Origin of the sequence: Enterobacter sp. CM29, from assembly GCF_013179605.1 — a bacterium.
Lineage (GTDB): Bacteria > Pseudomonadota > Gammaproteobacteria > Enterobacterales > Enterobacteriaceae > Enterobacter > Enterobacter intestinihominis.
This window is the reverse complement of sequence record NZ_JABMCU010000005.1, coordinates 1-55,450: the sequence shown is the minus strand read 5'-3', so window position 1 is coordinate 55,450 and position 55,450 is coordinate 1. Positions and strand designations below refer to the sequence as shown.

At 56.2% G+C, this 55,450-nt stretch carries 50 protein-coding genes and 5 tRNA genes; 15 read left to right on the top strand and 40 right to left on the bottom strand.

Annotated features, from left to right (window positions below):
* Positions 1-183: 183 nt before the first annotated feature.
* A complete protein-coding gene (gene uvrB, locus HP459_RS01640; RefSeq protein WP_003858519.1) occupies positions 184-2,199 on the bottom strand; it encodes an excinuclease ABC subunit UvrB in 2,016 nt (671 codons plus the stop codon).
* A gap of 748 nt (positions 2,200-2,947) precedes the next feature.
* Between uvrB and HP459_RS01635 the strand changes: the two genes are divergently transcribed.
* Positions 2,948-3,670, top strand: coding sequence for an ABC transporter ATP-binding protein (locus HP459_RS01635; protein WP_171935848.1), 723 nt, complete (start codon positions 2,948-2,950; stop codon positions 3,668-3,670).
* On the opposite strand, the gene bioD is transcribed toward HP459_RS01635, so the two are convergent.
* Genes bioD through bioB form a run of 4 tightly spaced genes read right to left on the bottom strand, consistent with a single transcriptional unit; the run spans position 3,633 to position 7,260 of the window.
* Positions 3,633-4,334 carry a dethiobiotin synthase gene (gene bioD, locus HP459_RS01630; protein WP_171935847.1) on the bottom strand — a complete coding sequence of 234 codons (702 nt, stop codon included), beginning with the start codon at positions 4,332-4,334 and terminating at the stop codon, positions 3,633-3,635. The two genes, HP459_RS01635 and bioD, sit on opposite strands and share 38 nt — an antisense overlap.
* Positions 4,327-5,082 carry a malonyl-ACP O-methyltransferase BioC gene (gene bioC, locus HP459_RS01625; RefSeq protein ID WP_171935846.1) on the bottom strand — a complete coding sequence of 252 codons (756 nt, stop codon included), beginning with the start codon at positions 5,080-5,082 and terminating at the stop codon, positions 4,327-4,329. The genes bioD and bioC overlap by 8 nt, the downstream gene beginning before the upstream one ends.
* Positions 5,066-6,223, bottom strand: a complete 1,158-nt coding sequence (gene bioF, locus HP459_RS01620) for an 8-amino-7-oxononanoate synthase (RefSeq protein ID WP_171935845.1) — start codon at positions 6,221-6,223, stop codon at positions 5,066-5,068. Before bioF ends, bioC begins: the two co-directional genes overlap by 17 nt.
* Positions 6,220-7,260, bottom strand: a complete 1,041-nt coding sequence (gene bioB, locus HP459_RS01615; RefSeq protein ID WP_017384942.1) for a biotin synthase BioB — start codon at positions 7,258-7,260, stop codon at positions 6,220-6,222. Before bioB ends, bioF begins: the two co-directional genes overlap by 4 nt.
* A gap of 68 nt (positions 7,261-7,328) precedes the next feature.
* Between bioB and bioA the strand changes: the two genes are divergently transcribed.
* Together bioA and HP459_RS01605 are read left to right on the top strand one after the other, a co-directional pair.
* The gene (bioA, locus tag HP459_RS01610; RefSeq protein ID WP_171935844.1) at positions 7,329-8,636 is read left to right on the top strand and encodes an adenosylmethionine--8-amino-7-oxononanoate transaminase; all 1,308 of its coding nucleotides are present in this window, start codon (positions 7,329-7,331) and stop codon (positions 8,634-8,636) included.
* 47 nt (positions 8,637-8,683) lie between these two features.
* Positions 8,684-9,160 carry a kinase inhibitor gene (locus HP459_RS01605; RefSeq protein WP_003858531.1) on the top strand — a complete coding sequence of 159 codons (477 nt, stop codon included), beginning with the start codon at positions 8,684-8,686 and terminating at the stop codon, positions 9,158-9,160.
* An 84-nt stretch (positions 9,161-9,244) separates the two neighbouring features.
* On the opposite strand, the gene hutH is transcribed toward HP459_RS01605, so the two are convergent.
* The 5 genes from hutH to hutI all read right to left on the bottom strand — a co-directional run bounded on the left by hutH (position 9,245) and on the right by hutI (position 15,490).
* Positions 9,245-10,765, bottom strand: a complete 1,521-nt coding sequence (gene hutH, locus HP459_RS01600) for a histidine ammonia-lyase (RefSeq protein ID WP_022647492.1) — start codon at positions 10,763-10,765, stop codon at positions 9,245-9,247.
* Complete coding sequence (gene hutU / locus HP459_RS01595; protein WP_171935843.1) at positions 10,762-12,450, bottom strand: urocanate hydratase; 1,689 nt, start codon at positions 12,448-12,450, stop codon at positions 10,762-10,764. Before hutU ends, hutH begins: the two co-directional genes overlap by 4 nt.
* 127 nt (positions 12,451-12,577) lie before the next feature.
* Positions 12,578-13,312, bottom strand: a complete 735-nt coding sequence (locus HP459_RS01590; RefSeq protein WP_058677406.1) for a histidine utilization repressor — start codon at positions 13,310-13,312, stop codon at positions 12,578-12,580.
* A 19-nt stretch (positions 13,313-13,331) separates the two neighbouring features.
* Positions 13,332-14,270, bottom strand: a complete 939-nt coding sequence (gene hutG / locus HP459_RS01585; protein WP_063150796.1) for a formimidoylglutamase — start codon at positions 14,268-14,270, stop codon at positions 13,332-13,334.
* Positions 14,267-15,490 carry an imidazolonepropionase gene (gene hutI / locus HP459_RS01580; RefSeq protein WP_023299627.1) on the bottom strand — a complete coding sequence of 408 codons (1,224 nt, stop codon included), beginning with the start codon at positions 15,488-15,490 and terminating at the stop codon, positions 14,267-14,269. Before hutI ends, hutG begins: the two co-directional genes overlap by 4 nt.
* Before the next feature lie 223 nt (positions 15,491-15,713).
* Here hutI and HP459_RS01575 point away from each other — a divergent pair, with 223 nt between their 5' ends.
* Positions 15,714-16,997 (top strand): putative acyl-CoA thioester hydrolase, encoded by a 1,284-nt coding sequence (locus HP459_RS01575; protein WP_017384948.1) that lies wholly within the window; start codon positions 15,714-15,716, stop codon positions 16,995-16,997.
* 103 nt (positions 16,998-17,100) lie between these two features.
* Here HP459_RS01575 and pgl read toward each other — a convergent pair whose 3' ends face one another.
* Positions 17,101-18,096 carry a 6-phosphogluconolactonase gene (gene pgl / locus HP459_RS01570; RefSeq protein WP_023305719.1) on the bottom strand — a complete coding sequence of 332 codons (996 nt, stop codon included), beginning with the start codon at positions 18,094-18,096 and terminating at the stop codon, positions 17,101-17,103.
* A gap of 119 nt (positions 18,097-18,215) precedes the next feature.
* Here pgl and HP459_RS01565 point away from each other — a divergent pair, with 119 nt between their 5' ends.
* Positions 18,216-19,034 carry a pyridoxal phosphatase gene (locus tag HP459_RS01565; RefSeq protein WP_022647486.1) on the top strand — a complete coding sequence of 273 codons (819 nt, stop codon included), beginning with the start codon at positions 18,216-18,218 and terminating at the stop codon, positions 19,032-19,034.
* Here the strand turns inward: HP459_RS01565 and modC are convergent, their stop codons facing one another.
* From modC to HP459_RS01545, 4 genes are all read right to left on the bottom strand, one after another.
* Positions 19,035-20,093 (bottom strand): molybdenum ABC transporter ATP-binding protein ModC, encoded by a 1,059-nt coding sequence (gene modC / locus HP459_RS01560; RefSeq protein WP_023299625.1) that lies wholly within the window; start codon positions 20,091-20,093, stop codon positions 19,035-19,037.
* On the bottom strand, positions 20,093-20,785 hold the full coding sequence (gene modB / locus HP459_RS01555; protein ID WP_006809548.1) for a molybdate ABC transporter permease subunit: 693 nt from the start codon (positions 20,783-20,785) through the stop codon (positions 20,093-20,095). Before modB ends, modC begins: the two co-directional genes overlap by 1 nt.
* Positions 20,782-21,558, bottom strand: a complete 777-nt coding sequence (gene modA / locus HP459_RS01550; RefSeq protein WP_032624637.1) for a molybdate ABC transporter substrate-binding protein — start codon at positions 21,556-21,558, stop codon at positions 20,782-20,784. Before modA ends, modB begins: the two co-directional genes overlap by 4 nt.
* Positions 21,559-21,736: 178 nt before the next feature.
* Positions 21,737-21,889 (bottom strand): AcrZ family multidrug efflux pump-associated protein, encoded by a 153-nt coding sequence (locus tag HP459_RS01545; protein WP_003858549.1) that lies wholly within the window; start codon positions 21,887-21,889, stop codon positions 21,737-21,739.
* Positions 21,890-22,016: 127 nt separating this feature from the next.
* On the opposite strand from HP459_RS01545, the gene modE reads away from it, so the two are divergent.
* The 7 genes from modE to gpmA all read left to right on the top strand — a co-directional run bounded on the left by modE (position 22,017) and on the right by gpmA (position 29,833).
* Positions 22,017-22,805, top strand: a complete 789-nt coding sequence (gene modE / locus HP459_RS01540) for a molybdenum-dependent transcriptional regulator (RefSeq protein ID WP_022647484.1) — start codon at positions 22,017-22,019, stop codon at positions 22,803-22,805.
* 67 nt (positions 22,806-22,872) lie between these two features.
* The gene (gene modF / locus HP459_RS01535; protein ID WP_058677410.1) at positions 22,873-24,345 is read left to right on the top strand and encodes a molybdate ABC transporter ATP-binding protein ModF; all 1,473 of its coding nucleotides are present in this window, start codon (positions 22,873-22,875) and stop codon (positions 24,343-24,345) included.
* Positions 24,346-24,546: 201 nt separating this feature from the next.
* On the top strand, positions 24,547-25,563 hold the full coding sequence (gene galE / locus HP459_RS01530; RefSeq protein ID WP_022647482.1) for a UDP-glucose 4-epimerase GalE: 1,017 nt from the start codon (positions 24,547-24,549) through the stop codon (positions 25,561-25,563).
* Positions 25,564-25,572: 9 nt separating this feature from the next.
* Positions 25,573-26,619 (top strand): galactose-1-phosphate uridylyltransferase, encoded by a 1,047-nt coding sequence (gene galT, locus HP459_RS01525; RefSeq protein WP_063147998.1) that lies wholly within the window; start codon positions 25,573-25,575, stop codon positions 26,617-26,619.
* A gap of 2 nt (positions 26,620-26,621) precedes the next feature.
* Complete coding sequence (gene galK / locus HP459_RS01520) at positions 26,622-27,770, top strand: galactokinase (RefSeq protein ID WP_171935842.1); 1,149 nt, start codon at positions 26,622-26,624, stop codon at positions 27,768-27,770.
* On the top strand, positions 27,764-28,807 hold the full coding sequence (gene galM, locus HP459_RS01515; protein ID WP_126490583.1) for a galactose-1-epimerase: 1,044 nt from the start codon (positions 27,764-27,766) through the stop codon (positions 28,805-28,807). The genes galK and galM overlap by 7 nt, the downstream gene beginning before the upstream one ends.
* A 273-nt stretch (positions 28,808-29,080) precedes the next feature.
* Positions 29,081-29,833 carry a 2,3-diphosphoglycerate-dependent phosphoglycerate mutase gene (gpmA, locus tag HP459_RS01510; RefSeq protein ID WP_003858562.1) on the top strand — a complete coding sequence of 251 codons (753 nt, stop codon included), beginning with the start codon at positions 29,081-29,083 and terminating at the stop codon, positions 29,831-29,833.
* 60 nt (positions 29,834-29,893) lie between these two features.
* On the opposite strand, the gene aroG is transcribed toward gpmA, so the two are convergent.
* Positions 29,894-30,946: a 3-deoxy-7-phosphoheptulonate synthase AroG gene (aroG, locus tag HP459_RS01505; RefSeq protein ID WP_022647478.1), complete on the bottom strand. Its 1,053-nt coding sequence runs from the start codon at positions 30,944-30,946 to the stop codon at positions 29,894-29,896.
* Positions 30,947-31,250: 304 nt separating this feature from the next.
* On the opposite strand from aroG, the gene HP459_RS01500 reads away from it, so the two are divergent.
* Together HP459_RS01500 and zitB are read left to right on the top strand one after the other, a co-directional pair.
* Positions 31,251-31,610: a protein YbgS gene (locus tag HP459_RS01500; RefSeq protein ID WP_022647477.1), complete on the top strand. Its 360-nt coding sequence runs from the start codon at positions 31,251-31,253 to the stop codon at positions 31,608-31,610.
* Positions 31,611-31,709: 99 nt separating this feature from the next.
* Positions 31,710-32,648 carry a CDF family zinc transporter ZitB gene (gene zitB, locus HP459_RS01495; RefSeq protein WP_171935841.1) on the top strand — a complete coding sequence of 313 codons (939 nt, stop codon included), beginning with the start codon at positions 31,710-31,712 and terminating at the stop codon, positions 32,646-32,648.
* Here the strand turns inward: zitB and pnuC are convergent.
* The 20 genes from pnuC to mngA form a co-directional block, all read right to left on the bottom strand.
* Positions 32,645-33,364, bottom strand: coding sequence for a nicotinamide riboside transporter PnuC (pnuC, locus tag HP459_RS01490; protein WP_022647475.1), 720 nt, complete (start codon positions 33,362-33,364; stop codon positions 32,645-32,647). The genes zitB and pnuC overlap by 4 nt on opposite strands.
* A gap of 22 nt (positions 33,365-33,386) precedes the next feature.
* A complete protein-coding gene (nadA, locus tag HP459_RS01485; RefSeq protein ID WP_023299618.1) occupies positions 33,387-34,430 on the bottom strand; it encodes a quinolinate synthase NadA in 1,044 nt (347 codons plus the stop codon).
* 330 nt (positions 34,431-34,760) lie between these two features.
* Positions 34,761-34,836, bottom strand: a tRNA-Lys gene (locus HP459_RS01480).
* A gap of 31 nt (positions 34,837-34,867) precedes the next feature.
* A tRNA-Lys gene (locus tag HP459_RS01475) sits at positions 34,868-34,943 on the bottom strand.
* Between the two features lie 41 nt (positions 34,944-34,984).
* Positions 34,985-35,060: transfer RNA gene (locus tag HP459_RS01470), tRNA-Lys, on the bottom strand.
* 3 nt (positions 35,061-35,063) lie between these two features.
* A tRNA-Val gene (locus HP459_RS01465) sits at positions 35,064-35,139 on the bottom strand.
* 27 nt (positions 35,140-35,166) lie between these two features.
* Positions 35,167-35,242: transfer RNA gene (locus HP459_RS01460), tRNA-Lys, on the bottom strand.
* 161 nt (positions 35,243-35,403) lie between these two features.
* Positions 35,404-36,192, bottom strand: a complete 789-nt coding sequence (gene cpoB, locus HP459_RS01455; protein WP_003858574.1) for a cell division protein CpoB — start codon at positions 36,190-36,192, stop codon at positions 35,404-35,406.
* A 9-nt stretch (positions 36,193-36,201) separates the two neighbouring features.
* Entirely contained in the window at positions 36,202-36,723 is a 522-nt protein-coding gene (gene pal / locus HP459_RS01450) for a peptidoglycan-associated lipoprotein Pal (protein WP_003858578.1), read from the bottom strand.
* Between the two features lie 34 nt (positions 36,724-36,757).
* The gene (tolB, locus tag HP459_RS01445; protein WP_023305712.1) at positions 36,758-38,050 is read right to left on the bottom strand and encodes a Tol-Pal system beta propeller repeat protein TolB; all 1,293 of its coding nucleotides are present in this window, start codon (positions 38,048-38,050) and stop codon (positions 36,758-36,760) included.
* Between the two features lie 129 nt (positions 38,051-38,179).
* On the bottom strand, positions 38,180-39,433 hold the full coding sequence (gene tolA, locus HP459_RS01440; protein ID WP_023299616.1) for a cell envelope integrity protein TolA: 1,254 nt from the start codon (positions 39,431-39,433) through the stop codon (positions 38,180-38,182).
* Between the two features lie 28 nt (positions 39,434-39,461).
* Positions 39,462-39,890 (bottom strand): colicin uptake protein TolR, encoded by a 429-nt coding sequence (gene tolR / locus HP459_RS01435; RefSeq protein WP_003858589.1) that lies wholly within the window; start codon positions 39,888-39,890, stop codon positions 39,462-39,464.
* Positions 39,891-39,893: 3 nt separating this feature from the next.
* Entirely contained in the window at positions 39,894-40,586 is a 693-nt protein-coding gene (tolQ, locus tag HP459_RS01430; RefSeq protein ID WP_022647470.1) for a Tol-Pal system protein TolQ, read from the bottom strand.
* A complete protein-coding gene (ybgC, locus tag HP459_RS01425; protein ID WP_003858593.1) occupies positions 40,583-40,987 on the bottom strand; it encodes a tol-pal system-associated acyl-CoA thioesterase in 405 nt (134 codons plus the stop codon). Before ybgC ends, tolQ begins: the two co-directional genes overlap by 4 nt.
* 148 nt (positions 40,988-41,135) lie before the next feature.
* Positions 41,136-41,426 carry a cyd operon protein YbgE gene (ybgE, locus tag HP459_RS01420; RefSeq protein WP_003858596.1) on the bottom strand — a complete coding sequence of 97 codons (291 nt, stop codon included), beginning with the start codon at positions 41,424-41,426 and terminating at the stop codon, positions 41,136-41,138.
* The gene (cydX, locus tag HP459_RS01415; protein WP_014169181.1) at positions 41,426-41,539 is read right to left on the bottom strand and encodes a cytochrome bd-I oxidase subunit CydX; all 114 of its coding nucleotides are present in this window, start codon (positions 41,537-41,539) and stop codon (positions 41,426-41,428) included. Before cydX ends, ybgE begins: the two co-directional genes overlap by 1 nt.
* A 14-nt stretch (positions 41,540-41,553) precedes the next feature.
* Entirely contained in the window at positions 41,554-42,693 is a 1,140-nt protein-coding gene (gene cydB / locus HP459_RS01410) for a cytochrome d ubiquinol oxidase subunit II (protein ID WP_022647469.1), read from the bottom strand.
* Positions 42,694-42,708: 15 nt separating this feature from the next.
* Positions 42,709-44,277: a cytochrome ubiquinol oxidase subunit I gene (cydA, locus tag HP459_RS01405; protein WP_023299615.1), complete on the bottom strand. Its 1,569-nt coding sequence runs from the start codon at positions 44,275-44,277 to the stop codon at positions 42,709-42,711.
* A gap of 681 nt (positions 44,278-44,958) precedes the next feature.
* A complete protein-coding gene (gene mngB / locus HP459_RS01400) occupies positions 44,959-47,595 on the bottom strand; it encodes a mannosylglycerate hydrolase (RefSeq protein ID WP_126291943.1) in 2,637 nt (878 codons plus the stop codon).
* Between the two features lie 23 nt (positions 47,596-47,618).
* Positions 47,619-49,535: a PTS 2-O-a-mannosyl-D-glycerate transporter subunit IIABC gene (gene mngA, locus HP459_RS01395; protein ID WP_171935840.1), complete on the bottom strand. Its 1,917-nt coding sequence runs from the start codon at positions 49,533-49,535 to the stop codon at positions 47,619-47,621.
* Between the two features lie 171 nt (positions 49,536-49,706).
* On the opposite strand from mngA, the gene HP459_RS01390 reads away from it, so the two are divergent.
* The gene (locus HP459_RS01390; RefSeq protein ID WP_171935839.1) at positions 49,707-50,423 is read left to right on the top strand and encodes a GntR family transcriptional regulator; all 717 of its coding nucleotides are present in this window, start codon (positions 49,707-49,709) and stop codon (positions 50,421-50,423) included.
* 86 nt (positions 50,424-50,509) lie between these two features.
* On the opposite strand, the gene sucD is transcribed toward HP459_RS01390, so the two are convergent.
* The 4 genes from sucD to sucA all read right to left on the bottom strand — a co-directional run.
* Entirely contained in the window at positions 50,510-51,379 is an 870-nt protein-coding gene (gene sucD, locus HP459_RS01385; protein ID WP_006809578.1) for a succinate--CoA ligase subunit alpha, read from the bottom strand.
* Positions 51,379-52,545 carry an ADP-forming succinate--CoA ligase subunit beta gene (sucC, locus tag HP459_RS01380; RefSeq protein WP_171935838.1) on the bottom strand — a complete coding sequence of 389 codons (1,167 nt, stop codon included), beginning with the start codon at positions 52,543-52,545 and terminating at the stop codon, positions 51,379-51,381. The genes sucD and sucC overlap by 1 nt, the downstream gene beginning before the upstream one ends.
* Before the next feature lie 96 nt (positions 52,546-52,641).
* On the bottom strand, positions 52,642-53,868 hold the full coding sequence (odhB, locus tag HP459_RS01375) for a 2-oxoglutarate dehydrogenase complex dihydrolipoyllysine-residue succinyltransferase (protein WP_023299612.1): 1,227 nt from the start codon (positions 53,866-53,868) through the stop codon (positions 52,642-52,644).
* A 14-nt stretch (positions 53,869-53,882) separates the two neighbouring features.
* Positions 53,883-55,450 (bottom strand): 2-oxoglutarate dehydrogenase E1 component (gene sucA / locus HP459_RS01370; protein ID WP_171935837.1); only part of this gene is annotated, 1,568 nt, incomplete at its 5' end.

Here is a 55,450-nt window from a genome sequence, read left to right as displayed (position 1 = left end):
CTCGGCGCATCCCTGCGCCTCGCCCCGGCCGGAAGGCAAACGCCTCAGCGATTTACAGCCGGACCAGGGCATCGCTGACAGCCCTCAGTCATTTAGAAAGCAACTTTATTGCTTCTGCATAAAAAAATTACTGGGGATCCCTCAGCCCACAGGGAGAGGGAGAAAACCCCACCGGGCAAAAAACTACGATGCCGCAATAAACAGATCCCGCAGTTGATGAAGCTGATCGCGGATTTGCGCAGCCTCTTCGAACTCCAGATTCTGCGCGTGCTGCATCATCTGCCCTTCCAGCTCGTGGATCTTTTGCTGCAACGCTTTCGGGGTCAGCGCGACGGTATCCTCTTCCACCACTGAACGGGCCTTGCCGCGGCCTTTCGCTTTGGTCTTCGCAATGTTCTGACCCAGCGCCAGGATATCCACCACCTTCTTGTTCAGCCCCTGCGGCGTGATGCCGTGCTCTTCGTTATAGCGCTGCTGCTTCTCGCGACGACGTTCCGTTTCGCCAATCGCTTTGGCCATCGACGGGGTGATTTTATCCCCGTACAGAATCGCCTTCCCGTTGACGTTACGCGCGGCACGGCCAATGGTCTGGATCAGCGAGCGCTCGGAACGCAGGAAGCCCTCTTTGTCCGCATCCAGAATCGCCACCAGCGACACTTCCGGCATATCCAGACCTTCTCGCAGAAGGTTGATACCCACCAGCACGTCGAACTCGCCCAGGCGCAGGTCGCGGATGATCTCCATACGCTCCACGGTATCAATATCCGAGTGCAGATACCGCACCTTCTCGCCGTGTTCTTCCAGATACTCCGTCAAATCCTCCGCCATACGTTTGGTGAGCGTGGTCACCAGTACACGCTCGTTGATGGCGGAACGGGCACGTATTTCCGAGAGCAGATCGTCCACCTGCGTCGCCACCGGACGCACCTCGATAATCGGATCCAGCAGCCCGGTCGGACGCACAACCTGGTCCACCACGTCATCACCGGATTTCTCCAGCTCGTAGTTGCCCGGCGTCGCCGATACGTAGATGGTCTGCGGAGCAAGCGCCTCAAATTCTTCAAACTTCATCGGACGGTTGTCCAGCGCTGATGGCAGTCGGAACCCGTACTCCACCAGCGTCTCTTTACGCGCGCGGTCACCGCGGTACATCCCGCCGATCTGGGGGATCGTAACGTGGGATTCGTCGATCACCAGCAGGCCGTCCGCCGGAAGGTAGTCAAACAGCGTCGGCGGCGCTTCGCCCGGCCCGCGTCCGGAGAGGTAGCGTGAGTAGTTTTCAATGCCGGAGCAGTAGCCCAGCTCGTTCATCATCTCCAGATCGAACTGGGTACGCTGGCTCAGGCGCTGCTCTTCCAGCAGCTTGTTGTTCGCCAGCAGCACCTTGCGGCGGTCTGCCAGCTCAATTTTAATCTCTTCCATCGCCTGTACGATACGCTCGCGTGGCGTCACGTAGTGCGTTTTTGGGTAGATGGTGAAGCGCTGGATCACCGACTCCACATGACCGGTCAGCGGATCGAACAGCGACAGGCGTTCAACCTCTTCATCGAACAGCTCCACGCGCAGCGCCATGTCGTCCGATTCCGCCGGGAAGATATCAATAACCTCACCACGTACGCGGAAGGTCCCGCGCTGGAACGCCTGATCGTTACGGGTGTACTGCAGCTCCGCCAGACGGCGCAAAATTGCACGCTGATCGATGATCATCCCCTGCGTCAGGTGCAGCATCATCTTGAGATAGAGATCCGGATCGCCCAGGCCGTAGATCGCCGACACCGAGGCCACCACCACCACATCACGACGCTCCAGCAGCGCCTTGGTCGCCGACAAACGCATCTGCTCGATATGTTCGTTCACCGAGGCATCTTTCTCGATAAACGTGTCGGAGCTGGGAACGTAGGCTTCCGGCTGGTAGTAGTCGTAGTAGGAGACGAAATACTCCACCGCGTTTTCCGGGAAGAACTCTTTCATCTCACCATACAGCTGCGCCGCCAGCGTTTTGTTCGGCGCAAGAACCATAGTAGGACGCTGGAGATCGGCGATGACGTTGGCAATAGTGAAGGTTTTACCCGAACCGGTTACCCCCAGCAGGGTCTGGTGCGCCAGCCCGTCTTCCAGCCCCTCTTCCAGGCGACGAATGGCCTCGGGCTGATCCCCGGAAGGACGGAAAGCAGAATTCAATTTGAACGGTTTACTCATGGGCGACGACCTGATGACAGAATAAGCGGCAGGTGAGTAATTTTACTCGTTGTGGCCAGGATTGCCAGTAAAAAACACTGGATGGAAAACCAGTAGCGTGTCAGGATATTTAGCGTAGCGCAGAGAGGATTAGTGCGTTCGCGAGCTAAATTTCAACTGTGACAATATAAAACACCAGCCTCAGGGGGTTATCCCCAGAACTATTACTTTTTTAACATTTGTCAAGGGCGGTTATGAAAGTTTTATGGCAACAGGTGTCGCTGGCGCTGAGGGAATTGCTTTTATCTAATTCGTTAAAAAATATAGACTATTTCCTAAAGCCGCGTTTCGCATCAATTTGGGCGTAACCCGCGTGTTCTCTCGCTTATCGCGTGTTTTCTAACTCTAATGCACAAGGTTATCCACAGGAATAGTGGATAACTGCCTCCAGCCCGTACAGCATGCACTCCAGCAAATTCCCGGTTTTTCCCACGAAGCGGCAGTAAAAAATTTTTATCACTCTTTTTTGCCTGGAAAACGTTCATTTTTTCATAAGTAACCGGCGAGATCTTAATCACAATTCCGTCATTTTCCCTGCACCACGATTCGACACGCACGGCACCGGGAGCGTGCAATTCGAACAAACGTTAAGCTTTTAGCAGTGGGTTATTCCTAAAAATGGCTCTTTTTTAATCATTATTTTGTTTCTGGCAGGCGTTTTGCAGATATCAGCCTGAGCATTACCCCACACATTTTTAAGGAGAGAAAGATGTTGAGTCTGCGTGCTGTAAATCAGTTTTACGGAAGCCAACATACGCTATGGAACGTGAATATCGATTTCCCGCAAGGCATCTGTACGGGCATTGTTGGCCTGCCTGGCATGGGTAAATCCACGCTCATGAACTGCATTACCGGAAAGGTGCCCGTTGAGAGCGGCACCATCATCTGGCATGAGGCTGGCGCGCCGCCGCGTAATTTGCTCAGCCCTGCGTCAGCATTCACGGCGCCGCCAACGATAGGCTACGTCCCGCAGGATCGGCGGATATTTTCCCAGCTGACCGTCGATGAAAATCTGCATATCGCTATGCGGGCGACGGGGAAATCCGACCCGACATCAAAAAATGACGTGTACGCCCTGTTTCCGGAGCTCTATCCGCTGCGACAGAGCCGTGCCTCTGCGCTGTCCCCCGACGACCAGTATCAGCTGGCCCTCGCCAGTGCGCTGGTTAATCGCCCGCGCGTGTTGATTCTGGATGAGCCCATGTATGGCGCAGGGCAAGGCTTCGCCCGCAGGCTGGGTCAACTGCTGGTACGGTTGAATCGGGAGCTGGGAATGACGGTGCTGTTAGCGGAGCAACAGCTGTCGTTTATCCGCCGGGTAGCGGATCGTTTCTGCATGCTCTATCGCGGGCGTAACGTGGCACAGGGCCACGTTAACGAGCTGGATGACGACCTTATTGCGCACTGGATGGCGCGGGACATAATGCGCTGAGGTCAAGATAGCGTCCGGTTTCCGCCTGCTCTGCGCCGTCGGCAAGCCACGGGATCTCGCCGAGAAACGGCGCAGGCAGCACCCGCTTCAGCGTCGCCAGATACTCAGCATGACGTTTACCCGGCGCAACCACGTCATTGGCAATCCACCCTGCCAGACGCAACCCGGCCTGCTGCACGGCCTGAGCGGTCAGCATGGCGTGATTGATACAGCCAAGCTTCACCCCCACCACCAGAATGACCGGAAGCTGTTCGGCCCGCACCCAGTCAGCAAATGTCTGCTCGTCGGACAGCGGGGTAAACCAGCCGCCAGCCCCCTCCACCAGCACCCAGTCGGCCTGCGTTTCCAGGTCGCGTAATCCGGAAGAGAGCACCGAAAAATCAATCGGAAGTTCTTCATCGGCGCTGACGATGTGCGGCGAGGTGGGTTCAGCAAAGGTATAGGGGTTCACCGCAGAATAGGCCAGCGCAAGGCTGCTGTTACGCTGTAGCGCCAGCGCATCAGTATTGCGTAAGCCTTCCGGCGTCATCTCGCTGCCGGAGGCTACGGGCTTATACCCGGCCGTTGTTTTCCCCAGCAGACGCGCCGCCTGCAACAGCGCGGCGCTGGCAACCGTTTTACCGACTTCGGTGTCCGTACCGGTAACAAAATAACGTTCAGTCACGTTCAATAATCCCATGAAAAAGATGATAAGAGAGCGGGAACCGGCCCCGATCCTGCGGCCAGGCCAGCCCGAGACGCTGGAGTTGTCCGCGGGTAAGGGGTTTCTTCTCCCGACCGGCGTGCAGGTGCGTCGCGCCTATGCCCTTAAGAGAGCGCATGGCGCATAACGCATCGCTAAATTCGAGGGTGACGGTCTGGACCTCACTGCGATAGCGCCAGCCTGCCAGCGCCTGAGTGACCTGTTCGTGCGAGAGAAACCGGTTGGCGTGCGGCTGCGCATCCACCGCCCTCCACGCCTGATTCAGCTCCGGCAACGAACTTTCCAGCAGGGTGGTAAAGGCCACCGCTCCGCCGGGCCGTGCCACGCGGTAAAGCTCGCGTAGCGCCTGCGACAGGCTGGTGCACCACTGCACCGCCAGATGGCTCCAGACGAGGTCAAAAAGCGCATCCTCCAGCGGGATGGCCTCGATATCGGCCACCAGATAACGGTCTGCTGACTGCTGCTGGCGGGCTTCATCCAGCATCTGCGCGGATAAATCCAGCGCCGTGACGTGGCTGCCCGTTGCGCGCCAGTAGCGGCTATTGCCGCCTGGCCCGCAGCCCGCGTCCAGCACCTGCATAAAATGCCCCTCCCCGAGCGCGGCCAGCAGCCCGCGCGCGCTCAGGCGTTGCAGCTCATCGTGCTGTGAATAGCTTTGCGCTGCCCGGCCAAACGCAGCGGCAACGGCCTGTTTATTGACGGGAGACATACAGTGCCTCCAGAAGCGTATCGATATCCTGCGGCTCGTGCGCTGCCGTAAGCGTCAGACGCAAGCGCGCGGTGCCTGGCGGCACGGTGGGTGGGCGGATCGCCGTGACCCACTGCCCGCGTTCTCGTAGCGCCTGTGCCAGCATCAGCGCCCGATGGTTTTCACCCACAATCACGGGCTGAATGGCGCTGTGCGAGTCGGTAAGCCGGTAAGGCTGTTCGCTTACCCCCCGGCGGAAACGCTGAATATGGTCGGCCAGGCGAGCCCGGCGTTCAGCGCCGTCTTCGCCGCGGATCACCGCAAGCGACGCAGAGAGTGCCACGGCCTGCGCCGGGGGCATGCTGGTGCTGTAGATCAGGTGCCGGGCGAACTGCACCAGGTAGTCGGCCACCGGCTCGCTGCACAACACCGCGGCACCGCTGACGCCGAAGCCTTTGCCGAAGGTGACCACCAGCAGTTCCGGCCTGACGCCCTGCTGATAAGCGCTTCCGCGCCCCTCCTCGCCGGTGACGCCAATGCCGTGGGCATCGTCGACCAGCAGCCAGGCGTTCTGTTGTTTTGCGGCGTCGTGCAACGCGGCCAGGGGCGCGCTGTCGCCGTCCATGCTAAATACCCCTTCCGTGACCGCCAGCTGAAGCCCTGAACAGGGTTTACCCAGCAGGACGTTCAGCTGAGAGGCATCGTTATGGGCAAAACGCCGCAGCTGTGCCGGGCTGAGACTGGCGGCTTCAAGCAGGGAGGCGTGGCTCAGGCGGTCCGCGATGATGCGGTCGTCTTTGCCCATCAGGGCGGCAATCACCGCCTGATTCGCGGCAAAACCGGAGATAAACAACAGCGCCCGCGGGTAGCCCAGCCAGTCGGCCAACGCTTCCTCCAGCGCCTGATGGGCCGTGGTGTAGCCGCTGACGTGCCCGGAGCCACCGCTGCCCACGCCGTAACGATCCGCGCCCTGCTGCCAGGCACGAACGATTTGCGGGTGCTGGCTCAGGCCCAGATAATCGTTGCTGGAGAAATTACAGAACCGCTCTCCTTCCCGGGTGAGAAAACGGCCTGCACCGTTTTCCACTACCCTGCGTACCCGAAATGCATCCGCCGCCCGCCGCTCGTCGAGCGCGGTCCTGATACGTGCCTGCCAGGTCATACGGCTGCCGCGTTGTAGAACTGGTCAGTGTCGGCGTTGAAAATCTGCTGCTCCAGCTGCTGCTGTTGCTCGTTATCCCCCGCCTGTACCCCGGTCTGGTGTGGGTTCAGCCCCAGCTTGCGGAACAGCTGAACGTCTTTGTCCTCTTCCGGGTTTGGTGTGGTCAGCAGTTTGCAACCGTAGAAGATGGAGTTGGCCCCGGCCATAAAGCACATCGCCTGGGTCTGCTCGCTCATCTGCTCGCGACCGGCAGAGAGGCGAACGTAAGAGGTTGGCATCATGATGCGCGCCACCGCGATGGTGCGGATGAAATCGAAGGCATCCACGTCCTCATTATCCGCCAGCGGCGTACCTTTTACCTTCACCAGCATGTTGATGGGCACACTTTCCGGCGGGGTCGGCAGGTTCGCCAACTGTAACAGCAGGCCGGCACGATCTTTTACCGTTTCGCCCAGTCCCACGATCCCGCCGGAACAGACCTTGATCCCCGCATCACGCACTTTATCCAGCGTATCCAGACGCTCCTGATAGGTGCGCGTGGTGATGATGTTGCCGTAGAATTCCGGCGAGGTATCGAGGTTGTGATTGTAGTAATCCAGCCCTGCCGCCGAGAGGCGCTGCGCCTGCTCCTCGTTAAGCGTACCCAAGGTCATGCAGGCTTCAAGCCCCATCTCCTTCACGCCCTTCACCATCTGCTCCAGATAGGGCATGTCGCGGTCATGGGGGTTTTTCCACGCCGCGCCCATGCAGAAGCGGGTTGAGCCAGCGTTTTTGGCCTTGCGCGCGGAGTCGAGCACCTGCTCGACTTCCATCAGGCGCTCGGATTCGAGACCGGTTTTATAGCGCGCGCTTTGCGGGCAATATTTGCAGTCTTCCGGGCAAGCCCCGGTTTTAATCGACAGCAGCGTGCTGACCTGAACATGACGCGGATCGAAGTGCTGGCGGTGCACCTGTTGCGCCTCAAACATCAGCTCCAGGAAAGGTTTGTTGAATAATTCAGTGACTTGCGACATCGTCCAGCGTGCGTGGTGAGCCATCGGGCTTCTCCAAAGGGTTTTGTTAATTGTCGGTTCGGTTTATACTTGTAAACCTAAAACTTTTCAAAATGGTTTACAAGTCGATTATGACCCAGGACGATCTCGCCTTCGACAAGCAGCATATCTGGCACCCTTACACCTCCACGACCCGCCCCCTTCCCGTCTATCCGGTAGCCTCGGCCCACGGCTGCGAGCTGCATCTCGCCAGCGGCGAGCGGCTTGTTGACGGGATGTCCTCCTGGTGGGCGGCGATCCATGGCTACAACCACCCGCGTCTGAACGCGGCGATGAAAGCGCAGATTGACCAGATGTCACACGTGATGTTTGGCGGGATCACGCATCAGCCCGCGGTGGATTTATGCCGTCGCCTGGTAGCGATGACGCCTGAATCGCTGGAGTGTGTTTTCCTGGCTGATTCCGGCTCGGTGGCCGTGGAAGTGGCGATGAAAATGGCGTTGCAGTACTGGCATGCGAAGGGCGAAACGCGCCAGCGGTTCCTCACCTTCCGCAACGGCTATCACGGCGACACCTTCGGGGCGATGTCGGTGTGCGATCCGGACAACTCCATGCACAGCCTGTGGAAAGGCTACCTGCCGGAAAACCTGTTTGCGCCAGCCCCGCAGAGCCGCTTCGACGGCGAATGGGACGAGATGGACATGGTGGGCTTCGCGCGGTTGATGGCGGCCCATCGCCACGAGATTGCCGCCGTTATTCTCGAACCGATTGTGCAGGGCGCCGGCGGAATGCGGATGTATCACCCCGAGTGGCTGAAGCGCATTCGGAAGTTGTGCGACCGCGAAGGAATTTTGCTGATTGCCGATGAGATCGCCACCGGCTTTGGCCGTACCGGGAAGCTGTTTGCCTGCGAGCATGCGGGGATCGCGCCGGATATTCTGTGCCTGGGGAAAGCGCTCACCGGCGGCACCATGACGCTCTCCGCCACGCTCACCACCCGCCAGGTTGCCGACACCATCAGCGACGGCGACGCGGGCTGCTTTATGCACGGCCCGACGTTTATGGGCAACCCGCTGGCCTGCGCCGTGGCAAGCGAAAGCCTCGCCATTCTGGAGAGCGGCGAGTGGCAGACGCAGGTGGCGGCGATTGAGGCGCAGCTGAAGCAGCAGCTAAGCGCGGCGGCGGATGCGGAATACGTCGCGGACGTCCGCGTGCTGGGCGCCATCGGGGTGATCGAGACAACGCATCCGGTGAACATGGCCGCGTTGCAGCGCTTCTTCGTTGACCAGGGCGTTTGGGTGCGACCTTTCGGTAAGCTGATTTACCTCATGCCGCCGTACAGCATTTCTCCGGATCAGCTCCACAAGCTGACCGGGGCAGTGGTTAAAGCCGTTAACATATCAGCGCATTTCACGATTTAACCCCATGCGTTACACTTTCTGAATGAGTGAGTAACGAGGGAAATAGGATGAAAATCATCAGTAAAGATTTGCGCGACGGCGAAAAGCTGCCGGAACGTCACGTGTTTAACGGGATGGGTTATCAGGGAGATAATATCTCTCCCCATCTGGCGTGGGACGATGTACCAGCGGGAACCAAAAGTTTTGTCGTGACCTGCTACGATCCGGATGCGCCAACCGGCTCGGGCTGGTGGCACTGGATCGTGGCAAACCTGCCCGCCGACACCCGCGTGCTGCCGCAGGGTTCCGGTTCCGATCTGGTTGCCCTGCCCGACGGTGCGATTCAGACCCGCACGGACTTTGGCAAAGCGGGCTACGGCGGCGCGGCGCCGCCAAAAGGGGAAACGCACCGCTATATCTTCACGGTGCACGCGCTGGATGTGGACAAGATTGAGGTTGACGAAGGGGCGAGCGGGGCAATGGTAGGCTTTAACGTCCATTTCCATTCGCTGGGCAGCGCGTCGATTACGGCGATGTATTCATAAAAAAAGCCGGGTGGCGGCTACGCCTTACCCGGACTACATTTCGTATTCGTAGGCCCGGTAAGCGCAGGCCACCGGGCAAAAAAATCACAGCACGGAAGGTAGCAGTCCTGCAAGGGTTTCTTCTTCCAGAAGCTGTATCGCCTTATCAATATCCGGCGCAAAGAAGCGGTCCTCATCGTAGTGCGTAACGTGCTCGCGCAGCGTATGACGCGCCTGCTCCAGCAGCGGGCTGGATTTTAGCCCTTCGCGTAAATCAATACCCTGACACGCCGCCAGCCATTCCACCGCCAGCACGCCGCGGGTGTTGGAGGCCATCTCCCACAGTCGACGCCCGGCAGCCGGGGCCATCGAAACGTGATCTTCCTGATTTGCTGACGTTGGCAGGCTGTCCACGCTGTGCGGATGCGACAGGGCTTTGTTTTCGCTTGCCAGTGCCGCGGCGGTGACCTGGGCGATCATAAAGCCCGAGTTCACGCCGCCGTTGCGCACCAGGAACGGCGGCAGCTGGGACATGTGTTTATCCATCATTAGTGCGATTCGACGCTCGGACAAGGCTCCAATTTCGGCCATCGCCAGCGCGATATTATCTGCGGCCATCGCCACCGGCTCGGCGTGGAAGTTGCCGCCGGAGACCACCTCGTTTTCCTGAGCAAACACCAGTGGGTTGTCGGACACCGCATTGGCCTCCACCAGCAGCACTTCTGCCGCCTGGCGAAGCTGCGTCAGGCATGCGCCCATCACCTGCGGCTGACAGCGCAGAGAATACGGATCCTGCACCTTCTCGCAGTTGTGATGCGAATCGGCAATGTCGCTGGTATCGGTAAGTACGTGGCGGTACATGGCTGCGGCATCAATCTGACCACGCTGGCCGCGCACCTCGTGGATGCGGGCATCGAACGGACGACGCGAGCCGAGCACCGCTTCAGTGGTCAGCGCACCACACACCACCGCGGAAGCGAACAGATCTTCCGCTTCAAACAGGCCGCGCAGCGCAAAGGCCGTCGACGCCTGCGTGCCGTTGAGCAGCGCCAGCCCTTCTTTTGCCGCGAGGGTGATCGGCGCTAAGCCGGCTTTTTTCAGCGCCTCTTTCGCAGGCAGCCACTCCCCTTGCCAGCGCGCCTTGCCTTCACCCAGCAGGAGCAGCGACATATGCGCCAGCGGTGCCAGATCGCCGGAAGCTCCGACGGAGCCCTTCGCCGGGATCCACGGATAAACTTCCGCATTCACCAGCGCCATCAGCGCCTGGATCACGCTCAGACGAATGCCGGAAAACCCACGCGCCAGGCTGTTGATTTTCAACACCATCATCAGGCGGACGATCTCATCGTCCAGCGGCTGGCCAACCCCCGCCGCGTGCGACAACACCAGCGAACGTTGTAAATTCTCCAGATCGTGCGTGGCAATGCGGGTCTGTGCCAGCAGGCCAAACCCGGTATTGATGCCGTAGGCGGTGCGCCCCTCCGCTACAATCGCCTCCACGCAGGCCACGCTGTCGTTAATGGCACGGTGGGCGCTTTCATCAAGGGCGAGTGTCACCGGCTGACGCCAGACGTGACGCAGCTGTTTGAGCGACAAAGAGCCGGGAGTAAGTGTTAACGCGTTCATGCAGGCTTTCCTTGTGTGGCGGGGATCATCGGCAGGTTCAGGCCCTGCTCTTTGGCACAATCAATGGCAATCTCGTAACCCGCATCCGCGTGGCGCATTACGCCGGTTGCCGGGTCGTTATGCAGCACGCGAGCAATACGTGCCGCCGCTTCGTCGGTACCGTCACAGACGATGACCATCCCGGAGTGCTGGGAGAAGCCCATCCCGACGCCGCCGCCGTGGTGCAGCGACACCCAGGTTGCGCCACTGGCGGTGTTCAGCAGGGCATTCAGCAGCGGCCAGTCGGAGACCGCATCCGAGCCGTCGCGCATGGCTTCGGTTTCACGGTTCGGACTGGCGACAGAGCCGGAGTCCAGGTGGTCGCGGCCAATGACGATCGGCGCGGAGATTTCGCCGCTGCGCACCATTTCGTTAAAGGCGAGGCCGAGTTTTTGCCGCCACTCCAGCCCGACCCAGCAGATACGCGCTGGCAGGCCCTGGAAATTAATGCGCTCGCCCGCCATGTCCAGCCAGCGGTGCAGATGTTCGTCGTCGGCGACAATCTCTTTTACTCTGGCGTCGGTTTTGTAGATATCCTCCGGGTCGCCGGACAGGGCAACCCAGCGGAACGGCCCGATGCCGCGGCAGAACAGCGGACGAATATAGGCGGGCACGAAGCCGGGGAAGTCAAAGGCGTTATTCACCCCCATCTCTTTCGCCATCTGGCGGATGTTATTCCCGTAATCAAAGGTCGGAATACCCATCTTACTGAAGGCCAGCATCGCGGAGACGTGTTCCGCCATGGCGCGTTTAGCCGCCAGTACCGTGCCCTCAGGATCGGTTTCCGCTTTTTGCTGGTAATCTTCCCACGTCCAGCCTTTTGGCAGGTAACCATGAAGCGGATCGTGAGCGCTGGTCTGGTCGGTGACCAGATCCGGACGCACGCCGCGCGCCACCAGTTCCGGCAGAATATCCGCCGCGTTGCCGCACAGGGCAACCGACACGGCTTTGCCTTCAGCGGTGTACTTTTTGATGCGCGCCAGCGCGTCATCGAGGTTGTCGGCCTGTTCATCGACATAGCGGGTACGCAGACGGAAATCGATGCGGCTCTGCTGGCACTCAATGTTCAGGGAGCACGCGCCGGCCAGCGTCGCGGCCAGCGGCTGCGCGCCGCCCATGCCGCCCAGTCCGGCGGTGAGCACCCAGCGGCCTTTCAGTGAGCCGTTATAGTGCTGTCGGCCCGCTTCCACGAAGGTTTCATAGGTGCCCTGCACAATCCCCTGGCTGCCGATGTAGATCCAGCTACCCGCGGTCATCTGGCCGTACATGGCCAGCCCTTTTGCGTCCAGCTCGTTGAAGTGTTCCCACGTCGCCCAGTGCGGCACCAGGTTGGAGTTGGCAATCAGCACACGGGGCGCATTTTTATGGGTTTTGAATACGCCAACCGGTTTGCCGGATTGCACCAGCAGCGTTTCGTCGTTTTCGAGATTCGTCAAAGACTCGACAATCGCGTCATAGCACGCCCAGTTGCGCGCGGCGCGGCCAATGCCGCCGTAGACCACCAGCTCATGGGGATTCTCTGCTACCTCAGGATCAAGGTTGTTCATTAACATGCGCAGCGGTGCTTCGGTGAGCCAGCTTTTTGCGGTGAGCGTGGTGCCGCGCGCGGCGCGGACATCCTGCTTGCGGTATTTATCTGACGACATTGTGTGTTCCTCATAAGGGACAGGTGATGCATTTAGATATACTTGTATAGACAAGCACACACAAGGTCGGATTTAACAAAAAAGATACAATTTTGCTATATTGCGTTAGCGATCACGCTTATAAAACTTATGACATAAAGTGGCCCTGCAACCGGTAACGATTCCCCGGGAACAGCAGCTTCGCATGCGACACGATCTGCGAGGATGACCAGGTACGACGGCGGATCAGCAGGCAGGGATCGTGCTCTTTAATACGCAACAACTCGCACTCCTGAGGCGTGGCGCGCACGGCCTCCACGATATGCTCCCCTTCCGTCAGCGGGGCGACGAGCGAGAGATACGCATGCGGTGTGGTTTGGGTGTAATCCTGGTTCAGGTAGTCCGGGATCCGCTCCGCGTTGACGCAGCGATCTTCAATCTGGACCGGAATATCGTTCTCATAATGCACCATCACCGAATGGAAGATCCGGGTGCCCTCATTAACGTTCAGCTCAATGGCCTGTTCGGCGCTGGCCTGCGTCTCTTCAAGCACCAGCACTTCGCAGTGGTGCTGATGGTTGCGGGCGGCAATTTCATCGGCAATGCTGCGGATTTCAAACAGCGCCGACTGTCCTTTTGGCTCGGCGACAAAGGTTCCGACACCCTGCAAACGCACCAGCAACCCTTCATCGGTCAGTTCCCGCAGTGCCCGGTTAATGGTCATTCGACTAAAGCCAAACTGCGCGACCAGTTCAGCTTCGGAGGGAATACGGTCGTGTGGACGCCAGACGCCGGCAGCAATTTTTTCGCTGATCGCCTTTTTCACCTTCTCATAAAAAGGTGCGGGTGGGCTGGAGGGTTGCTGCGGTGAGCGTGAAAACATGCTGACTCCTGTAATGTGGTTATGCCCACCAGTGAGCAATTTGCCAGGCCAGTCGGGCGGCAAGCTTCGCCCCCTGACCGTCCCGGTCGTAGTGCGGATTATATTCCACCAGATCCGCCGCCTGTAGTTTACCGCTTCGGCAGATACGCTCAATCACCGGGAACAGATCCAGCGCCGGGATCCCCAACGCCGCAGGGGCGGATACGGCGGGCATTTCTGCGGCGGGCAGCACATCGAGGTCAATGGTGAGATAAACCCGGTCTGCCTGCGCAAGCACGCTATCCAGCGCGGATAGCGCATCCCGGCGAAAATCGAGATCTTCAACCAGCATCACGTTCAACCGTTCAGCTTCCTCCCACAGCGCCTGGGTATTCGCCGCACGGCTTACCCCCAGGCAGGCATAGTGAAACGCCCGCGACTGCGACGCGCAGTAGTGCGCCAGCTGGCGGAACGGCGTGCCAGACGTAGCCCGTTCAGCCTTACGTAAATCGAGGTGCGCATCCAGGTTGATCACCGCAATGCGATCGTTCGGAAAGGCATCCAGCACGCCGCGCCCGTGCGCCCAGGCGGTTTCATGTCCACCGCCGAAAACCAGAGTACGCATCCCGGATTGCTGGCACGCGGTAATGGCCTCGCTCAGCGCCTGCTGTGCCGCCTCCAGCGCATTGCCTTCAACAAAAATGGAGCCCATATCCACGAGGCGCGCATGCCCCTGATGGCTCGCCATATTCGCCAGCGCGCCGCGCAGCACATCGGGAGCCTGTGCAGCACCGGGCCTGCCCTGGTTACGCTTAACCCCTTCATCACATTCAAAGCCCAGCAGGGCGATGCCTGACGGCACGGGTGCAAAGTGTTCGCGCTGCTGTATGGTCTGGAAGAGACGTTTCGCGGTGCTGGATTCGGCGCTGTCGTCACGACCCTGCCAGACCTGCGGGGAAACGGGATGCCACAATTTCATGCTACCTGCCCCCGAAACACGCGTTGATATAAAGGATTCCGCCCCGGCTCGTAAACCATCTCAACCGGATGATTCGCCTCCCAGACGACGAAATCAGCCACATAACCGGGCTTTAACTGCCCGTGCGTCGCGCCACGACCTAGCGCCTGCGCCGCATGCCGCGTCACGCCAGCCCAGGCCTCTTCGGGCGTGAGGCCAAACTGGACGCAGGCCATGTTCATTGCCAGATGCAGGCTGGCAAACGGGCTGGTGCCCGGGTTGTAGTCGGTAGCCACCGCCATCGGCACGCCCTGCTCTCTGAGCTGCGCCACCGGTGGACGCTGGCGCTCCTGAAGAAAATAGAACGCGCCGGGGAGCAATACCGCCACCGTGCCGCTTTGCGCCATCGCCTGAATACCTGCATCATCGAGATACTCAATATGATCGGCCGACAGCCCCTTATACTGGCTGACCAGCGCCGCGCCGCCCAGATTCGACAGCTGCTCTACATGCCCTTTAACCGGTATCCCGAGCGCGGCGGCGGCCTGGAACAGGCGCTCGGTTTGCGCCGGGGTAAAGCCGACGTTTTCACAAAACACGTCCACCGCTTCAAATAACTCTTTTTGCCACAGCGTGGGCATGATCTGCTCACAGACCAGCGTGAGATAGGCATCCGGATCCTGTCGGTACTCGGCAGGAACGGCGTGCGCGGCCAGCAGCGTCGGGCTGATATCGACCAGATTGTTCAGGCTGAGCTGGCGGGCAACCAGCAGCATTTTCTCTTCGGCCTGGGCATTCAGTCCGTATCCCGATTTGATTTCAATGGTCGTTACGCCTTCATTCATCAGCCGCTGGAGCCGCTGCTGTGCCACCGTCAGGAGCATTTCCGGCGAACTGTTGCGGGTCGCCGTGACCGTGGCGTTAATACCGCCGCCCTGCGCGCTGATGGTCTGATACGACACGCCGTTAAGCCGTTGCTCCCATTCCGCTGCGCGATCGCCGCCGAACACCAGATGGGTGTGGCAATCGATCAGGCCGGGAGTAACCAGACGCCCGTCGAGATCGACACACTGACGATGCCCGGAGGGGATCTCGGCTTCAGGAATAACGGCCGCAATCGTCTGGCCGCGCACGACGAGGGCATGTTGTTCTTTCAGACCATAGGGTTCCGGCTCACCTGTTGCCAGGGTCGCCAGTCGCGCATTTCGCCATATCACATCATCGGGATGAAGCTGCTGCATGTGCCTTCCGCTTGTCATGGGTTGTATAGACATTTATTTTCATCTGTCACCTGCTGTCAACCGCCTTGCAGGAAAATGTTATTTATTTGTGATGACTTTCCCGTCGCCTGCGGGCAAAAATGCAACTTTTCCCGTTTTTATCTTCCCGTTTCGCTCAACTTAGTATAAAAAAGCAGGCTATTTCGTCTATTCAGATAAGACTTGCATACCCAGGAGCATTACCTTGAATATTTCCAGGATTTCCCGTCTGGCGTTGGCACTCGCCTTTGGCGTGACTTTATCCGCTTGCAGTTCAACACCACCGGATCAGCAACCTTCTGAGCAGGTTGCTCCGGGCACCGCTTCCCGTCCGATCCTGTCAGCGGCTGAAGCGAAGAACTTCACCCGTGCGCACTATTTCTCGGCGATGGATCCCAATGCAGCCCCATGGACGCCTTCTTCTATTAACCTGCCGAAACAGCCAGACTTCGTTGTCGGCCCGGCCGGGGCAGAGGGCGTTACGCACACCTCAATTCAGGCAGCTGTTGATGCCGCAATCACCAAACACAGCGCATCTCGTCAGTACATTGCCATCCTGCCGGGTGAATACGAAGGAACCGTTTATGTTCCGGCTGCACCGGGAAGCATTACGCTTTACGGACTTGGCGAAAAAGCGGTCGACGTGAAAATTGGCCTGGCGATTGATTCAGAGATCGACAGCACCACCTGGCGCCATCTGGTGAACCCGGCCGGTAAATACATGCCAGGTAAACCGGCGTGGTATATGTTTGATAACTGCCAGCGCAAACGTGCCGCCACCATTGGCGTGATGTGCTCGGCAGTATTCTGGTCACAGAACAACGGCCTGCAATTGCAGAACCTGACCATTCAGAACACCCTGGGCGACAGCGTTGACGCCGGTAATCACCAGGCCGTGGCGCTGCGTAGCGATGGCGACAAGGTACAGATTAACAACGTCAATATCCTGGGCCGCCAGAATACCTTCTTCGTGACCAACAGCGGCGTGCAGAATACCCTTCAGAACAATCGTCTGACGCGTACTCTGGTCACCAACAGCTACATTGAAGGCGACGTGGATATGGTCTCCGGTCGCGGCGCGGTGGTATTTGATAACACCGACTTCCGCGTGGTGAATTCACGTACGCAGCAGGAAGGTTACGTCTTTGCCCCGGCCACGCAGTCCAATCTGTTCTATGGCTTCCTGGCCGTGAATAGTCGCTTTACTGCTGCTGGCGATGGCGTGGCGCAGCTTGGCCGCTCTCTGGACGTGGACTCCGCCACTAACGGCCAGGTCGTGATCCGCGACAGCGTGATTAACGAAGGCTTTAACATGGCGAAACCGTGGGCGGATGCGGCGATCTCGAAACGTCCTTTCTCCGGCAACACCGGCACGGTGGATGATAAAGACAACGTGCAGCGTAACCTGAACGACGCTAACTTCAACCGCATGTGGGAATACAACAACCGCGGTCTGGGTAGCAAAGTGGTTGCTGAACCGAAGCAGTAAAATGCCTGCTGCCGGGTGGCGGCTACGCCTTACCCGGCCTACCTCATGCATTAACCACGCATAAAAAAACCTCGCATGTGCGAGGTTTTTTTTCGTCTACGGATCAGTGAGCGTTAATCACAACCCACATCGGCCCTTGTCCGACCGCATAGCGTCCTTTCTCTTCCAGTAGACCCTGCACGCCTTTGATTTCATAGAGCGCGATGTGGTGGGATTTCTGCCCCGCCGCAATCAGGTATTTGCCGCTGTGGTCGACATTAAAGCCGCGCGGCTGGGTTTCTGTCGGCTGGAAGCCCTCAACTGCCAGAACGCTGCCGTCTTCAGAGACGCTGAAGACGGTGATCAGACTGGAGGTACGGTCACAGGCATACAGGTGGCGGCCATCCGGCGTGATGTGAATGTCTGCCGCCCAGCGTGTGTCGGAGAAATCAGCTGGCATCATGTCCAGCGTCTGTACGCACTCGATCTGCCCGTTAGGATCGTTCAGCTCCCAGACATCTACCGAGCTGTTCAGCTCGTTAACGACATAGGCATACTGCTGATTCGGGTGGAAGACCATATGGCGCGGGCCTGCGCCTTCCACGGTGGTGACTTCCGCCGGGCTCTGCGCGACCAGATGACCGTCATCGCTCAGGGTAAACAGGCAGATGCGATCCTGCTTCAGCGCTGGCACCCACAGCGTGCGGTTATCCGGCGAAATGTTGGCGGAGTGGCAACCCTCAAGCCCTTCTACCACGTCGACGGTTTCAACGGGAATACCGTCTTCCAGGCGGGTGACGCTCACGCAGCCTGCATTGTAGGAGCCGCTGAAGATAAAGTTGCCTTTATGGTCGGTAGAAATATGGGTCGGGCTGCCCGGCAGCGGCGCTTCTGCGGTATAGGTCAGCGCGCCGTCATCCGGGGAGATGCGGTATGCGAGTACGCGGAATTCCGGGCGTACCCCGACATAAAGAAAACGTTTATCCGGGCTGACGACCATCGGCTGCACCTGGCCTGGCACATCAACAACCTGAACCAGCGTAAGCGAACCTTCTGTATTCAAACGCCAGACATGGATCTGCTGACTTTCAGGACTGGCGGTATAAACGGTTTGTTTCATGAATACTCCTGATTATTTTTAACGGTGAATGCTGAATTGTAGTCCGGGATTTTGCAGGGTTCCGCTCTCGGTGTACCATCCCGACAGACCTTAAATTCAACATTAACCCGGAAGAAAAAATGACCTCGCGAGTGATTGCCCTGGATTTAGACGGAACACTGCTTACCCCTCAGAAAACCCTGCTCCCCTCTTCTCTTGAGGCCCTCAAACGAGCCCGGGAAGCGGGGTATCAACTTCTCATCGTAACGGGTCGACATCACGTAGCCATTCATCCTTTTTATCAGGCACTGGGCTTAGATACACCTGCAATTTGTTGTAATGGCACTTATTTGTATGATTATCAGGCAAAAAAGGTTTTAACCTCTGATCCGCTTCCCGTTCCGCAGGCGCTGCAATTGATTGATTTACTGGATGAGCACGCGATTCACGGCCTGATGTATGTGGATAACGCCATGCTGTATGAACGCCCTACCGGCCATGTGATCCGCACCAGCAACTGGGCCCTGTCTTTGCCGGAAGCGCAGCGTCCGGTGTTCACTCAGGTTTCCTCCCTGCGCCAAGCGGCGGAAGACGTCCAGGCAATCTGGAAATTTGCCCTGACCGATGAAGACACCGCCAAACTGAACACCTTCGCAAAACATGTCGAGCATACGCTGGGTCTGGAATGTGAATGGTCCTGGCACGATCAGGTGGATATCGCCCGTAAAGGCAACAGCAAAGGAAAGCGTTTGACCCAGTTCGTTGAGTCACAGGGCTGGTCAATGCAGGACGTGATTGCCTTCGGCGATAACTATAACGACATCAGCATGCTGGAAGCGGCCGGAACGGGCGTGGCGATGGGCAACGCCGATGATGCGGTGAAAGCGCGTGCTAACGTGGTGATTGGCGATAACACCACCGACAGCATCGCGCAGTATATTTATACCCACCTGCTGTAATCAGGCGGTGATAGAGACGCTCTTGATTTGCGCGTAAAGCCACAGGCCAGGCTTGATGCCCAGCTCATCCCTGGCCCACGGGCTGATGCGCGCCCACAGCGTTCTGTTGCCCACTTCCAGTTGCACTTCTACCTGGCCGTTATCATCAAAACACTGCGCCACTTTTGCGCGCAAAATATTGCGGATACTGGTTTGCAGCGGCGGTTGCAGCACCAGGGAGACATCCGATGCCTGAATGCGGATCCGTAACGTGGACTGAATCGGCGTATCGATTTTATTCACCCACAAATGCTGGTCACCCAGCGCCAGCGCGGTCATCGCATAATGTGGATGGTGCTCCAGCACGCTCACCTTCAGAATGCTGCTCTGCTGCTCCTTTGGCAGCCACGGATGCATAACGCTGCTGCCCCATACCTCTTCCAGATTGCCGAATGCCTTCACCCTGCCCGCCTCCAGCACCAGCACTTTGTCGGCCAGATGTAAGATCTCATCCAGCGAATGGCTGACGTACAGCACGGGCACGTTGATTTCCCGCGCCAGACGTTGCAGATACGGCAGCAACTCGCGCTTGCGCGGAATATCCAGCGAGGCCAGCGGCTCATCCAGCAGCAACAATTCCGGCGCGGTTAACAGGGCGCGGCCAATCGCCACGCGCTGTTTTTCACCACCCGACAGCGAAGACGGGAGACGATCGAGCAGCGGTTCGATGCCCAGCAGCGCCACCAGCTTATCGAACTGTCCGGCCATGCTTTTTGCCATGCCATAGCGCAGATTTCCGCGCACGCTGTAGTGCGGAAACAGGCGCGCATCCTGAAACACATAGCCGATGCGGCGCTTATCCGGTGACAGGCAGACCTTCTTCTCCGCGTCGTTTAAGACGCGGTTATTTAACACAATTCTGCCAGACTGGGGACGCGTCAGGCCGCTAATCGCATTAATCAGCGACGTTTTCCCTGCCCCGGAAACGCCAAAAATGGCGGTGATACCGCTGGCAGGCAGCGTTTCGTTAAGCGTCAGAGTGTGGCTGCCCAGGGTTTGCGTAAAGTTGAGTTCCAGCATCACGGTTTCCCCATCCGTTCACGGCTGAGGCGCGCCAGCCATTCAGACACCAGCAGCGAGACCAGGGCGAGTACAATCGAAATAATACACAGCCGGGCCGCCGCACCTTCGCCACCCGGGGTTTGAATCAGGGTATACATGGCCGACGGGATGGTCCGCGTCTCGCCGGGAATGTTGGACACAAAGGTGATGGTCGCGCCGAACTCACCCAGTGAGCGGGCGAAGGCTAACACCGTACCGACGATAATGCCCGGTAAGGTGAGCGGAAGCGTAATGGTCAGGAATACCCGCCAGCGGCCTGCGCCCAGCGTGCGGGCGGCCTGCTCTAGCCGGATATCCACCCCTTCCAGCGCCAGGCGGATAGCGCGCACCATTAGCGGGAAGGACATTACTGCCGCGGCCAGAACCGCGCCGCGCCAGCTGAAAGCAAAGGTCAGGCCGAACCAGTCGTACAGCCATTCGCCGATAAAACCGCGTCGCCCCATGGAGATCAGCAGCAGATAGCCGACCACCACAGGCGGTAACACGAGCGGAAGATGGAGAACACTGTCGAGCAGGGCTTTGCCTGGAAACTTCACGCGAACCAGTAACCAGGCAAAGAACACCCCAAAGGGCAAACTCAGCGCAACCGCCAGGGAAGAGACTTTCAGGCTCAGCAGCACGGCCTGCCATTCAGGTTCGGTCAATATCATTCGTGAGTCGTAAATCCGTAACGTTTAAAGATAGCGGACGCTTCAGGCCCCTTCAGGTAGTCAACGAAGGCCGTCACGGTCGCATTTTTATGTCCATCAACTATCGCAACAGGATATTCTACTTTCTTATGCGAGTCTTCCGGGAAGGTACCGACCACCTTCACACCTTTACTGGCGACGGCATCGGAGCCGTAAACGATCCCGAGTGGCGCTTCGTTACGCTCCACCAGCGCCAGCGCGCCGCGCACATCTTCTGCGGGAGCCAGCTTCGGTGATAAGGTCTCCCATGCGCCCAGTTTTTGCAGCGCTTCTTTCGCATAAATCCCGGCAGGGACATGCTCCGGATCGCCTACCGCCAGACGGCCACCGTTGAGCAGACGGGTCCAGTCCGTCTGTTTGTTGATGGCGATGTCGCCCTGCTTGCTGTTTGCGGGCGCGACCACCACCAGGCTATTTCCCAGCAGCGTTTCGCGGCTAGCCGTATCAACAGATTTTTTCTCCACCGCGTAGTCCATCCATTTCTGATCGGCAGAGATGAACAGATCAGCCGGAGCCCCCGCTTCGATCTGGCGGGCCAGCGTTGACGAGGAGGCAAACGACGAAACGACCTCGACGTTTTTCTCTTTTTTGTATACCGCAGCAATATCCTGCATCGCGTTAGTCAGCGACGCCGCCGCAAAGACCGTGATTTTTCCTTCATCCGCCAGCGCGTGGGCGGTGAGTGAGAGAGTCAGCGTTGCCCCTGCGAAAAGGCGTACCCATGAACGTGCCATTTGAAGCTCCTGTGCGTATCGTTATATACAAACAAATATAACGACCTATCGCAGGCGTTCCTAGCGCTAAATCGTACCCATTAATGCGTAAACTCAAGGAACGTTGTAAAAGATATCGGCGGGAGAGGAATAAACTTGAGAGCAAAACGCCCGGGCTGGCCGGGCGTTTTGGAGGAAATCATTGCTGCTTTTTAGGCTGGTCACGACGATGACCAATGTTCGAAAAGACGTTGAACACTTCACCCAGGCCGTAGATGGCACCGAGGATGATAGCCATCACTACTGGCACCATGATTACCGCGAATACCAGACTTTTCAACAACTCTAACATGGTTTTCTCCAGATCTTGTGAACGGCTTATTCTACCCTGAAAAGTAAGAAAAACATCCCCTTTTGTGCGGTGCGCTTTCCGCACCCGGACATTTGGGTCACAATAACCTTTTTGCCGGGACATTGTTATGCAGGCCGAAATTCTCCTCACCCTACGACTTCAGCAGAAGCTTTTCGCCGATCCGCGACGCATCGCCCTGTTAAAACAAATAGAACAAACTGGCTCGATTAGCCAGGGAGCCAAAAACGCCGGCATCAGCTATAAAAGCGCCTGGGATGCGATTAACGACATGAACACCCTGAGCGAACAAACGCTGGTAGAGCGCGCCACCGGCGGAAAAGGCGGCGGCGGCGCCGTGTTGACGCGTTACGGGCAACGCCTGATCCAGCTCTATGACTTACTGGCGCAGATCCAGCAAAAAGCATTTGATGTGCTGAGCGATGACGACAACCTGCCGCTGGACAGCCTGCTGGGCGCCATCTCCCGTTTCTCTTTGCAGACCAGCGCCCGCAACCAATGGTTTGGTACGGTGACGGGGCGCGATCATTCGCAGGTGCAGGAGCATATTGAGATCCTGCTCGCGGACGGCACAACGCGCCTGAAAGCCGCCATCACCGCGCAAAGCGGTCAACGCCTCGGGCTGAACGAAGGTCAGGAAGTGCTGGTATTACTCAAAGCGCCCTGGATCAGCATCACGCTTAACCCTGAGCAGGCCGCCGAGGCCGACAACCAGCTACGCGGGCGTATCAGCCACATCGAGCGCGGCGCAGAACAGTGTGAAGTGCTGATGACCCTGCCGGATGGGCAGTCGCTCTGCGCCACCGTTCCGGTGAACGACGCGACCGAATTAGATGAAGGTGCTGTGGTGACCGCATATTTCAATGCAGACCGGGTAATTATCGCCACATTGTGCTAAGCGCATTGACAACCCCACCAACACTGAGTATCCCTGACATCTGTTGCTGCAAAAAATGGGATAACACATGTCATCATTGCATATTTCGCAAGGCACGTTTCGTCTTAGCGATACCCGTACCTTATCGCTGCCAGAGTTAACCCTTCGCGCCGGAGAAAGCTGGGCGTTTGTGGGCACGAATGGCAGCGGAAAATCCGCGCTGGCCCGCGCTCTGGCAGGCGAATTAACCCAGCTGAAGGGTGAGCGTCAGTGCACCTTTACCCGGCTTACGCGCCTTTCCTTTGAACAGCTGCAAAAGCTGGTCAGCGATGAGTGGCAGCGTAACAATACCGATTTGCTCAGCCCCGGCGAAGAAGATACCGGCCGCACGACGGCGGACATTATCCAGGATGAGATAAAAGATCCTGCCCGCTGTCAGCAGCTGGCGGAGCAATTTGGCATTACCGCCCTGCTTAACCGCCGCTTTAAATATCTCTCTACCGGCGAGACGCGCAAAACGCTGCTGTGCCAGGCGCTGATGAGCGAGCCGGAACTCCTGATTCTGGATGAACCGTTTGACGGACTGGATGTGCAGTCCCGCGCGCAGCTGGCAGCGTTGCTGGCGTCGCTTAACCAGCAGGGATACACCCTTGTGCTGGTCCTTAACCGCTTTGATGAGATCCCGGATTTCGTACATTACGCGGGCGTGCTGGCGGACTGTAGCCTGACCGAAACCGGCGAGAAAGCCGTACTGCTCCGGCAGGCGCTAATTGCACAGCTGGCCCACAGCGAGAAACTGGACGGTATTGCGCTGCCGGAGCCGGATGCCCCTTCGGCACGCCACGGGCTGGATCCTGACCAGCCGCGCATTGTGCTGCGCGATGGGGTGGTTGCTTACGACGATCGCCCTATTCTTAATCATCTCAGCTGGACGGTTAATCCTGGTGAGCACTGGCAGATCGTCGGCCCCAACGGGGCGGGTAAATCCACGCTGCTAAGCCTGATCACTGGCGATCACCCGCAGGGTTACAGCAACGATTTGACCCTCTTCGGCCGCCGCCGCGGCAGCGGGGAAACCATCTGGGATATCAAAAAGCATATCGGTTATGTCAGCAGCAGCCTGCATCTGGACTACCGGGTGAGCACTACGGTGCGAAACGTGATCCTCTCTGGCTTCTTCGATTCCATTGGTATTTATCAGGCGGTATCCGACAAGCAGCACAAGCTGGCGCAGCAGTGGCTGGATATTCTGGGTATGGACAACCGGGTAGCCGATGCGCCATTCCACAGCCTGTCGTGGGGGCAGCAGCGGCTGGCATTGATCGTCCGCGCGCTGGTTAAGCATCCTACGCTGTTGATTCTTGATGAACCGTTGCAGGGGCTGGATCCCCTCAACCGTCAGCTGATCCGCCGCTTTGTGGATGTCCTGATTAGCGAAGGTGAAACCCAGTTGCTGTTTGTCTCCCACCATGCTGAGGATGCCCCATCCTGCATCACCCATCGGCTGGAATTTGTGTCTGACGGCGAGCATTACCGCTACCTGCTGAGCAAAATCGATTAACGCGTGGAGGGCGCTGCCCTCCGCTTTTCAGACAACCTGCAACAATACATCTCTATCTCTTTGATCTACAATGCACTCAGTCTGTGAAAAAGCGCCTGTGAAAACCAGTGTAAACGATACCACTATTTTATCCCATGTCACACTTTTCGCGTCTCTGATATGCTATGGTTAATTCATACCATAAGCCTAATGGAGCGAAATATGCGAGTTCTGGTAACAGGTGGTAGCGGTTACATAGGAAGTCATACCTGCGTACAACTTCTGCAAAGCGGCCACGATGTCGTCATTCTTGATAACCTGTGCAACAGTAAGCGCAGCGTGCTGCCGGTCATTGAACGCCTTGCGGGTAAACAGCCGACTTTCGTGGAAGGCGATATCCGCAATGAAGCATTGATGACTGAAATCCTTCACGATCACGCGATTGAAACCGTTATCCACTTCGCGGGCCTGAAAGCGGTGGGCGAATCGGTAGCAAAACCGCTTGAGTACTACGACAACAACGTCAACGGTACCCTGCGTCTGATCTCCGCCATGCGTGCGGCAAACGTGAAAAACTTTATCTTCAGCTCTTCCGCGACCGTCTACGGCGATCAGCCAAAAATTCCTTACGTTGAAAGCTTCCCGACCGGTACGCCGCAAAGCCCGTATGGCAAAAGCAAGCTGATGGTAGAGCAGATCCTGACCGACCTGCAAAAAGCCCAGCCTGAGTGGAGCATCGCGCTGCTGCGCTACTTCAACCCGGTTGGCGCGCATCCGTCAGGCGACATGGGTGAAGATCCGCAGGGCATTCCAAATAACCTGATGCCGTATATCGCGCAGGTTGCCGTAGGGCGTCGCGACTCCCTGGCGATTTTTGGTAACGATTATCCCACCGAAGACGGCACCGGCGTGCGCGATTACATTCACGTGATGGATCTGGCCGACGGCCACGTGGCGGCGATGCAGCAGCTGGCGGATAAACCGGGCGTGCATATTTACAACCTCGGCGCCGGCGTCGGCAGCAGCGTGCTGGATGTGGTGAATGCCTTCAGTAAAGCCTGCGGCAAGCCAGTGAAGTATCACTTCGCGCCGCGTCGTGATGGCGACCTCCCGGCTTACTGGGCCGATGCCACCAAAGCGGATAAAGAGCTTAACTGGCGTGTTACCCGCACGCTTGATGAAATGGCACAGGATACCTGGCACTGGCAGTCACGCCATCCGCAGGGTTATCCGGATTAAGGATTTGTCATGACGCAATTCAATCCCGTCGATCACCCGCATCGTCGTTTTAACCCGCTCAGCGGGCAATGGATTTTAGTTTCACCGCATCGCGCCAAGCGCCCCTGGCAGGGGGCGCAAGAGACGCCTGCCAAACAGTCGCTGCCACAGCACGATCCGGACTGCTTCCTCTGTCCGGGCAACACGCGCGTGACGGGCGATACAAACCCGAACTACAAAGGCACCTTCGTTTTCACTAACGATTTTGCGGCGCTGATGACCGACACGCCGGACGCGCCGGAAAGCCATGACCCGCTGATGCGCTGCGAAAGCGCCCGCGGCACCAGCCGCGTGATCTGCTTCTCTCCCGATCACAGCAAAACGCTGCCGGAGCTGAGCGTTGAGGCGCTGAAAGAGGTGGTCAGCACCTGGCAGGCGCAAACGGCGGAGCTGGGCCAGACCTATCCGTGGGTGCAGGTATTTGAAAATAAAGGCGCGGCGATGGGCTGCTCTAACCCGCATCCGCACGGCCAGATCTGGGCGAACAGCTTCCTGCCGAACGAAGCCGAACGTGAAGACCGGCTGCAAAAAGCCTATTTCGCCCAGAACGGTTCGCCGATGCTGGTGGATTACACCCAGCGTGAACTGGCGGACGGCAGCCGCACTGTGGTGGAAACCGAGCACTGGCTTGCGGTAGTCCCTTACTGGGCGGCGTGGCCGTTTGAAACGCTGCTGCTGCCAAAGGCCCATGTTCAGCGTATTACGGACCTCAGCGACGCCCAGCGAGACGACCTTGCCCTGGCGCTGAAAAAATTGACCAGCCGCTACGACAACCTGTTCCAGTGTTCCTTCCCCTACTCCATGGGCTGGCACGGTGCGCCGTTTAACGGCGAAGAGAATCAACACTGGCAGTTACATGCACACTTCTATCCGCCGCTGCTGCGTTCTGCGACGGTACGTAAATTCATGGTGGGCTATGAAATGCTGGCGGAAACCCAGCGCGACCTGACGGCGGAACAGGCGGCAGAACGCCTGCGTGCCGTTAGCGACGTCCATTACCGCGAATCAGGAGTTTAAAAATGAGTCTGAAAGATAAAACACAATCCCTGTTTGCTGAAAAATTTGGCTACCCTGCCACCCATATTATCCAGGCGCCAGGCCGCGTTAATCTGATCGGCGAGCACACCGACTATAACGACGGTTTTGTCCTGCCGTGTGCCATCGACTACCAGACGGTGATCGCCTGCACGAAACGTTCAGATCGTAACGTGCGAGTGATCGCCGCGGATTACGGCAACGAAATTGACGAATTTTCCCTTGATGCGCCGATCGTGACCCACGACAGCCAGCAGTGGTCGAACTATGTTCGCGGCGTGGTGAAGCATCTTCTGAAGCGTAACAAGAATTTCGGCGGGGCCGATCTGGTGATCAGCGGCAACGTGCCGCAAGGGGCGGGATTAAGCTCTTCCGCATCGCTGGAAGTGGCGGTCGGCACCGTGTTCCAGCAGCTTTATCATCTGCCGCTGGACGGGGCGCAGATCGCCCTCAACGGTCAGGAAGCGGAAAACCAGTTCGTGGGCTGCAACTGCGGCATTATGGATCAGCTGATTTCCGCGCTGGGCAAGAAAGAACATGCTTTGCTGATTGACTGCCGCTCCCTCGGGACCAAAGCGGTTCCACTGCCAAAAGGTGCGGCTGTGGTGATCATCAACAGCAACTTCAAACGCACCCTGGTGGGGAGCGAGTACAACACCCGCCGCGAGCAGTGTGAAACCGGCGCGCGCTTCTTCCAGCAGCCAGCCCTGCGTGATGTCTCACTTGACGAATTTAACAAGGTTGCCCACGAACTGGATCCGGTTGTCACGAAGCGCGTGCGTCACGTGCTGACGGAAAATGCCCGTACCGTAGAAGCCGCCTCCGCGCTGGCGAAAGGTGACCTGAAACGGATGGGCGAGCTGATGGCCGAATCGCATGCCTCCATGCGCGACGATTTCGAAATCACCGTGCCACAAATCGACACCCTGGTTGAAATTGTGAAAGCCACGATTGGCGACAAAGGCGGCGTGCGTATGACCGGGGGTGGATTTGGCGGCTGTGTCGTCGCCCTGGTGCCGGAAGAGCTGGTCCCTACCATTCAGGACGCGGTGGCTAAACAGTACGAAGCCAAAACGGGCATCAAAGAGACTTTCTATGTCTGCAAAGCATCACAAGGAGCCGGACAGTGCTAAACGAAACACCTACTCTCGCACCGGATGGTCTGCCGTATCGCCTGTTGACCCTGCGCAACAGCGCCGGGATGGTGGTTACGCTGATGGACTGGGGCGCAACGTTACTTTCTGCCCGCGTACCAATGCCTGACGGCAGCGTGCGCGAAACCCTGCTCGGCTGCGCATCGCCCGAGCAGTATATCGAGCAGACCGCTTTTCTGGGCGCATCCATAGGCCGCTACGCCAACCGCATCGCCAGAAGCCGGTTTACGCTGGACGGCGTAACCTATTCCCTGCTTGCCAGCCAGGGTGAAAATCAGCTGCACGGCGGCCCGGAAGGGTTTGATAAACGTCGCTGGAAGATTGTGCAGCAAAATGACGGTGAGGTCTGGTTCTCTCTGGACTCCCTCGACGGAGACCAGGGCTTCCCGGGCAATCTCACCGCAACCGCGCGCTTTACCCTGACCGAAGATAATCGTATCGCCATTGAGTACCGCGCGACCGTCGACAAGCCGTGCCCGGTCAACCTGACTAACCACGCCTATTTCAACCTTGACGGCAATCAGACCGATGTCCGCAGCCACAAACTCCAGATCCTGGCGGACGCGTATCTGCCGGTCGATGAGATGGGGATCCCTTATCAGGGGCTGAAACCGGTAAGCGGTAATAGCTTTGATTTCCGTCAGCCGAAAACCATCGCCCAGGATTTCCTCAGTGATGACGATCAGCGCAAGGTGAAAGGCTACGACCACGCTTTCCTGTTGCAGGCGAAAGGCGATCTTTCTCAACCTGCCGCACAGGTCTGGTCTGCGGATGAGAAGTTACAGATGACGGTCTACACCACCGCCCCTGCCCTGCAGTTCTACTCCGGTAATTACCTGGAGGGGACCACGGCGCGTGAACATAACGACTACGCCGCCTGGCAAGGTCTGGCGCTGGAGAGCGAGTTCCTGCCGGACAGTCCTAACCATACTGAATGGCCGCAGCCGGACTGCGTGCTGCGTCCGGGTGAAGAGTACGTAAGCGTCACAGAGTATCATTTCATTCCGCGCGCATAATGTCCGGCGGCGCTACGCGTGCACGGGCCTACGAATGTAGGCCGGATAAGCGAAACGCCATCCGGCAAAAAGCCTGGCCCTCACCGCGAGGGCTTTTTTCCGCTCAGCTTGCTGAAAATAGCGGCGATCGCAGACAAAATCATAACCCTGGATTCACATGCATCTTACACTCTCGAACTATTTTCGCTATGGTTAGGGTTAAGCGTTGCTGCTGGCACAGTCACGGCAATATAATGAGAATTGTTATCATTCAAAATGCTTGAGGAGTAAGAAATGGCTAATACTAAGCTTGTCCTGGTGCGCCACGGCGAAAGCCAGTGGAACAACGAAAACCGCTTCACCGGTTGGTATGACGTTGATCTGTCCGAGAAAGGCGTGAGCGAAGCAAAAGCGGCAGGTAAACTGCTGAAAGAAGAAGGCTTCACCTTTGACTTTGCTTACACCTCTGTGCTGAAACGTGCCATCCATACCCTGTGGAACATTCTGGACGAGCTGGATCAGGCCTGGCTGCCGGTTGAGAAATCCTGGAAACTGAACGAGCGTCACTACGGTGCGCTGCAAGGTCTGAACAAAGCAGAAACCGCAGAAAAATACGGTGACGAGCAGGTTAAGCAGTGGCGTCGTGGTTTTGCGGTCACGCCTCCAGAGCTGAGCAAAGATGACGAGCGCTACCCGGGCCACGATCCGCGTTACGCGAAGCTGACTGAGGCTGAACTGCCGCAGACCGAAAGCCTGGCGCTGACCATCGACCGCGTTGTGCCTTACTGGAACGAAACCATTCTGCCACGCCTGAAAAGCGGCGAGCGCGTCATTATCGCTGCTCACGGTAACTCCCTGCGTGCGCTGGTGAAATACCTGGACAACATGGGTGAAGATGAAATCCTCGAGCTGAACATCCCTACCGGCGTGCCGCTGGTGTACGAGTTCGACGAAAACTTCAAGCCAGTTAAACATTACTACCTGGGTAACGCCGACGAAATCGCTGCAAAAGCGGCGGCCGTGGCGAACCAGGGTAAAGCGAAGTAATTTCGCCGGACATAAAAAAAGCGTGGAGCAATCCACGCTTTTTTATTGCCCGCGATAAACTTAACCGCGACGCGCTTTTACCGCATCCGCCAGCTGACGCAGGATCGCATCGGTATCATCCCAGCCAATGCAGGCATCCGTCACGCTCTTACCGTAGACCAGCGGCTCGCTGCCCTCCAGGTTCTGATTGCCTTCCACCAGATGGCTCTCAATCATCACCCCAATCACTGCGCGTTCACCGTTGGCGATTTGCTGACAAACGTCTGCACCAACTTCCATCTGCTTTTTGAACTGTTTGCTTGAGTTCGCATGGCTGAAATCGATCATGATCTGCGGCGCCAGTCCCGCTTTCTCCAGACCCGCCTTCACTTCCGCCACGTGTTTTGCGCTGTAGTTAGGCTCTTTACCGCCGCGCAGAATGATATGGCAATCGCCATTACCGCTGGTATTCACGATAGCCGAGTGGCCCCACTTAGTCACCGACAGGAAGCAGTGCGGCGCGCCAGCCGCATTGATGGCATCAATAGCGACTTTGATGGTGCCATCAGTGCCGTTTTTGAAACCCACCGGGCATGACAGGCCAGACGCCAGCTCACGGTGAACCTGCGATTCAGTCGTACGCGCACCAATAGCGCCCCAGCTCATCAGGTCAGCCAGATACTGCGGGGTGATCATATCGAGGAATTCTCCGGCTGCAGGCAGCCCGCTGTCGTTAATCTCCAGCAGCAGCTTACGCGCAATACGCAGGCCGTCGTTGATCTGGAAACTGTTGTCCATGTGCGGATCGTTGATCAACCCTTTCCAGCCCACGGTGGTACGCGGTTTTTCGAAATAAACGCGCATCACAATTTCCAGTTCGCCCTTCAGCTCTTCGCGCAGGGTGAGCAGACGTGACGCGTACTCTTTGGCCGCAGCAGGATCGTGAATGGAGCACGGTCCGATGACCACCAGAAGACGATCGTCGCTACCTTTCAGGATCTTGTGGATCGCCTTGCGGGCATGAGACACCGTGTTGGCGGCATTTTCGGTGGCGGGGAATTTTTCAAGGAGCGCTACGGGAGGTAATAACTCATTGATCTCTTTAATGCGTAAATCGTCGTTCTGATAATTCATCTTCTTTCCGGCTCTGCCATATCTTTAGTAATGAAAGCAATGCTTTCAATCTAACTTGTCGGTCACGAAGTGTAAACGGGCTTTTACACTTCGCGCAGATAATTCCTGGAATTCGCCTAAAATACGCAACAAAATAGCGAAAAATGAGATCTCGCCTAAGCTTTTTACTTGTAACGACTGTTTTTAAATACTTATACGCGATTCCATCCTGACATAATTCAGGAATCTGGGATCTTTCACCACTGAACAAGATGCACTGTTGGAGAATGTTATCCAGCGTAACGATAAGAACAGGAGCACCATGATGAAAATGACGAAACTGACTACGCTTTTCCTGACGGCAACCCTTACCCTGGCAAGCGGTAGCGTACTGGCAGCCGATACAGGCTCCTCCGGCAGCAACGGCGACGCGAATGCCGCTGCCGAAGCGGGCCAGGTTGCGCCGGATGCAAAACAGAATATCGCGCCAAATAATGTTGATAACAGTAATATCAACACGGGCAATACCAACACCGGCGGTACGAATACCGGCACGATGAACCATGACGGTATGAGCACTGACGAAGTTCACAAAAACTCAATGTGTAAAGACGGGAAATGCCCGGACCCGAATGACAAAGTGGGCAGCGATGCCAATACCAAAACGGACGGTACTACCCAGTAACCTTCCGTAAGGTAAAAGAGGGAGAGCGAATGCTCTCCTTTTTTATTTAAGCTCTTAAAAACGCTACACTAAAAATAATAATAAATCAGGAACGATACCATGGCGCACTCCCACTCCCATTCCCACTCCACTGGCGATGAAAATGCCAAACGGCTTCTGCTGGCTTTTGGCGTCACTGCCACCTTTATGATTATTGAGGTGACAGGCGGACTGATCTCCGGATCGCTGGCGCTGCTGGCCGATGCCGGGCATATGCTGACCGACGCTGCCGCGCTCCTGTTTGCTCTGCTGGCCGTGCAGTTTGCCCGTCGCCCTCCCAATGCCCGCCACACCTTTGGCTGGCTCAGACTGACCACACTTGCTGCGTTCGTGAATGCGATTGCACTGGTGGTTATTACCATTCTTATCGTCTGGGAGGCGTTTCAGCGCTTTCGTCATCCACAACCGGTAGCCGGAACGACGATGATGGTGATTGCTATTGCCGGGTTGGTCGCCAATATTCTGGCATTCTGGATATTGCACCGCGGCAGCAGCGAAAAAAATCTGAACGTACGGGCCGCGGCGCTTCACGTGCTGGGCGATCTGCTGGGTTCCGTAGGTGCCATCGTCGCCGCGCTGATCATTATGGGTACGGGCTGGACCCCCATCGACCCGATTCTTTCGGTGCTGGTATCGTGCCTTGTATTACGCAGTGCCTGGCGGCTGTTGAAAGAGAGCGTGAATGAACTGCTGGAAGGCGCTCCCACGTCGCTGGATATTGGCGAGCTAAAACGCAATCTGTGTCGTTCCATTCCTGAAGTCCTTAACGTTCACCACGTTCACGTCTGGCTGGTGGGTGAGAAACCGCTTATGACGCTGCACGTTCAGGTTATTCCGCCCCACGATCACGATGCGTTGCTTGAACGTATTCGGCACTTCCTTGAGCATCACTACGAAATTGCGCACTCCACCATCCAGATGGAGTATCAGCCCTGTAACGGGCCAGACTGTCACCTGAACGAGGCGCAGTCCGGCCACTCACACGAGCATCACCATTAGCGGGAAAGCGCACGAGAGCCACGCTCACGCGCGCTGTTGATCCACATGCGGCTACCGTTCAGGGCAATGACGGTCAGCAGCATATACTCCAGCGACATGGCATAAACGCCCTGACGGGCAAAAATCACCACGCTAATCACGTTGATGACCACCCACAGCAGCCAGTTTTCAACGTATTTACGGGTCATCAGGATCATTGCGGCAATCGACAGCACCATCATGCAGGAATCCCAGAACGGGAAGGCATCAGGCTGAAGCTCAGGCATCGTCACGTTTAATCCCAGACCCGACATGACCGAGACCGCCACGCGCGTCAGGAAGGCAAATACCGGGTCAATAAAGACGGTCATAAAGCCGATTGCCACCACGCAGGCCGCGAGCCAGGCAATGGCTTTTGGCAACGGCAGCCAGCGGATTTGCAGCTCCGCCTCCTGCTGACTGTTTTGCCGCGACCAGGCGTACCAGCCATAGATATTGGCCGCGAAGAAGAACAGCTGCAGAAGCAGGCTGGCGTAGAGCTGGATCTGGAAGAAGATGATCGCAAACAGCGTGACGTTTATCAGCCCGAACGCATAGTTACTGATCTTCTCAAGGCTGGCCAGCCAGATACAGAGTAAACCGGCCAGCGTACCTACCGCTTCAATCCACGACAGGTCATAGCCGCCCGCACCAATCGGGATATGAACCAGGATGTTCTGTGTGCTAAAAAAATCCATTTTTTCTCCGGGGCGTAATAAGTTAAGTACGTAGTGTAGCCGCAAAATCCAGCATACGGTTAAGCGGAATTAACGCGCCTTCGCGCAGGGCGGCGTCTACGTGGATCTCATGCGCTGCGCCACCGATCTCCAGCCCCTCCGCTATCGCCTTAAGTCCATTCATCGCCATCCACGGGCAGTGCGCGCAGCTTCGACAGGTCGCCCCTTCTCCGGCGGTTGGCGCTTCGAGCAGCTCTTTTTCTGGTACGGCCTGCTGCATTTTATAGAAGATACCGCGATCGGTCGCCACGATGAGCTGCTTGTGCGGCAGGGTTTTTGCCGCGTTTATCAACTGGCTGGTTGAGCCGACTGCGTCCGCCATCTCAACAATCGACTGCGGCGACTCCGGATGCACCAGAATTGCGGCCTGCGGGTATAAGCGTTTCATCCTGGTCAGTGCCTGGGTCTTAAACTCGTCGTGAACGATACAGGCGCCCTGCCAGCACAGTACATCCGCACCGGTCTGTTTTTGTACGTAGTTTCCCAGGTGACGATCGGGCGCCCAGATGATTTTCTCCCCCAGGCTGTCCAGATGTTCAATCAGCTCAACGGCAATACTGGACGTTACTACCCAGTCTGCCCGGGCTTTCACCGCCGCAGACGTATTGGCATAGACCACCACGGTACGGTCAGGGTGGGCATCACAGAAGGCGGTGAACTCATCAATCGGGCAACCGAGGTCAAGAGAACATTCGGCATTCAGCGTAGGCATCAGAATCGTTTTTTCCGGGTTGAGGATTTTTGCCGTTTCACCCATAAAACGAACCCCCGCGACCAGCAGCGTGGAGGCTGAATGCTTAGCACCGAAACGCGCCATCTCCAGGGAGTCTGAGATACAGCCACCCGTCTCTTCCGCCAGCTGCTGAATTTCCGGGTCGGTGTAGTAATGCGCCACCATCACCGCATCACGCTCTTTAAGGAGGCGCTTGATTTTTTCACGATAGAACTGCTTCTCATCCCGGCTTAGCGGAGCTGGCTTCGGCGGGAAGGGATAGATTGCGGTTTCGGGATCAAACATCACACTCATTATGGCTTCTCGTTTTACTGGCTTAACAATATTGCCTTTGTTTTGCATGAGCTAACAAAAATGAGGCAATGGTGTTTTATATACTAAACAAGATAGCGAATTTGAGGGGGAATGTCATCGGGAATTGATGCCGGTAGCATTTGTCGGCTGGTGGCTTCGCCTTACCCGACCAACAAGGTACTGGCGAAAGACAGATAGCAAAAAGGCGCCTTTAGGGCGCCTTTCTACACTGGTGGGCCGTGCAGGATGACTCGGCTTCGCCTCGCCCTTCGGGCCGTTGCTAAAGCAACGTTATCCTTCACGTGTAATATCTGAGTAAGACATTAAAATTGGTGGGTCGTGCAGGATTCGAACCTGCGACCAATTGATTAAAAGTCAACTGCTCTACCAACTGAGCTAACGACCCCTTGCGGGATGTACTTCAAATCTATTCAGGCTGGTGGGTCGTGCAGGATTCGAACCTGCGACCAATTGATTAAAAGTCAACTGCTCTACCAACTGAGCTAACGACCCATTCGGGTGTTGCCTGAATTATCACTCGGAACCAATAAAATTGGTGGGTCGTGCAGGATTCGAACCTGCGACCAATTGATTAAAAGTCAACTGCTCTACCAACTGAGCTAACGACCCGAGTGGTGGGTGATGACGGGCTCGAACCGCCGACCCCCTCCGTGTAAAGGAGATGCTCTACCAACTGAGCTAATCACCCACTCTGTACTGCCGGAACTGCTTTAAGTGGTGGGTCGTGCAGGATTCGAACCTGCGACCAATTGATTAAAAGTCAACTGCTCTACCAACTGAGCTAACGACCCACTTTTGCGCTGCTTTCACGTTGTTTGATATCCCGTGGCAACGGCGGCATATATTACTGATTTAAGAATTCTGCGCAACAAAAATTTCGATGAAGATCACTTAACTGCTTAGGAATCATGCTGCACGACCAGAAATAACGCGATTTCTGGTCATGCGATAATCAACCCATCGAACTCAAACGTTTTTGCGCTTGTTTGGCGCCGTCTGTACCCGGGAATTTCGCAACCACCTGCTGATAAACCGCTTTGGCTTTTGCAGTGTCGCCTTTGTCCTGCATGATCACGCCGACTTTATACATCGCATCAGGTGCTTTCGGTGATTTCGGGTAATTTTTCACCACAGAGGCAAAATAAAACGCCGCATCATCCTTTTTACCCTTGTTGTAATTCAACTGACCCAGCCAGTAGTTCGCATTTGGCTGGTAAGTAGAATCAGGGTACTTCTTAACGAAGTTCTGAAACGCAACGATAGCATCGTCCTGGCGCGATTTGTCCTGTACCAGGGCAATGGCCGCGTTATAGTCCGTATTCGCGTCACCGCTTTGTACAGGCGCTCCAGACGACGCGGAGGCATCTGCCGCAGGTGCAGGCGTCGCCGCACCGCTTTGATCGCCTGCTGCTGGCTGTGCTGCTGCTCCGCCGCTGTTCAGGCTATCCATCTGCAACAAAATTTGCTTCTGGCGCTCCACAACCTGATTAAGCTGATACTGACTCTCCTGGATCTGACCACGAAGGGAATCAATATCATTCTGGTTATCGGAAAGCTGCTGCTGGAGTTGAGTTAAAAGCTGGCTGTGAGCGTTAGAAATACGCTCGAGTTGAGTGACCCGGTCTTCTACCGAGCCTGAGCCGACACTACTGATTGGTGCCTGAGCAAAAGCGGCCCAGGGGGCCGCTATTCCAACCAGTAACGACAGACTCATCAGATGATGTCTGAAGTTACTGCTCATGCAATTCTCTTAGTAAACGAGTACGGCACGACGGTTTTTGGAGTAAGCCGCTTCGTCGTGACCCAGTACTGCTGGTTTTTCTTTACCGTAAGAAACGATGGAGATCTGGTCAGCAGAAACGCCTTTACCCTGGAGGTACATTTTAACAGCGTTTGCACGACGTTCACCCAGGGAGATGTTGTACTCCGGAGTACCACGTTCGTCCGCATGACCTTCTACGGTGACTTTGTAAGACGGGTTGCTACGCAGGAAGTTTGCGTGCGCATCCAGCATTGCAGCGAAGTCAGAACGGATGTCGTATTTATCCAGATCGAAGTAAACGATGTTGTTCTGCTGTAACTGCTGCATCTGAAGACGCGCTTGCTCTTCAGAAGACATATTGCCATTGCCGTTAGCGTCCATACCGGTGCCGGCACCCATCATGCCTTCGCCGCTCTGGTCATTGCTTGCGTTCTTGTTAGAAGAACACGCTGCGATTGCCATAACAGGCAGAGCGATCATCAGCCCCTTCAGCACTTTGTTCAGTTGCATTTCTAAGATTCCTTTAGTAATCAATTAATTATTATTACAGATACGGCGACCAGGCAGGTGATTTTACCTGTCCATCAGTTGCCGGAAGACGCGCTTTGAAACGCCCATCTGTAGAAACCAGATTCAGCACGGATCCCATCCCCTGAGAAGAGCTGTAGATTACCATGGTGCCGTTAGGTGCCAGACTTGGCGTTTCATCCAGGAACGTTGACGACAGTATTTGTACGCCTCCCGTTACCAGATCTTGTTTGGCAATGTGCTGCTGACCACCCGCAGTGCTGACCATTACCATTGTTTTACCATCGGCACTGACGTCAGCATCCTGGTTCTGAGAACCTTCCCAGGTAATACGCTGCGCTGCTCCGCCGTTGATATTCACTTTATAAACTTGTGGACGACCCGCCTGGTCGGACGTAAAGGCCAGATTCTGGCTGTCCGGGAACCAGGTTGGTTCAGTGTTATTGCTACGACCATCCGTGACCTGACGGATCTGACCAGAACCAATATCCATTACGTACAGATTCAGGCTACCGGTTTTAGACAGGGCAAACGCCAGTTTGGTACCGTCCGGAGAGAACGCAGGTGCACCGTTGTGACGTGGGAATGACGCAACCTGACGAACGGCACCGTTAGAGAGCGTCTGGATGACCAGCGCGGAGCGGCCGCTTTCGAAGGTCACATACGCCAGCTTTGAGCCGTCCGGAGACCATGCCGGAGACATCAGCGGCTGCGGTGAACGGTGTACGGTGAACTGGTTGTAACCATCGTAGTCAGAGACGCGCAGCTCATAAGGGAACTGGCCGCCGTTGGTCTGTACCACGTACGCGATACGGGTACGGAACGCACCTTTAATACCGGTCAGCTTCTCAAACACTTCGTCACTCGCCGTGTGGCCTGCGTAACGCAGCCACTGCTTGTTCACTTTATAGGTGTTTTGAGCCAGAACGGTACCCGGCGCACCGCCGGTATCCACCAGCTGATAAGCGACGTTATAGCCGCCGTCTGGCGCAGGGGTAACCTGCCCGACAACCACGGCATCAATACCCAGTGCAGACCATGCTGCAGGTTGAACTTCCTGCGCAGTACCCGGCTGCTGAGGCAGACGAGAACGATCTAAGGGGTTAAATTTACCGCTGTTACGCAGGTCAGCGGCAACGATGCCGCCAATATCTTCAGGCGCAGCGCCCGGGCCTGCCCACTGGAACGGAACGACACCAATCGGACGCGCCGAGTCCACCCCTTGGGTGATTTCGATACGTACTTCTGCGTGCAGTACAGCTGCCCACAGCATTAAAAAACTAACTGCTACACGTAATGCCTGCTTCATCATATCTCCCTTATCTGGGTAACCTTACCCACGATAATTTAGCAGAATGTTAACAAACTCAAATAGACAAAACTACTTATCCTGCTTACGACCATAGACTGTTTTTCATACTTCTGTTAGCAGAGTTGATTACAGCTTAAAGTCCAGTTTGGCATCTTTTATCCTTTCATAAACAGCCTCGCTAGGCGGTTTAGGAATGTTCGCCGATCTGGCTGCGGCCAGCGCAGCCTGACAGAGCGCAGGATCGCCCCCTTCAGACGTCACGCTTTTCAACCTGCCGTCTGGCGCAAGATTGATGTGCAGCACGCATTGCTTGCCCTGATACAGGCCTGCATCAAAGAGTCGGCTCTGAATCGCAACCTGGATCTGTTTGGCATAAGCACTGATATCTGCACCTGTTGCCCCACCGTTGGCTCCGGAGGTACCGCTGTCTTTTGACGGCTGTCCATTTCCTTTCGCCCCACCGCCCGTTTTCGGTGCATTCTTACCGGAACTCAGGTCGCCCAGCAGATCGTCAACTCCTGCGGCTGCGGCAGCTTTCTCAGCGGCAGCGGCCTTTTTAGCAGCGGCTTTTTCGGCTGCTGCTTTCTTATCGGCAGCGGCTTTCTCAGCTGCAGCTTTTTTATCAGCAGCGGCTTTTTCCGCAGCGGCGGCTTTTTCTGCCGCAGCTTTCTCAGCGGCAGCCGCTTTCTTCGCCGCTTCGGCGGCCGCTTTTTTCTCTGCTTCCTGGGCGGCTTTCTTCGCGGCTTCTGCTTCGGCTTTCTTCTGTGCGTCAGCAGCGGCTTTTTTCGCGGCTTCGGCTTCCGCTTTCTTCTTCGCATCAGCAGCGGCTTTCTTCGCGGCTTCTGCTTCGGCCTTCTTCTGCGCGTCAGCAGCGGCTTTTTTCGCTGCTTCTGCGGCTACTTTCGCCTGAGCATCTGCCTGCGCCTTAGCGTCTGCTGCGGCTTTGGCTGCCGCCTCCTCCGCCTGCTTCTGCTGTTCCTGAGCTTTCTTCGCTGCGGCTTCAGCCTGTTTCTGCTGCTCCGCCTGCTCTTTCGCGGCTTCCTGCGCCTGCAAACGCTCTTTCTCAAGCTGCTTCAAACGTTCCTGCTCGGCGGCCTGCTTTTCACGCAGCTCTTCCGCCTGCTGTTGCGCCTGTTTTTCACGCTGCTCTTCAGCGCGTTTTGCGCTCGCCTGCTGCTGTTGCTGACGATTATAGTTCTGCACTACCGCACCGGGATCTACCATGACGGCGTCGATGGATGAGCCTCCACCACCGCCCGATGCATCAATGTGCTCATCGAACGAACTCCAGATCAGCGCTGCAAAAAGAATCACGTGCAGCACTGCGGAGACGATTATCGCTCGCTTAAGCTTGTCGTTCTGTTCGGTTGCCTTTGACACTATCGGTTCCCAAAAACTACGCAGATGATCAAATAGGCTGAGTCATTAAGCCAACTGACTTAACGCCCGCGCTATGTAGCAAGTTCAGCGCTTTGATAATTTCATCATATGGTACGTCTTTCGCACCACCGATTAAGAAGACCGTCTTCGGATTTGACTCCAGGCGTCGTTGCGCTTCAGCAATAACCTGCTCTGGGGGGAGCTGATCCATACGATCCTTCTCGACCACCACGCTGTACTGCCCTACGCCGGAAACCTCAATGATGACCGGAGGATCGTCATTGGTGCTTACCGCCTGTGATTCTGTCGCATCCGGCAGATCAACTTCTACGCTCTGGGTGATGATGGGGGCTGTCGCCATAAAGATCAGCAGCAGCACCAGCAGCACGTCCAGTAACGGAACGATATTGATTTCGGACTTGAGCTCGCGACGACCTCGTCCACGCGATCTGGCCATGGTTTACCCCTTGTTGCTCTCGGTGCTGGTAAACGCCTGACGATGCAGAATCGCGGTGAACTCTTCCATAAAGTTGTCGTAGTTCAGTTCCAGTTTATTCACGCGCTGGTTCAGACGGTTGTACGCCATTACCGCCGGAATTGCCGCGAACAGACCGATTGCGGTCGCGATCAGTGCTTCTGCGATACCCGGTGCCACCATCTGCAAGGTTGCCTGCTTCACCGCCCCCAGGGCGATAAAGGCGTGCATGATCCCCCACACCGTACCAAACAGGCCGATATACGGGCTGATGGAGCCAACGGTTCCGAGGAAAGGAATATGCGTTTCAAGATTTTCCAGTTCGCGATTCATGGAAATGCGCATCGCACGCGACGCACCTTCTACCACGGCTTCCGGCGCATGGTTGTTAGCACGGTGTAAGCGAGCGAACTCTTTGAAACCACTATAAAAAATTTGTTCGGAGCCTGAAAGGTTATCACGGCGTCCCTGGCTTTCCTGATAGAGACGAGAAAGCTCTATACCCGACCAGAACTTATCTTCAAACGCTTCGGCTTCGCGGCCAGCGGCATTGAGGATACGCGTTCTCTGGATGATGATGGCCCAGGATGCGATTGAAAAACCAATCAAAATCAACATGATAAGTTTAACCAGAAGGCTTGCCTTCAGGAACAAATCAAGGATATTCATGTCAGTCACTGCTTAAACTCCGCGACAATAGACTTAGGAAGCGCACGAGGCTTCATTATGGTTGGATCAACACAGACAATCAGGACTTCAGCTGAGTTCAGTACCGTGTTCTCTGCATTGACTATCCGCTGCGTGAAAACCAGTGAAGTTCCGCGCATTGATGTAATTTCTGTTTGGACTTCGAGCATATCGTCGAGTCTGGCAGGCGCAAAATACTCAAGCGTCATCTTGCGTACCACGAAGGCAACTCGCTCAGCCAACAGCACCTGTTGACTAAAGTGATGATGGCGCAGCATCTCTGTGCGTGCCCGTTCATAAAAAGCAACGTAGCTGGCGTGGTAGACCACACCACCGGCATCGGTATCTTCGTAATAGACACGTACCGGCCATCGAAACAGCGTTGTATTCACTTTACATCCCGGTAATACAAGAAAAGTTGGAGCTTTCAAACTTCGCTACTATACGCGCGGGAATGATGGTTTGGAATGGGGGAAAGTAAACGGAGAGTAAATTTTTATGGGCTCGGGTAAGCCCATATCATTAACGGACATTTCTTATTCAGAAGAAGAAGAAAATCAAACCGGCGAGAAGAACCAGATCGGCAATCAGCGGGCAGAAGATGCCCTGCCAGTGAAGCGCTTTCGGACGAAAGCCGACACCGTGAATCACACCTGCACACACCGCCCACATAATCAGGAAGCCGTGCCAGATCTCAAGCTCGCTGGTTTTAGCCGCGAAGCGCGACGGGTCCCAGAAGATACAGCCCGCCAGCAGTAATGCCATAATGAGGGAAAGCGCCCGCAGGGGGCGCTTGTCCATTACCGCATATAACGTTGCGATAATATTCATTAGTGCTTATCTTCACCTGCTTTAGACGCTTCTACATGCTCAAGCGCCAGGGCAGTGATGACACCAAATGCACAGGCAAGAAGCGTCCCTAAAATCCATGCGAAATACCACATATTCAGCTCCTTACTTAATACATAGAGTGGGTGTTGCTTTCGATATGTTCTTTAGTGATGCGACCGAACATTTTCCAGTAACACCAGGCGGTGTAGAGCAGGATAATCGGCACGAACACGCAAGCAACGTACGTCATCAGGTTCAACGTCAACTGGCTGGACGTTGCATCCCACATGGTCAGGCTAGCATTCATCATGGTGCTGGATGGCATCACGAATGGGAACATAGCAATACCTGCCGTCAGGATAATGCACGCCAGCGTCAGGGAAGAGAACACGAACGCCATAGCGCCTTTCTCCAGACGAGACATTAACACTGTCAGCAGTGGCAGCAGCACACCCAGAGCAGGGATAGCCCACAGCGCAGGCATATTGTTGAAGTTCACCAGCCATGCGCCAGCCTGACGCGCCACCTCTTTGGTCAGCGGGTTAGACGGTGCGGTATGGTTAATGGCGGAGGTCACCACGTAGCCATCAATACCGTACACGACCCACACGCCTGCCAGCGCGAAGCAGACCAGCGTCACCAGCGCCGCCACCTGAGCGGTCGCACGGGAACGCAGGTGCAGTTCACCCACGGTACGCATCTGGAGATAGGTTGCGCCCTGGGTGATGATCATCGCCACGCTCACCACGCCCGCCAGCAGACCAAACGGATTCAGCAGCTGGAAGAAGTTACCGGTGTAGAACAGACGCATATATTCGTCGACGTGGAACGGTACGCCCTGTAACAGGTTACCGAACGCCACACCAATGACCAGCGGTGGAACGAAGCTACCAATGAAGATGCCCCAGTCCCACATGTTACGCCAGCGGGTGTCTTCAATCTTGGAGCGGTAGTCAAAACCTACCGGACGGAAGAATAAAGAGGCCAGCACCAGAATCATCGCCACATAGAAGCCGGAGAACGCAGCCGCGTAAACCATCGGCCAGGCAGCGAACAGCGCGCCGCCTGCGGTGATCAGCCACACCTGGTTACCGTCCCAGTGCGGGGCGATGGAGTTGATCATGATTCGACGCTCGGTGTCATTACGACCGAGGAAACGGGTGAGCATGCCCACGCCCATATCGAAACCATCGGTGACCGCAAAACCAATCAGCAGAACGCCGATCAACAGCCACCAGATAAAACGCAATACTTCATAATCGATCATTTGATGACTCCTGTCTTAGCGTGCCGGCTGAGTAGTCGTAACAGACTGCTCGTAGTGGTAGCGACCGGTTTTCAGGCTGCTTGGGCCAAGGCGCGCGAACTTGAACATCAGGAACAGTTCAGCCACCAGGAACAGGGTGTACAGACCGCAAATCAGCAGCATGGAGAAGATCAGGTCGCCTGCGGTCAGGGAGGAGTTCGCTACCGCTGTTGGCAGCACCTCACCGATCGCCCATGGCTGACGGCCATATTCCGCAACAAACCAGCCGGACTCGATAGCAATCCATGGCAGTGGGATACCGTACAGCGCGGTGCGCAGCAGCCATTTTTTCTCACCGATACGGTTACGAATGACTGACCAGAACGAGGCCGCGATGATCAGCAGCATGATAATGCCGCAACCCACCATGATGCGGAACGCGAAGTACAGCGGCGCAACGCGTGGAATAGAGTCTTTGGTTGCCATCTGAATCTGCGCTTCCGTCGCGTCGGAGACGTTCGGGGTATAGCGTTTCAGCAGCAGACCGTAACCGAGGTCTTTCTTCACGTCGTTAAATTGATCGCGAACGGCCTGGTCGGTAGAGCCGGCGCGCAGCTGTTCCAGCAGCGAGTAGGCTTTCATCCCGTTACGGATACGCTCTTCATGCTGCACCATCAGATCTTTCAGGCCAGTCACCTGTTTGTCGACGGAGCGCGTGGCGATAATACCCAGAGCGTAAGGAATTTGAATGGCGAAGCGGTTTTCCTGCGCGTCCTGGTCAGGCACGCCGAACAGGGTAAACGCTGCCGGTGCCGGCTGGGTTTCCCATTCAGCTTCAATTGCGGCGAGTTTGGTTTTCTGCACGTCACCCATTTCGTAACCGGATTCATCACCCAGAACAATAACGGACAGAATCGCGGCCATACCGAAGCTTGCTGCGATAGCGAAAGAACGCTTGGCGAACGCGAAGTCACGGCCGCGCAGCATATAGTAGGAGCTGATGCCCAGCACGAACATCGCGCCGCACACATAGCCAGACGCCACGGTGTGCACGAATTTAACCTGGGCAACCGGGTTCAGGACTAGCTCAGCGAAGCTGACCATCTCCATACGCATGGTTTCGAAGTTGAAATCAGATGCGATTGGGTTTTGCATCCAGCCGTTCGCCACCAGGATCCACAGTGCGGACAAGTTGGAGCCTAATGCCACCAGCCAGGTTACCGCCATATGCTGGACTTTACCCAGACGGTCCCAACCGAAGAAGAACAGACCTACAAAGGTGGATTCGAGGAAGAAGGCCATCAGACCTTCAATGGCCAGCGGCGCACCGAAAATATCCCCTACATAGTGGGAATAGTAAGACCAGTTTGTCCCGAACTGGAACTCCATGGTCAGACCGGTTGCCACGCCCAGCGCAAAGTTGATACCAAACAACTTGCCCCAGAACTTGGTCATATCTTTATAAATCTGTTTGCCGGAGAGGACGTAAACCGTTTCCATGATGGCCAGCAGGAACGCCATACCGAGCGTCAGCGGCACAAAAAGGAAGTGGTACATCGCGGTCAAGGCAAACTGTAAGCGCGACAGTTCGACTACGTCTAACATTATGACTCCTTGCTCATCGCATGAAGACTCCGAGAGTGAACCCCGTTAGATAAGGATCCACACGCATGCCCCAATACAAAGTTATCTGCTTCCCTTCTTCGTTGCTTATTCTCTACAGGAGGAAAAAGCAATGATGAAAGGTTACAAATACGTTAAGAAAAAACCAAATTGATCCCGTAAATATAATACGCTGCAAAACCCTTACAATAAACAGGTTTTTATTCGAACAGATTTACGTTTTTCGACGGCGATCAATTTATAGCAAAATTACCACTTTTCGGCCATTTTGATCGGGAACAATTTAACGCCTTTTGGAGCCTTTTTCCAAGGATTAAACATTGATTTAAATCAAAAACAGCCGGTACTGTTAATGATGTTTCTTTGTGGCATGGATAGTAAAAACCTTGTTAATAACATGTATATTTAAAGGCATTAATGGTTATAAAAGCCAGAAGATAATATAAACAGTTGTGATTTTTATTAACGCGCGTGAAAAAAGACCTTTTTGCAGGGAGAGAAACATATAATGTTATCCGCTTCACAGTATTTTTCTTTCGTTTTACTACCCGCCTAAAAGATTACATTTCATTCACCTTCGCTAATCTTAAAATTAACACCCTTTGGTGACTATTTGATGAAATAAAGGCCGCAGGGGATGCGGCCTTGATATTGTTCTTGAGATTACCTTTCAATTTTTATGCTGAAGGTGCGTGACTGGCCTGGCCTGAAAGACCCCGTAATGGCTGAGCCCTCCTCCCCTTGCGCTTTGCACACCTCATTCATGTCCGTTTCGCAACAGGCCTGGACCTCACGGTTCACAGACAAAGCCACGTCACAGGAGCGGGTCTCCGAAGGGTTGTACAGACGAAGAATCATCTCGTCACGATCCTCCGCTTTTTTCAGCGCACTGAGTACACATCCGTTAGGCGCCAGCGTTAGCAGGCTATAGCTACAGGGTGTGGTGAAAGAGGCACGGTTAAGCTTCATCGCATCCCACGGAATTTTGTTATAACAGTGCACTGGCGTTAACCACGACTTCGCCTGCTGCGCAACGCCAGCACTGACGGGCGTACCATTAAAACTGAACAGGCTAAAGCGACAGGTTAACTGGCCCCGCATCTGCGAATCAGGCACAGGCATTTTGATCCCGGACGGTCTGCCAGGGCGCAGAAGTAAGTCTTCCTTCCCAAGCAACCCGACGCCGCGAAGCAACGTCAGGGCAAACGTGTTTTGACGCTCACCTGTTACTTCAAATTCGCGCAACCCTTCGGTAAATAGCGCCATCCCGTTACGCCGTTCCTGGAGCACCGCGTAGTTGAGCAGATTCCACACCGGCAGCGGCGCTTCCTTCCATCCCTCCTCCTGCCAGTTTGCCATCGCTTCATCCTGTACAGGGCGCGTCAGCGAACCAAACTGGGTATCGGCTAAGACCGTCTCTGTGGTGAATGGTGTCGGGATCAGCACCCGCACACGGTGGTCATCCGCGTGATTTCCGAGACGTGCCTCGACGTCGATACGTCGGCTGTTATGGCTGAGCGTGACCGTGAGTTCTGCCTCAAGCGTTCCCGTCTGCTGACGCGCAGAACGTTCAGCGAGATCCGCTGGCACCGCCATTCGATGGCGGATCACCGCCCTGCTCTGCCAGGCCTCGTGGATCACCTCAACCTCATGTTCGCCCTGCGCGGAAGAGAGTCTCCACTCTTCCCGTGAAGGCGAGTAGTCGTACTCATCGCCATCATCCGAGCTCTCTTCAATTTCCAGCGCGCGGTCATAGATAAGCCCGGACGCTTTATCGAGCAGACGCAAAGTACCGTCCTCGTTTAACGTTACTTCCCAGAAAGCATTTTCCAGTAACGCCTCCGGCGATTTATCTGGCGTCTGCAGTTTGCCGGCCACGTGCGGCTCGATATAGAGCGTGCGGTAACCCATAGATGGCAGGATCTGGTTGAGCTGGATGTCAAACTCCATGAAGGGATCGTAGTTGCCGTAATGCACTATCTGCCGGTCAATCAGCCCGGGGTCTATCTCACGCGCGCTGCGGAGATAATAAGGGATTTCATTTCCCTTTTCGTCCAACAGGCGGAACTGGCTGGCGCGCAGACGTATCGTGGTGTTGATCACTTCCTCACGCGGCCAGGGCGTGAGGTTAAACATCACCAGTTTGTCTTCCTCGCTCTGCGGCATGTTGTCGACAATCTTGCGCATATAGAAGCACGTCAGGTTATCAGCCATGTCTTCCGCCAGCTCAAAGCGTGACATCACCTCGCGATGCACTTTATCGCTGCAGCAGCAGCCGATACTGTCGTGGGCGTGATTCTTGAGGATCTCTTTCCACATTTTTTCCAGCAAGCCGTGGTGATAGTCAAAGCCCAGCGTCCAGGCAAGCGTAGCCAACGGCTCGAGGACGTTGACGATTTTATTCTCTATCCGGGCGTGGGCGATTTTGATGTCCATCCGCGTGGAGCCGATCGTCCGGTGCACCCGCATATATTTACCGTCAATAAATTCCCCTTTCAGCGTCGCCAGTTCATCGCGGTGCGCATCGATATGGTCAAACACCTCCTCGAAGCGGCTCATCACAAACTGACGCTGCGGATAGATTTTGCGCAGCTTATCCATCACCGCAAATATGTTCTGCTGGAGCGGCATCTGATCATGGCCGTTAGGCAGCAAAATTTCTTTCGTCACGGAGGCTTTTTCGAGCACCTCGAAGTAGTTGTCGAGCCGTTTGCGCAGTCCGGCTTCATCCTCCGGTAAGTACTTACCAATCGCGTAGCCCAGCGGCAGCACCTGTGCCGTCACTTCGCTGCCGTCCTGGCTTTGCCAGAGAAATTCGGTTTTATCGGTACCGTGCCGCTCGGAACAGCCGCGCCAGAACATGGTGCGCGTGATGCCAAAACCGTTGTAAATGTGTGGCAGCTGGGAAGACATGCCGAAGGAGTCCGGCAGATAGCCAATTTTCATCGGCTCGCCAAAGGCCAGACAGTCGCGCATGCCGTACATCAGATTGCGCACAATCGACTCGCCGGAGACAAGGGTGGTATCCGTCTGGGTATACCACGGCCCGATAATCAGCTTCCCGGCCGCCACCAGCGCCTTCACGCGTGGCCTGTTTTCCGGTTTCACGGCAAAATAATCTTCCAGCACCGCCGTCTGGCCGTCGAGAACGTAGTATTTATACTCTGCGTCCTGCTCAAGACGGGTGAGGATCTCTTCCATATTATTGACCAGAAGAATACGTGACGCTTCGGTGGTGAAGTACCACTCCCGGTCCCAGTGCATATGTGGCGTGATATGAACGCGAGATACAGCTTTCATCTTCGTTTCCTGTCAGTGCGTGTTTAGGATGGTATGTCTTCAGTCACGTAGGTACCGCTCTTCACGGCCTGGCGTCGCCAGAGCAGTAAAATGAGCGTAGAGATTGCGGCGCCCACCAGCGCGGCGCCAAACCACCCGGCAGCGGCTATCACGCCGCCCAGCCCGGCATCATGCAGTAAGAAGAGAGAGAAAATGCCCGCGCCCGGGGTGGAGAGCCCAATACCCATCGCTCCGACAATCGCTCCGGTCGCCATTGACCCCAGAACAAATGAGCCGATGACTCGCAACGGATCCTCGATAGCCATCGGAATTGCCCCTTCGGTGATGCCCGCCAGCCCCAGCAGCCAGGTGGATTTGCCGGTCTCAATTTCGAACTGTTTAAACAGATTCGGAGCCAGCATCGTTGATGCCGTCACGGTAAAGGCCGAAACCATTTTGACGGAGGCGAAGATCGCATAAGGCCCGTATACGCCGTTGGCCATCGCGCCCAGACAGAACGCGTAAGAGGCTTTGTTGACCGGACCGCCCAGATCGAACGAGCACATAAAGCCCAGGATCGCCCCCAGCAGCAGCGCGTTCGCGCCGGAGAGACCATTAAGCCAGGCGGTCAGAGCGTTATTGATCCAGGCCACCGGTTCGCCGATCACAAACAGCATCAGGCTGCCTGCGCCCAGTACGCCAATCACCGGATAGAGATAAAAGGTCAGAAAGCCGTTGTAGCGGCTACTCAGCCGGATGTGGTTTTTCACCCAGCGCATCAGGTAGCCCGCAATCAGCCCGCCGACGATGGCCCCCAGAAAGCCGGAGCCGATCATATTGGCGGCAAGGCCCGCCGCAAAGCCCGGCGTAAGCGCAGGTTTATCCGCCAGCGAGTAAGCGGTATAGGCCGCCAGAACAGGGACCATCAGAATGCCGAGCATCCCACCGCCCAGTTTGCGGTACATCCACAGCCACGAGTTTTCCTGATCGAACAGGTGCTGCAAGCCCAGGATTTGCGCCAGGAGTACCGACACGGCCAGCACCGTGCCGCCAGCGACAATCAGCGGCACCGCAAAGGAGATACCGCTGAGCAGCGCTTGCTTGAGTTCGGTTTTAACGGACTTTTTCGCGTCCGTGTCGACGTGCGCAGGACGCGCATCGGATACAGGCTGTAGCGTCAGCGCACGCTCAATGAGCGCTTCCGCATGGCGCAAGGGTTCCGCGACAGGCACGGAAATGGCGGGGATCCCCTGAAAACGCTCACGCTCTTTGATCGCCACTTCCGCCGCGAAGATACACGCTTTTGCCTCCTGCAAATGCTGCGCGGTGATGCGCCCCTCAATACCGTTTGCCCCCTGCTTTTCGACCACTACATTGACGCCGAGCTTACGTCCCGCTTTTTCGAGATATTCCGCTGCCATGTAGGTATGGGCGATCCCGGCCGGACAGGCGGTAACGCAGACGATCGTCGGGGCATTCTCTGCGACGGCGGTTTCTTGCGCCTCAGGCGCCGTTTCCAGCGCAGCAAGCACCGCTTCCGCGCTGGTCGCCGTCATCACGTGCGCCCTGAGAACGTCATCCGCCAGGCGGGACGTCAGTTCCGTCAGCACCTGAATATGCGTTGATCCCGCTTGTGCGGGAGGAATGGCGAGCAAAAAAATCAGCTCGACCTCCTCCGGTCCGTCCACGCCTTCCCAGATCAGCGGCTCGCGCAGTGTTGCCACGGCAAAAGCCGCTTCCTTTACTGCCGCTGATTTACCATGGGGTACGGCCAGCCCCTCGCCCAGCGCCGTCGGGCCAAGCGATTCGCGATGGAAAACCTCTGCCAGAAACGTATCGGCGTCGGCTATTTTGCCCAACGCTACCAGCCGCGTCGCAAGCTGACGGATTGCCTCATCACGGCTGGTAAACTGCGCCTGCACGCAGACAGCACGGGGGTCGGTCAGAGTCGTCAGGTTCATAAGATCCTCACCTATCCAAAGTTATTGTCTGGGGAGGATTGTGGCAGACTGGATAATACATTTATGTGATCATTTTCACTAACAACGATATTTGTATTTAATTTGTATTATTTACAAATCAGTCACTGAAGGCATAATTCCCCTAAAAAGGTATTAAAAAGGCGTAACACAATGGGCAATAAACCGATGTACCGGCAGATCGCCGATGCGTTCCGCGAGAAGATTAACGCCGGGGAATTAAAACCCGGAGACGCGCTGCCGACGGAATCCAGCCTTCAGGAGGCATTTAACGTTAGCCGTGTCACCGTGCGGCAGGCTTTGAAGCTGCTCGCCGACGAGCAGATCATCGAAAGCATTCAGGGCAGTGGCTCGTATGTAAAAGAGGAGCGGGTGAATTACGATATTTATCAGCTTACCGGCTTTTACGAAAAACTGGCGGATCGCAACGTTGATACGCACAGCGACGTCAGCGTCTTCGAAGTGGTGAAAGCCGATGAGTGGCTCGCGGCAAAACTGGCGCTCAATCCGGATGATAAGGTCTGGCACGTCAAGCGCGTACGCTTCATCAGGGAAAAGCCGGTGAATCTGGAAGAGACATGGATGCCGCTGGCGATGTTCCCCGACCTCACCTGGGAAGTGATGGAACAGTCGAAATACCATTACATTGAGCAGGTCAAAAAGCTGGTTATCGATCGCAGCGAGCAGGAGCTGGTGCCAGTCATGCCATCGGACGAGGCGATTGCCGCCCTGGCGCTCGATCCGGCAAAACCAATTCTTGAAAAAGTTTCCCGCGGCTTCCTGAAAGACGGCCGGGTATTTGAATACAGTCGCAACGTGTTTAATACCGACGACTATAAATTCACTCTGGTGGCTAAACGCAGACAATAAAAAAAGGCCGCTTTACAGCGGCCAACCATGTCGAAACGGACATTTTTTTATACTTCAACGCGCCCCATTCGGGGAGCAGAGAGGACTTACTTAATGATGGATTTCAGTGCTTCACCGATATCCGCCAGGCTGCGAACGGTTTTCACGCCTGCGGCTTCCAGTGCTGCGAATTTCTCATCAGCCGTACCTTTACCGCCAGCGATAATCGCACCCGCGTGACCCATACGTTTGCCTTTCGGCGCGGTCACACCCGCGATGTAACCCACCACCGGCTTGGTCACATGATCTTTGATGTAAGCAGCCGCTTCTTCTTCCGCGCTACCACCGATCTCACCGATCATCACGATCGCTTCGGTCTGTGGATCTTCCTGGAACAGCTTCAGGATGTCGATGAAGTTAGAGCCTGGGATCGGGTCACCGCCGATGCCCACGCAGGTGGACTGGCCGAAGCCGTAATCGGTGGTCTGCTTAACTGCTTCATAGGTCAGGGTACCGGAACGGGACACGATGCCCACTTTGCCCGGTTTGTGAATGTGGCCCGGCATGATGCCGATTTTGCATTCGCCTGGGGTGATAACGCCTGGGCAGTTCGGGCCGATCATGCGCACGCCTGCTTCGTCCAGCTTCACCTTCACGGTCAGCATATCCAGCGTCGGGATGCCTTCGGTGATGGTGATGATCAGCTTAATGCCTGCGTCGATCGCTTCCAGAATAGAGTCTTTGCAGAACGGCGCTGGAACGTAGATCACGGTCGCGGTTGCGCCCGTCGCTTCTACTGCTTCACGCACGGTGTTGAACACCGGCAGGCCCAGGTGCGTGGTGCCGCCTTTACCTGGCGTTACGCCGCCAACCATCTGCGTACCGTAGGCAATCGCCTGTTCGGAGTGGAAAGTCCCCTGGCTACCGGTGAAGCCCTGGCAGATAACCTTGGTATCTTTATTAATTAAAACGGACATTATTTCCCCTCCACTGCGGCAACAACCTGCTGAGCTGCATCCGTCAGACTTTTCGCTGCAATAATATTCAGGCCGCTGTCAGCCAGTTTTTTCGCGCCGAGTTCAGCGTTATTCCCTTCCAGACGTACAACAACCGGAACGTTAACGCCCACTTCTCCTACCGCGCCGATGATACCGTCGGCGATCAGGTCGCAACGTACGATACCGCCGAAGATGTTCACCAGAACCGCTTTTACGTTGCTGTCAGAGAGAATGATTTTGAACGCTTCGGTTACGCGCTCTTTGGTTGCGCCACCGCCCACGTCGAGGAAGTTCGCTGGCTCACCGCCGTGCAGCTTAACGATGTCCATGGTGCCCATTGCCAGGCCCGCACCGTTAACCATGCAGCCGATGTTGCCATCCAGCGCCACGTAGTTCAGCTCCCACTGGGCAGCCTGCGCTTCACGCGGATCTTCCTGAGACTGGTCGCGCATTTCGCGCAGATCCGCCTGGCGGAACAGCGCGTTGCCGTCAGCGCCCAGCTTGCCGTCGAGGCAGATCAGGTCGCCCTGGGTGGTGATCACCAGCGGGTTGATCTCGATCAGCGCCAGATCGCGCTCCAGGAAGATGGTCGCCAGCCCCATGAAGATCTTGGTGAACTGCTGAACCAGCTTGCCTTCCAGACCCAGTTTGAACGCCAGCTCACGTCCCTGGTAAGGCATTGGGCCCGCCAGCGGATCGATTGCCACTTTGTGGATCAGGTGCGGGGTCTCTTCCGCCACTTTTTCGATTTCCACGCCGCCTTCGGTAGATGCCATGAACACCACGCGACGGGAGCTACGGTCTACGACTGCGCCGAGGTACAATTCTTTCGCGATGTCGGTTGCCGCTTCAACCAGGATCTGGTTGACCGGCTGGCCATTCGCATCTGTCTGGTAGGTTACCAGACGCTTGCCGAGCCAATGTTCAGCAAACGCACGGATCTCTTCTTTGCTCTTAACAATCTTCACACCGCCCGCTTTACCACGGCCACCAGCGTGAACCTGACATTTAACTACCCACGGGCCGGAACCGATTTTAGATGCGGCTTCTTCTGCTTCACGCGGGGTAGTACAGGCATAACCCACCGGAGCCGGTAAGCCTGACCTGGCAAACAGCTGTTTGGCCTGATATTCATGTAAGTTCATGTGTTCTATCCATCCTTCAGGGTAATCGTTATCTTCAAACCTGTAGACCGGCGCTACGCTTATCCGGCCTACAGGGCAGGTGATGCTAAATAGTTACTAAACGTCCAGCAGCAGACGCGTTGGATCTTCCAGCAGCTCTTTAATGGCAACCAGGAAGCCTACGGACTCGCGGCCGTCGATCAGGCGGTGATCGTATGAGAGCGCCAGGTACATCATCGGCAGGATCTCAACTTTACCGTCTACCGCCATTGGACGATCTTTAATGGCGTGCATACCCAGGATCGCGCTCTGCGGCGGGTTGATGATCGGGGTAGACATCAGCGAGCCGAACACGCCACCGTTGGTAATGGTGAAGTTACCGCCGGTCAGGTCTTCAACGGTCAGTTTGCCGTCGCGGCCTTTCACGGCCAGCTCTTTGATTTTCTTCTCAATGTCAGCCATACCCAGGGTGTCCACGTCACGCAGAACCGGGGTGACCAGGCCGCGTGGGGTAGAAACCGCCATGCTGACGTCGAAGTAGTTGTGGTAAACCACGTCATCGCCATCGATAGACGCGTTCACTTCCGGGTAGCGTTTCAGCGCTTCAACTACCGCTTTCACGTAGAAGGACATGAAGCCCAGACGGATACCGTGACGTTTTTCAAACGCGTCACCGTACTGCTTGCGCAGGTCCATGATTGGCTTCATGTTGACTTCGTTGAAGGTGGTCAGCATCGCGGTGGAGTTTTTCGCTTCCAGCAGACGCTCGGCCACGCGCTTGCGCAGGCGGGTCATCGGCACGCGTTTTTCGCTACGTGCGCCCAGAGCTGGCTGTGCCGCTGGTGCTGCCGCAGGGGCTTTCGCTTCCGCTTTCGCCTCTGAAGGCGCTTTTGCCAGATGCTTGTCGATATCTTCGCGAGTCAGACGGCCACCCACGCCGGTGCCTTTGATGGCTGCCGGATCGAGGCTGTGCTCAGCCAGCAGGCGACGGATCGCCGGGCTAAGCGCGTCATTGGTTTGCTCTTCCAGAGACGCCTGCTGGCGCTGGGCTGGGGTAGACGCTTTCTCTTCAGATTTCGCGCTGGACTCTTTGCCCGCGCTGTTGCCTTCACGCAGGCGACCCAGGATCTGGCGAGAAGTCACGGTCGTACCTTCGTCTTCCAGGACTGCATCCAGAATGCCATCCGCTGAAGCCGGTACTTCCAGTACCACTTTGTCAGTTTCGATTTCTACCAGCACTTCGTCACGGGTTACCGCGTCGCCTGGTTTTTTGTGCCAGGTGGCGACGGTTGCATCTGCTACGGACTCAGGCAGGTCGGGAACAAGAATATCTACGCTACTCATTATGTATCCTTTAATTAATCGACGTTCAGCGCGTCATTGACCAGATCTTGTTGCTGCTTCTGGTGAACGGACATATACCCTACCGCCGGAGAGGCGGAGGCCGGGCGACCTGCATAACGCAGGGCAGACCCAAATGGAATCACTTCACGGAAATGATGCTGGCTGCAATACCATGCGCCCTGGTTGAGCGGCTCTTCCTGGCACCAGACAAAATCATGAACGTGAGCGTACTGTTTCAGTACTTCCTGCATCGCCTGATGCGGGAACGGATAAAGCTGCTCGATACGCACGATGGCGACATCTTTCTGATCGTTCTTACGGCGCTGTTCCAGCAGGTCGTAATAAACCTTACCAGAACACATTACGACACGCTTAACGGCCTGCGGATCCAGCTCGTCAATTTCACCGATGGCTGGCAGGAAGGTGCCGTTAGCCAGTTCATCCAGGCTCGAAACCGCCAGCGGATGACGCAGCAGGGATTTTGGCGACATGACCACCAGCGGACGGCGCATACCGCGCAGCGCCTGACGACGCAACATGTGGTACACCTGAGCCGGGGTGGACGGCACGCAGACCTGCATGTTCTGCTCGGCGCAGAGTTGCAGATAACGCTCCAGACGCGCGGAGGAGTGCTCCGGCCCTTGTCCTTCATAGCCGTGCGGCAGCAACATCACCAGACCACACATACGGCCCCACTTCTGCTCACCGGAGGAGATGAACTGGTCGATGACGACCTGCGCACCGTTGGCGAAGTCACCGAACTGCGCTTCCCAGATAGTCAGGGTGCGAGGTTCTGCGGTGGCGTAGCCGTATTCGAAGGCCAGAACCGCTTCTTCTGACAGCACGGAGTCCCAGACCTTGAACTGGCCCTGACCGTTATGCACGTGCTGAAGCGGAGTATAGGTTGAACCGTTAGACTGGTTGTGTACAACCGCATGACGGTGGAAGAAGGTGCCACGACCCGCATCTTCACCGGACAGACGAACCGGAATACCTTCGTCAACCAGCGTCGCATAGGCCAGCGTTTCCGCGCCGCCCCAGTCGAACAGCTTTTCACCCGCCGCCATGGCCTGGCGGTCGCCATAGATCTTGGCCACGCGGGATTGCATCTCGATCGCTTCCGGCACGGTGCTGATGCGTTTAGCCAGCTCCTGCAAACGCTTCATCTCAACCTTGTTCGGGTAGCTCTCGTCCCACTCGTGGTTGAGGTACGGCGACCAGGTAAAGGAGTGCATGTTCATTGGGCGCAGCTCTTTGACCACGCATTCACCCGCGTCCAGCGCGTCGCGATAAAGATTGACCATTTCGGTCGCATCTTCCAGCGTCGCCACTTTTTCGCTTTCCAGCTTGTCAGCATAGATTTTACGCGGCGTCGGGTGTTTTTTGATTTTCTGGTACATCAACGGCTGGGTTGCACTTGGCTCATCCGCTTCGTTGTGGCCGTGACGGCGGTAGCAGAAGAGGTCAATGAACACGTCGCGCTTAAAGGTGTTACGGAAGTCCAGCGCCAGACGGGTAACGAAAGCAACGGCTTCCGGGTCATCCGCGTTTACGTGGAAGATTGGCGCCTGAACCATTTTAC

Excerpts from the sequence above, each read along its gene's own strand:
- cydB (WP_022647469.1), bottom strand. The coding sequence starts at position 42,693 with ATGATCGATTATGAAGTATTGCGTTTTATCTGGTGGCTGTTGATCGGC.
- sucC (WP_171935838.1), bottom strand. The coding sequence starts at position 52,545 with ATGAACTTACATGAATATCAGGCCAAACAGCTGTTTGCCAGGTCAGGC.
- pgl (WP_023305719.1), bottom strand. The coding sequence starts at position 18,096 with ATGAAACAAACCGTTTATACCGCCAGTCCTGAAAGTCAGCAGATCCAT.
- HP459_RS01500 (WP_022647477.1), top strand. The coding sequence starts at position 31,251 with ATGAAAATGACGAAACTGACTACGCTTTTCCTGACGGCAACCCTTACC.
- modC (WP_023299625.1), bottom strand. The coding sequence starts at position 20,093 with ATGCTGGAACTCAACTTTACGCAAACCCTGGGCAGCCACACTCTGACG.
- hutI (WP_023299627.1), bottom strand. The coding sequence starts at position 15,490 with ATGCAGCAGCTTCATCCCGATGATGTGATATGGCGAAATGCGCGACTG.
- galT (WP_063147998.1), top strand. The coding sequence starts at position 25,573 with ATGACGCAATTCAATCCCGTCGATCACCCGCATCGTCGTTTTAACCCG.
- hutH (WP_022647492.1), bottom strand. The coding sequence starts at position 10,765 with ATGAACGCGTTAACACTTACTCCCGGCTCTTTGTCGCTCAAACAGCTG.
- HP459_RS01545 (WP_003858549.1), bottom strand. The coding sequence starts at position 21,889 with ATGTTAGAGTTGTTGAAAAGTCTGGTATTCGCGGTAATCATGGTGCCA.
- ybgE (WP_003858596.1), bottom strand. The coding sequence starts at position 41,426 with ATGAATATTATCGCAACGTTATATGCGGTAATGGACAAGCGCCCCCTG.
- tolR (WP_003858589.1), bottom strand. The coding sequence starts at position 39,890 with ATGGCCAGATCGCGTGGACGAGGTCGTCGCGAGCTCAAGTCCGAAATC.
- galK (WP_171935842.1), top strand. The coding sequence starts at position 26,622 with ATGAGTCTGAAAGATAAAACACAATCCCTGTTTGCTGAAAAATTTGGC.
- odhB (WP_023299612.1), bottom strand. The coding sequence starts at position 53,868 with ATGAGTAGCGTAGATATTCTTGTTCCCGACCTGCCTGAGTCCGTAGCA.
- pal (WP_003858578.1), bottom strand. The coding sequence starts at position 36,723 with ATGCAACTGAACAAAGTGCTGAAGGGGCTGATGATCGCTCTGCCTGTT.
- HP459_RS01605 (WP_003858531.1), top strand. The coding sequence starts at position 8,684 with ATGAAAATCATCAGTAAAGATTTGCGCGACGGCGAAAAGCTGCCGGAA.
- bioF (WP_171935845.1), bottom strand. The coding sequence starts at position 6,223 with ATGACCTGGCAGGCACGTATCAGGACCGCGCTCGACGAGCGGCGGGCG.
- modF (WP_058677410.1), top strand. The coding sequence starts at position 22,873 with ATGTCATCATTGCATATTTCGCAAGGCACGTTTCGTCTTAGCGATACC.
- pnuC (WP_022647475.1), bottom strand. The coding sequence starts at position 33,364 with ATGGATTTTTTTAGCACACAGAACATCCTGGTTCATATCCCGATTGGT.
- tolB (WP_023305712.1), bottom strand. The coding sequence starts at position 38,050 with ATGAAGCAGGCATTACGTGTAGCAGTTAGTTTTTTAATGCTGTGGGCA.
- zitB (WP_171935841.1), top strand. The coding sequence starts at position 31,710 with ATGGCGCACTCCCACTCCCATTCCCACTCCACTGGCGATGAAAATGCC.
- bioA (WP_171935844.1), top strand. The coding sequence starts at position 7,329 with ATGGTTTACAAGTCGATTATGACCCAGGACGATCTCGCCTTCGACAAG.
- HP459_RS01590 (WP_058677406.1), bottom strand. The coding sequence starts at position 13,312 with ATGTTTTCACGCTCACCGCAGCAACCCTCCAGCCCACCCGCACCTTTT.
- bioB (WP_017384942.1), bottom strand. The coding sequence starts at position 7,260 with ATGGCTCACCACGCACGCTGGACGATGTCGCAAGTCACTGAATTATTC.
- uvrB (WP_003858519.1), bottom strand. The coding sequence starts at position 2,199 with ATGAGTAAACCGTTCAAATTGAATTCTGCTTTCCGTCCTTCCGGGGAT.
- nadA (WP_023299618.1), bottom strand. The coding sequence starts at position 34,430 with ATGAGTGTGATGTTTGATCCCGAAACCGCAATCTATCCCTTCCCGCCG.
- HP459_RS01390 (WP_171935839.1), top strand. The coding sequence starts at position 49,707 with ATGGGCAATAAACCGATGTACCGGCAGATCGCCGATGCGTTCCGCGAG.
- hutU (WP_171935843.1), bottom strand. The coding sequence starts at position 12,450 with ATGTCGTCAGATAAATACCGCAAGCAGGATGTCCGCGCCGCGCGCGGC.
- cydX (WP_014169181.1), bottom strand. The coding sequence starts at position 41,539 with ATGTGGTATTTCGCATGGATTTTAGGGACGCTTCTTGCCTGTGCATTT.
- aroG (WP_022647478.1), bottom strand. The coding sequence starts at position 30,946 with ATGAATTATCAGAACGACGATTTACGCATTAAAGAGATCAATGAGTTA.
- modB (WP_006809548.1), bottom strand. The coding sequence starts at position 20,785 with ATGATATTGACCGAACCTGAATGGCAGGCCGTGCTGCTGAGCCTGAAA.
- mngB (WP_126291943.1), bottom strand. The coding sequence starts at position 47,595 with ATGAAAGCTGTATCTCGCGTTCATATCACGCCACATATGCACTGGGAC.
- cpoB (WP_003858574.1), bottom strand. The coding sequence starts at position 36,192 with ATGAGCAGTAACTTCAGACATCATCTGATGAGTCTGTCGTTACTGGTT.
- HP459_RS01565 (WP_022647486.1), top strand. The coding sequence starts at position 18,216 with ATGACCTCGCGAGTGATTGCCCTGGATTTAGACGGAACACTGCTTACC.
- bioC (WP_171935846.1), bottom strand. The coding sequence starts at position 5,082 with ATGTCTCCCGTCAATAAACAGGCCGTTGCCGCTGCGTTTGGCCGGGCA.
- HP459_RS01635 (WP_171935848.1), top strand. The coding sequence starts at position 2,948 with ATGTTGAGTCTGCGTGCTGTAAATCAGTTTTACGGAAGCCAACATACG.
- cydA (WP_023299615.1), bottom strand. The coding sequence starts at position 44,277 with ATGTTAGACGTAGTCGAACTGTCGCGCTTACAGTTTGCCTTGACCGCG.
- galE (WP_022647482.1), top strand. The coding sequence starts at position 24,547 with ATGCGAGTTCTGGTAACAGGTGGTAGCGGTTACATAGGAAGTCATACC.
- sucD (WP_006809578.1), bottom strand. The coding sequence starts at position 51,379 with ATGTCCGTTTTAATTAATAAAGATACCAAGGTTATCTGCCAGGGCTTC.
- mngA (WP_171935840.1), bottom strand. The coding sequence starts at position 49,535 with ATGAACCTGACGACTCTGACCGACCCCCGTGCTGTCTGCGTGCAGGCG.
- modA (WP_032624637.1), bottom strand. The coding sequence starts at position 21,558 with ATGGCACGTTCATGGGTACGCCTTTTCGCAGGGGCAACGCTGACTCTC.
- gpmA (WP_003858562.1), top strand. The coding sequence starts at position 29,081 with ATGGCTAATACTAAGCTTGTCCTGGTGCGCCACGGCGAAAGCCAGTGG.
- hutG (WP_063150796.1), bottom strand. The coding sequence starts at position 14,270 with ATGAAATTGTGGCATCCCGTTTCCCCGCAGGTCTGGCAGGGTCGTGAC.
- modE (WP_022647484.1), top strand. The coding sequence starts at position 22,017 with ATGCAGGCCGAAATTCTCCTCACCCTACGACTTCAGCAGAAGCTTTTC.